36 protein-coding genes, 1 pseudogene and 1 riboswitch are annotated in these 48,080 nt (G+C 44.5%); of the genes and pseudogenes, 20 read left to right on the forward strand and 17 right to left on the reverse strand.

Going from position 1 to position 48,080, the window contains the following annotated elements:
* Positions 1-163 precede the first annotated feature (163 nt).
* On the reverse strand, positions 164-1,636 hold the full coding sequence (locus AB4209_RS16230; RefSeq protein ID WP_017066275.1) for a carboxypeptidase M32: 1,473 nt from the start codon (positions 1,634-1,636) through the stop codon (positions 164-166).
* 296 nt (positions 1,637-1,932) lie between these two features.
* On the opposite strand from AB4209_RS16230, the gene AB4209_RS16235 reads away from it, so the two are divergent.
* A complete protein-coding gene (locus tag AB4209_RS16235) occupies positions 1,933-2,568 on the forward strand; it encodes a LysE family translocator (protein WP_017058961.1) in 636 nt (211 codons plus the stop codon).
* A gap of 107 nt (positions 2,569-2,675) precedes the next feature.
* Here the strand turns inward: AB4209_RS16235 and AB4209_RS16240 are convergent, their stop codons facing one another.
* The 4 genes from AB4209_RS16240 to AB4209_RS16255 form a co-directional block, all read right to left on the reverse strand.
* On the reverse strand, positions 2,676-4,151 hold the full coding sequence (locus tag AB4209_RS16240; RefSeq protein WP_372056477.1) for an aerolysin family beta-barrel pore-forming toxin: 1,476 nt from the start codon (positions 4,149-4,151) through the stop codon (positions 2,676-2,678).
* Between the two features lie 560 nt (positions 4,152-4,711).
* Entirely contained in the window at positions 4,712-5,173 is a 462-nt protein-coding gene (locus AB4209_RS16245) for a hypothetical protein (protein WP_048616408.1), read from the reverse strand.
* The gene (locus tag AB4209_RS16250) at positions 5,170-5,982 is read right to left on the reverse strand and encodes a transcriptional regulator (protein ID WP_372056479.1); all 813 of its coding nucleotides are present in this window, start codon (positions 5,980-5,982) and stop codon (positions 5,170-5,172) included. The genes AB4209_RS16245 and AB4209_RS16250 overlap by 4 nt, the downstream gene beginning before the upstream one ends.
* Positions 5,983-6,366: 384 nt before the next feature.
* On the reverse strand, positions 6,367-7,737 hold the full coding sequence (locus tag AB4209_RS16255; protein WP_048606947.1) for a sodium:alanine symporter family protein: 1,371 nt from the start codon (positions 7,735-7,737) through the stop codon (positions 6,367-6,369).
* Between the two features lie 128 nt (positions 7,738-7,865).
* Positions 7,866-7,986, reverse strand: a riboswitch (glycine riboswitch).
* Positions 7,987-8,595: 609 nt separating this feature from the next.
* Between AB4209_RS16255 and AB4209_RS16260 the strand changes: the two genes are divergently transcribed.
* Together AB4209_RS16260 and AB4209_RS16265 are read left to right on the forward strand one after the other, a co-directional pair.
* A complete protein-coding gene (locus AB4209_RS16260; protein WP_017059725.1) occupies positions 8,596-9,330 on the forward strand; it encodes a chromosome segregation ATPase in 735 nt (244 codons plus the stop codon).
* Between the two features lie 322 nt (positions 9,331-9,652).
* A complete protein-coding gene (locus AB4209_RS16265; RefSeq protein WP_065584878.1) occupies positions 9,653-9,880 on the forward strand; it encodes a hypothetical protein in 228 nt (75 codons plus the stop codon).
* Between the two features lie 143 nt (positions 9,881-10,023).
* Here AB4209_RS16265 and AB4209_RS16270 read toward each other — a convergent pair whose 3' ends face one another.
* The 6 genes from AB4209_RS16270 to AB4209_RS16295 all read right to left on the reverse strand — a co-directional run bounded on the left by AB4209_RS16270 (position 10,024) and on the right by AB4209_RS16295 (position 17,479).
* Positions 10,024-11,565, reverse strand: a complete 1,542-nt coding sequence (locus AB4209_RS16270) for a sodium:alanine symporter family protein (RefSeq protein WP_017059723.1) — start codon at positions 11,563-11,565, stop codon at positions 10,024-10,026.
* A gap of 560 nt (positions 11,566-12,125) precedes the next feature.
* Positions 12,126-13,298 carry an ABC transporter permease gene (locus AB4209_RS16275; protein ID WP_136982890.1) on the reverse strand — a complete coding sequence of 391 codons (1,173 nt, stop codon included), beginning with the start codon at positions 13,296-13,298 and terminating at the stop codon, positions 12,126-12,128.
* Positions 13,295-14,614, reverse strand: coding sequence for an ABC transporter permease (locus AB4209_RS16280; RefSeq protein ID WP_372056482.1), 1,320 nt, complete (start codon positions 14,612-14,614; stop codon positions 13,295-13,297). The genes AB4209_RS16275 and AB4209_RS16280 overlap by 4 nt, the downstream gene beginning before the upstream one ends.
* A gap of 7 nt (positions 14,615-14,621) precedes the next feature.
* Positions 14,622-15,596 (reverse strand): HlyD family secretion protein, encoded by a 975-nt coding sequence (locus AB4209_RS16285; RefSeq protein ID WP_372056484.1) that lies wholly within the window; start codon positions 15,594-15,596, stop codon positions 14,622-14,624.
* A gap of 3 nt (positions 15,597-15,599) precedes the next feature.
* On the reverse strand, positions 15,600-17,036 hold the full coding sequence (locus tag AB4209_RS16290; protein WP_372056486.1) for a TolC family protein: 1,437 nt from the start codon (positions 17,034-17,036) through the stop codon (positions 15,600-15,602).
* Between the two features lie 215 nt (positions 17,037-17,251).
* Positions 17,252-17,479 carry a hypothetical protein gene (locus AB4209_RS16295; protein ID WP_009846577.1) on the reverse strand — a complete coding sequence of 76 codons (228 nt, stop codon included), beginning with the start codon at positions 17,477-17,479 and terminating at the stop codon, positions 17,252-17,254.
* Positions 17,480-18,096: 617 nt separating this feature from the next.
* On the opposite strand from AB4209_RS16295, the gene AB4209_RS16300 reads away from it, so the two are divergent.
* The 5 genes from AB4209_RS16300 (at position 18,097) to gnd (ending at position 24,636) form a co-directional block, all read left to right on the forward strand.
* Positions 18,097-19,749, forward strand: a complete 1,653-nt coding sequence (locus AB4209_RS16300; RefSeq protein ID WP_032545674.1) for a sensor histidine kinase — start codon at positions 18,097-18,099, stop codon at positions 19,747-19,749.
* A gap of 69 nt (positions 19,750-19,818) precedes the next feature.
* Entirely contained in the window at positions 19,819-20,514 is a 696-nt protein-coding gene (locus AB4209_RS16305; protein WP_372056488.1) for a response regulator, read from the forward strand.
* Positions 20,515-20,924: 410 nt separating this feature from the next.
* On the forward strand, positions 20,925-22,427 hold the full coding sequence (gene zwf, locus AB4209_RS16310) for a glucose-6-phosphate dehydrogenase (protein ID WP_170963357.1): 1,503 nt from the start codon (positions 20,925-20,927) through the stop codon (positions 22,425-22,427).
* Positions 22,424-23,158 (forward strand): 6-phosphogluconolactonase, encoded by a 735-nt coding sequence (pgl, locus tag AB4209_RS16315; protein WP_372056503.1) that lies wholly within the window; start codon positions 22,424-22,426, stop codon positions 23,156-23,158. The genes zwf and pgl overlap by 4 nt, the downstream gene beginning before the upstream one ends.
* Positions 23,159-23,187: 29 nt before the next feature.
* Positions 23,188-24,636 carry a decarboxylating NADP(+)-dependent phosphogluconate dehydrogenase gene (gene gnd, locus AB4209_RS16320; RefSeq protein ID WP_017059712.1) on the forward strand — a complete coding sequence of 483 codons (1,449 nt, stop codon included), beginning with the start codon at positions 23,188-23,190 and terminating at the stop codon, positions 24,634-24,636.
* Between the two features lie 132 nt (positions 24,637-24,768).
* On the opposite strand, the pseudogene AB4209_RS16325 reads toward gnd, so the two are convergent.
* Positions 24,769-25,929 (reverse strand): annotated as a pseudogene (locus tag AB4209_RS16325) (HD-GYP domain-containing protein).
* A gap of 428 nt (positions 25,930-26,357) precedes the next feature.
* On the opposite strand from AB4209_RS16325, the gene AB4209_RS16330 reads away from it, so the two are divergent.
* The gene (locus tag AB4209_RS16330) at positions 26,358-26,771 is read left to right on the forward strand and encodes a VF530 family DNA-binding protein (protein WP_010438513.1); all 414 of its coding nucleotides are present in this window, start codon (positions 26,358-26,360) and stop codon (positions 26,769-26,771) included.
* Between the two features lie 133 nt (positions 26,772-26,904).
* Here AB4209_RS16330 and AB4209_RS16335 read toward each other — a convergent pair whose 3' ends face one another.
* The 5 genes from AB4209_RS16335 to AB4209_RS16355 form a co-directional block, all read right to left on the reverse strand.
* Positions 26,905-27,096, reverse strand: a complete 192-nt coding sequence (locus AB4209_RS16335) for a hypothetical protein (RefSeq protein WP_017066914.1) — start codon at positions 27,094-27,096, stop codon at positions 26,905-26,907.
* A gap of 255 nt (positions 27,097-27,351) precedes the next feature.
* Positions 27,352-28,110: a sulfite exporter TauE/SafE family protein gene (locus AB4209_RS16340; RefSeq protein ID WP_017062287.1), complete on the reverse strand. Its 759-nt coding sequence runs from the start codon at positions 28,108-28,110 to the stop codon at positions 27,352-27,354.
* Positions 28,111-28,302: 192 nt separating this feature from the next.
* Entirely contained in the window at positions 28,303-29,823 is a 1,521-nt protein-coding gene (locus AB4209_RS16345; RefSeq protein ID WP_012603793.1) for a tripartite tricarboxylate transporter permease, read from the reverse strand.
* A gap of 10 nt (positions 29,824-29,833) precedes the next feature.
* Positions 29,834-30,334: a tripartite tricarboxylate transporter TctB family protein gene (locus AB4209_RS16350; protein ID WP_372056490.1), complete on the reverse strand. Its 501-nt coding sequence runs from the start codon at positions 30,332-30,334 to the stop codon at positions 29,834-29,836.
* Between the two features lie 244 nt (positions 30,335-30,578).
* Positions 30,579-31,550, reverse strand: coding sequence for a tripartite tricarboxylate transporter substrate binding protein (locus tag AB4209_RS16355; RefSeq protein WP_004733595.1), 972 nt, complete (start codon positions 31,548-31,550; stop codon positions 30,579-30,581).
* Positions 31,551-31,999: 449 nt separating this feature from the next.
* Between AB4209_RS16355 and AB4209_RS16360 the strand changes: the two genes are divergently transcribed.
* The 11 genes from AB4209_RS16360 (at position 32,000) to AB4209_RS16410 (ending at position 48,010) form a co-directional block, all read left to right on the forward strand.
* Positions 32,000-35,173, forward strand: a complete 3,174-nt coding sequence (locus AB4209_RS16360; RefSeq protein ID WP_372056492.1) for an HD domain-containing phosphohydrolase — start codon at positions 32,000-32,002, stop codon at positions 35,171-35,173.
* 390 nt (positions 35,174-35,563) lie between these two features.
* The gene (locus AB4209_RS16365) at positions 35,564-36,283 is read left to right on the forward strand and encodes a GntR family transcriptional regulator (protein ID WP_017071741.1); all 720 of its coding nucleotides are present in this window, start codon (positions 35,564-35,566) and stop codon (positions 36,281-36,283) included.
* 100 nt (positions 36,284-36,383) lie between these two features.
* Complete coding sequence (gene prpB / locus AB4209_RS16370) at positions 36,384-37,280, forward strand: methylisocitrate lyase (protein WP_065682186.1); 897 nt, start codon at positions 36,384-36,386, stop codon at positions 37,278-37,280.
* A 146-nt stretch (positions 37,281-37,426) separates the two neighbouring features.
* Positions 37,427-38,641, forward strand: a complete 1,215-nt coding sequence (gene prpC / locus AB4209_RS16375) for a 2-methylcitrate synthase (RefSeq protein ID WP_372056494.1) — start codon at positions 37,427-37,429, stop codon at positions 38,639-38,641.
* Positions 38,642-38,742: 101 nt separating this feature from the next.
* The gene (acnD, locus tag AB4209_RS16380; RefSeq protein ID WP_372056496.1) at positions 38,743-41,379 is read left to right on the forward strand and encodes a Fe/S-dependent 2-methylisocitrate dehydratase AcnD; all 2,637 of its coding nucleotides are present in this window, start codon (positions 38,743-38,745) and stop codon (positions 41,377-41,379) included.
* Between the two features lie 9 nt (positions 41,380-41,388).
* Positions 41,389-42,561 (forward strand): 2-methylaconitate cis-trans isomerase PrpF, encoded by a 1,173-nt coding sequence (prpF, locus tag AB4209_RS16385; RefSeq protein WP_372056498.1) that lies wholly within the window; start codon positions 41,389-41,391, stop codon positions 42,559-42,561.
* 118 nt (positions 42,562-42,679) lie between these two features.
* Positions 42,680-44,584, forward strand: a complete 1,905-nt coding sequence (locus AB4209_RS16390) for a propionyl-CoA synthetase (RefSeq protein ID WP_372056500.1) — start codon at positions 42,680-42,682, stop codon at positions 44,582-44,584.
* Positions 44,585-44,731: 147 nt separating this feature from the next.
* Complete coding sequence (locus AB4209_RS16395; RefSeq protein ID WP_050648228.1) at positions 44,732-45,178, forward strand: hypothetical protein; 447 nt, start codon at positions 44,732-44,734, stop codon at positions 45,176-45,178.
* A gap of 236 nt (positions 45,179-45,414) precedes the next feature.
* On the forward strand, positions 45,415-45,816 hold the full coding sequence (locus AB4209_RS16400; RefSeq protein WP_017062298.1) for a glycine zipper domain-containing protein: 402 nt from the start codon (positions 45,415-45,417) through the stop codon (positions 45,814-45,816).
* Positions 45,817-46,031: 215 nt separating this feature from the next.
* Positions 46,032-46,511: a GNAT family N-acetyltransferase gene (locus AB4209_RS16405; protein WP_017062299.1), complete on the forward strand. Its 480-nt coding sequence runs from the start codon at positions 46,032-46,034 to the stop codon at positions 46,509-46,511.
* Positions 46,512-46,597: 86 nt separating this feature from the next.
* The gene (locus tag AB4209_RS16410) at positions 46,598-48,010 is read left to right on the forward strand and encodes an NUDIX domain-containing protein (RefSeq protein ID WP_102393499.1); all 1,413 of its coding nucleotides are present in this window, start codon (positions 46,598-46,600) and stop codon (positions 48,008-48,010) included.
* Positions 48,011-48,080 lie beyond the last annotated feature (70 nt).

Genomic DNA, 48,080 nt, shown 5'->3' on the forward strand with positions numbered 1-48,080 from the left:
CAAGTGTCGTCTACCCGACCTTTTCTAGTTAGAACCAAAGCTACCCTTCAGCCATAATTGTGACTTTTGACTTACAATACTTGTACTATGCTTTTTTCAGCTTGGTTCTACTTACACAGCAAGCTCTGCAAGTAGAAACCTTCAATGTAGTTGGGCGTTTTATCTACAGATAACGACTTCTCAAATGGTCTTTGAAGTATTGCGCATTCAAGGTTTCGCCCGTTGCACCTTTCACCAAGTCATCAGTGGTCAGCAGGCTGCCTTTGCTCCAAATGTTTGATTCTAACCAAGTGAAGATAGGGGATAGGTCACCGCTTTCAATCACAGAGTTTATATCTACCGTTTTCTTCATTGAAGCCATGAACTGCGCCGCGTACATCGCACCTAATGTGTACGATGGGAAGTAACCAAATGCGCCGTCTGTCCAGTGGATGTCTTGCATACAACCGTTAGTGAAATTGCCTTGAGTGCTTAAGCCAAGGTATGACTGCATCTTGGTATTCCATAACTCTGGAACGTCGGTGTGTTTGATCTTGCCGTTGATCAAGTCACGTTCAATTTCGTAACGTAAGATAACGTGCGCAGGGTAGGTCAGTTCATCGGCATCAACACGGATGAAGTCTTTCTTCACGCGCGTGTAGATCTTCTGGAAGTTCTCTTTCTCAAATTCTGAGCCTGAGAATTGCTGACCAGCCAAGTTCGCTAAGTGTCCAATGAACGGGTCGCTGCGGCCGACTTGCATCTCGAAGAATAAAGATTGAGATTCATGAATGCCCATAGAACGAGCTTCCCCCGCTGGTTGTCCTGCTAGGTGTTTTGGTAAGCCTTGTTCGTAACGTGCGTGGCCTGTTTCATGCACAATACCCATTAAGCTTTGAACGAATTCCGCTTCGTCATAGCGTGTTGTGATACGCACGTCTGAAGGGACGCCGCCACAGAATGGGTGAACACTTTCATCCAATCGGCCGTGTTCAAAATCGAACTGAAGCAGCTTCATGACTTCTAAACCCAGTGCTTTCTGTTTCTCGGTCGAATAGATACCTGATGGTGCGTTAAATTGCTCGCTCGATTGTTTTTCGATCACTTCATCAATTAAACCTGGAAGCCAAGTTTTAACGTCTGCAAATAGGGTATCAAGTGAAGTAGAGCTGGTGCCCGGTTCATAAATATCCAGCATCGCATCATAAGGCGTTAGATTGGCTGCGTCTGCGCGAATCTGCGCTTCTTCACGAGAAAGCTCAACCACTTCACGCCAGTTCTTTTCGAATCCAACCCAGTCGTTGTTACCGCGTTGGCTACGCCACGCATGTTCACATTTTGAACCCGATAGAGATTTCGCTTCAACCAGTTTTTCTGGAAGTAGGTTTGCTTGTTGCCACTGGCGTTTTATTTCACGAAGTGACGATTGTTGCTCAGTGTTCAGCGCTTCATTTTCAGCGTCTGCAATCCAATCGCCAAGCTGTGGTTGAGTCATTAAGCCGTGAATATGAACAGAAAGCTCGGCCATCGCTTCACTACGAGCTTGGTTACCACCTGCTGGCATCATTGAAGCTTGGTCCCAACCACAAATAGAAGCTAGGTGTTGAAAGCGTGAACATTTTTGAGAGTGTTCGACTAGTTTTTTGAATGCGCTCATTTGACTACTCTTAATTTGGTTTCTTTAAATGATCCTTAGGGCTGCGTCAGCGTTAAGGTTCATCTCGTGTACTTTGATTATGGCTTTGCTTTTTAATGACGCCGACCTTCGCAGTCGAAGATATAGCGAGAAAAGCATGAGGCGATACGATGCCTTGAATTTACTATTTCTTAACAAATTAAACTGTTCTATTGTGCACAAAATCAGTGAGTTGTATAGCTGGTGGTAATTGTTGCTTGCGAATTGTTCAGATACACGGTATTGATGATAGATTGCTGAACAAGAATGACAATGATATGGATATTTTGAACTTTGAGGCATTTCTAATTGCCATCACTATTTTAACGCTAACGCCGGGCTTAGATACGGCTTTGGTGATTCGCAACACCAGCCGCTCTGGCTTAGCTGACGGTTGTATGACGAGCTTTGGTATTTGTAGCGGCTTGTATGTACACGCGTTTTTCTCTGCTGTGGGTATATCTGCAATCCTCGCCCAGTCCGCTGAACTCTTTCAAGCCGTTAAGATGGTGGGTGCGGTTTACCTCATCTGGCTTGGCTTAAGCAGTTTGCGAGCTTTGATGAAAAACGGTGGCGGTTTGAAGGTAGGTGAACAAGCTCAGCAGGCTTACAGTGCAAAGCGTTCTTTGCGTGAAGGCTTTCTGTCTAACGTTCTTAACCCAAAAACAGCAGTTTTCTATCTGGCCTTTTTACCTCAATTTGTAAACCCTGAAGGTTCGCCTTTATTGCAATCTATGTTGATGGCTTCGGTACACTTTATGATTGCGATGGTGTGGCAGTGTGGTTTGGCTGGTGCACTTAATTCCGCTAAAAACTTGCTCAAGAACGCGAGTTTTATGAAGTGGATGGAAGGCGTGACGGGCATGGTGCTGGTTGGGCTGGGTGTTAAGCTTCTGATGGAAGAGCCTGTGTAGTTCACCGTTTTCCAGTTGAACATGAATATATGAAAGCCCACGATGTGTCGTGGGCTTTGTGCTTTAATACTGGTAGATCTTTGTACCGATCTTATTCAACAGCGCAGTTATTCAACGACGCTAATGTTCATCTCAGCACCTTCGAAACCTAAGTCACTCAACTCATCGGCATTAAAGTTGGTGGTAACTTCGATGTCGCCAATGCGCTCAGTAGATTCGTTGACGGAATCAGTACTTCTTTTGCTGCGTAGATTGTTAGTGATTGGTGTTGCTTGTCCAATTTCGATAGTACCTGCAAATTGAGATTCAGCGTAGAAATCACCAGACACGTAAGAGTGGAATGGGCGCAAGCTTCCGCCAGTCGCGTATTGCATGCTTGATAAACCAGCTTCTTTAATCGCCCAGCCCCAATCCCACCATTTTGTTTCACCTGGGATGTAACGGTGATCCCATTGGTAGCGAATGTCGGCAGATTCACTGCTGCCACGACCCATGGTGAAGGTATGAGCCTTGTATGGGCGGTTATCTGGATGGGAGTGCCACGCGTTGCCACCCCAACGAAGGAAGCCGTTGAATTCAACATCGTAGCTAATATCGGCGTTGAATCGGTACGGGTAAGAAATGCTTGAACGATACAGCTCAACTCGAATCGGTAGCTCTGAGTTTGCTGGAACCATAGGACGCGCTTGAAGTGTTACTTGCTCGCTAGTGGAGTTGCCATTTGTTTCCGCGAAGCTTTGGTTAGCCTCGAACTTAACGGTGAGCTTAGTTTCGCCAACCAAAGGCCACTTGAAGGTGTTCTCTGTTTGAACGCTCTGTGAGAACCCATAACTGTTCGTTTTCGACCAGTTTGTTGATTCGTCTACTTTTAGGTCGACCACCACTTGTTGCGCGATATTGCTGTTGTTTCTTGCCGTCGCGTAAACCGTCTTCACTAGTTCACGGTCCGACTCGACAACATCACCATGCCAAAAGTTGTCATCGTTAACGGTGTAGGCAAAATTGTCGACGGTGATTTTGGTTTTTTCATCACAGCGATACCCACTACAAGAGCCATTGTTATTTCCCTGTATCACCCAGCTGTTGCCAGAGCGCTTTATCGTCATGTCTTCGCCAACGTACTGACTGTTATTACCGCCAACCCATGCGTAACCTAGGTTGTGGGCTAAATAGCTTAATGGGCGAACAAAGTCGTTACGGTTGTTCACTAATTCATACTGAACATCGATTTCGCTGCCTTCCTGAACCGATTTGGCGGAATAGTTAGGGATTTCAGATTGGTCGTTGTTTGGGTAACAGAACGTTGACCCACTGCTTGATTGCTTAATTTCGCCATGATAACCCGGCCCCATGATTACCCAGTTTCCTTTTAACCCGGTGATCTGCCAAGTGCCCATACGAGCGACCAAAGCACTCTTCTGCTCTTCGGCTTCATAACGGTCTATAGGACGATAACCAGAGCGACATACATCTTCACCAAGTTGGTCAAACACTATTTGGTCTGGGTAAATCTTCGCATTTACACCGGTTGATAGAACAGACAACACTGCGGTTGCTAAGAGACTTCTGTTTACTGTGATCATTAACAATTCCCTCATTTGTAATTTTTCTATTTTGATAATGTTTTGTGTGCCGTGCAGTTAACAAGACAAGTTCACTTTTTCATGTTGATAAATAGATAGATACTGAAAAGGGTTGAATTAAATTGCCAAATTAATTCAATGACTTGTATTGTCATTAGTGTTTTTACGGTGAAAGAGTATGCAACTGAACGTAAATTGTTTGATGGGGCTCAAACCGTTTTTAGAAAAATGAAGGCCCATTATTCGGGCTTAGACGTCAAAATTATTTGACGTTATTTTTGGCGCTTGTATGAATGGTTAATTAGAAGAACAGATATAACCATTCACAATGCTCGTAGTTTTAAGGTGGGCAAGTAGTGAGTGATAAGGAGTAAAAATCTAACTTGAATATTTTGATTTGCTATCGGTTTTAAAATGCAAACCCTTAATGTAAGGAAGACGATAATAATTGTATTACTGATAAAATAATGAAAATAACCATCCGGTTTTTATGTGTAATATCGGAAAATCTTGCTACTTGATAATAGGGCACTTGTTGCTAGTGGTTAAATTATCTCTAATTATCGTTTGGCCAGAAGTTGCGTTCGGCCTGTATTACACGTTTTAATGATGGCAAATAAATCATTCGAACTTAAGATATCAATCTTTACCGTTAATGGGTCATTGTTGATTAACAGGTAAGGCGACAATCGGCTGTCATTCATTGTTTTATTTATTTTTTGCACAGAGACTAAGTCGATGGTGCCAGAAATAGAAAAGAAAAGTGATTGAGAAGGGCGGGCTGTTCCCCTGAATCGCAGAACAAGTGGGTCGGGCATGTTGTCATCTTGAACGGACATCAGGTGCAGCACCTTGTTGTTACTTATTTTCGTTAACCCGTCGGTACGTAATACATTGTCATTCACTATTAGGTCCACCACGCTATGTTGGTAGCGATGCTCTTCTTTTGGTTGGGGCGAAGGGATACTCCATATGCCAACCAATAGAACGAATGCAGAAATGAGCGCAACGATTGGCATCATAATTGACCTCTTTCTAGGAATAACGCCAGTTCGGTACTGGCTTGATCTAGTTGGGTTGGCGTGTAAAAGATGTTGACGGACTGGCGTGTGGCTTTGTTGAGAATAGAGAGCTCTGAATATTTCGCTTCCTCGCTAATGTACGCCACACAATCACATTGATACTGATAGAGAATGCTTTCTAGCTCTGGCGTCATCGCCATTTCAGGGGCTTGGAAAACTTGTATTTGACCTATCCATCGCTCACTGAGCCGGTTAACGGGGTTGATATCGCTGAGGTTTCTCTCACTAACCTTAGCAAAAGCCAATAACGCTGATGCCAACAGTAAGCAGCCAGTGGTGAAGTAGCACAACTTGTTTCGGTTTTCAGCAGTGGGAAAGTAAGCCGACGAACTTTGTTTAGGGTTAGGCTGAGGTTCGACCGCAACGGCTGCACCGATAGCAATACCGTTATTGCCGACGGGTATTAGGTTGCTCGCATCAGTAAGGGGAGTTGTGGCTGCATTATTGATGGGGGAGTCGATTACCACGCACTCATCGATAAGGCGATAGCCCACCTTAGGAACGGTGACGATTGGGGTTTCTTTGATGCCTAATCTAACGAACCCTTGGCGCAGTAAACTTATACTTTTCGCTAGTGACGTATCCCCTATGAACTCGTTTCCCCAAGCGAAGCTAATAATATCTTGTTTGTTAACAATATCGGGTGAGTTTTTATGTAATAACTCCAGAACTCGAGTTTCACGGTATCCTACTTTAATAGAACGTTCATCGTTATAAATACGGTTTTTAATCGGGTCGAATCTGATCATATAGCCAACGTTTTATTTTTATTATAATTCTATCTACAATGTAGATGACTATAAACTGACTAATATATGAATTAAAGTCACATGTTTTATTCTTCTGGTTTTTTGTGTTGTTGAAACAAAAAGAAATTTAATATGTTTGTGACAAAATGCCTTACACCAACGCACAATCTGTTAAATATAAGTAATATCTAATTAAGTGTTGGTTTTATTAGTGTCCTTTTTATTAGTCTTCTATTGGCTTTATTAAATCGCATAGTAGTCGATTTAATATTCTTGTTATTTATAAGGGCATATGTGCTGCATAATAATTTAAGACGTTTCGCTATGTGATGAAAATAAAAAAGCCCGCAGTTGAGTGCGGGCTTGGTATTCAATCAATTCAGGTTACGCTTTAACTGCTTCACAATCTTTTGAAGAAGTTAACGGTTTGAAGAATAGCTTGGTTTCTTCGATAACAACGTGGCGCAGCAAGATAAGCCCGATTAGGTTCGGAATTGCCATTAGGCCGTTCACGATATCAGCTATTATCCAGATCATGTCGAGCTTCAAGAATGCACCAGAAGCCACCAAGGCGATGAAGATAATCTTGTAAGGCAAGACTGCTTTGGTGCCTAGCAAGAACACAACACAGCGCTCACCGTAGTAGTTCCAACCTAAAATTGTTGTAAACGCAAAGAAGATTAAGCCAACAGAAACCAACATAGGGCCAAGGGTATCTGCATTCAGACCAACAGCGAATGCGTGAGTGGTCATCGCAGCGCCTGAAAGGTCCGTCTGCCAAGCACCCGTTAAGATAAGCGCCAAGCCTGTCATCGTACAGATGATGATGGTGTCGAAGAAGGTACCTGTCATGGAGACAAGTCCTTGTTTCACACATGAGTCTGTTTTAGCCGCTGCTGCAGCCATTGGTGCGCTACCTAGGCCAGATTCGTTCGAGAACACACCCCGAGCGATACCTGATTGGATAGCAAGCATGATGCTCGCGCCAAAGAAACCACCGGTTGCTGCTGTGTTGGTAAACGCAGAAGTAACAACAAGGGTAATAGCATTCAGTAGTTGGTCTGCATTTGAAATTAGAACGCTTAAACACGCGACGACGTACATAACCGCCATAGTAGGAACAACTTTCCCTGCCACTTTAGCGATAGATTGGATACCACCAAGGGTTACAACCGCCACCAATATCGTAAGAACGACAGCAGACATCTCACGAGAAGCGCCAAATGAGATTTGAGTTGCGTCTAAGATAGCGTTGACTTGTGGGAAGGTACCGATACCGAAGCAAGCAACACCGAGCGCGAAGACAGCGAACATTACCGCCAAGATTCGTGAGCCGACACCGTATTGCAGGTAGTACATTGGGCCGCCAACCATTTCGCCATTGCTATCGGTTCTGCGGTATTTAACGGCAAGTAGACATTCTGCGTATTTGGTCGCCATACCAAATACAGCGGCAAGCCACATCCAGAAAAGGGCGCCAGGGCCACCAATCTTGATTGCGGTCGCTACACCCACGATGTTACCTGTACCAATGGTCGCTGAAAGTGCAGTACACAAAGCCGCGAAACTCGATACGTCACCCGTACCGGATTTGTCCTTGCTGAACACCATTTTCAGTGCGGTTGGGAGGTGTCTAAACTGGAGTAAGCCTAAGCGAAAAGTAAAGTAGATACCTGTACCCACTAGCAGAATAAGTAGTGGTGGTCCCCAAACGAATTGGTTGATGGTTTGCAGTGTAGCTTGTAGGTGGTTCATAGATTCCCCTTAATAAATTAAAAATTTAAGGAGAAGAGGGAAGGCAGTGCAGATCACAGGGATCGGGAGCACTACTTAATACATACGGATTTCTAGATAGAATTCTTTTGTTAATTAAGGCTGTTGCTTTCCACTCCTCTGTCCTTTTGCCTGAGAGTTTCACTTAGCGAATCACTTATAGAATAAGTAACGGGCACTAAGCTTGCTCCTTCGGCGACCGATCTAACGGTTCTCTCCAGAGGTTCCTCCAACGACAGTCCTCACTTTTCTGGATTTCTCCAGCATAAAGTACCTGAAAGATTTACTTCTTCGGTGGGTCAATCTAACTAAATGTTAATATTTAGTTAAAAACCACTCTCCTGCAGTCTTCATCGGAACAATTACCTAAATAATTAGGTAATCTGTAGGCGTATCCTAGATCATATAAAATGTGATGTCAGCTACAAAATATCTGTTTGCACAAATGTTGTTCAACTAAATGATCAAACAACGAGTCTCTGACGTAACTTGCTTATTTAAATGGTATAAAATAGAGAAACAAGGAGGAGTTATGACTCGACTAATAGCGATTGTTTTTTTATTGGCTTTGGCATTTGTACTATTTCGTTACCGGACAAACGAAAAACTGCAAAAATGGGTAGTGATAGTTATCGTTAGCAGCTTCCTTTTGTATACTGCCAGCTTGATGATTTCGGAGTTAACTCGTTAAGCGTGCCTGTAAACAGGTGGGATGAATGTGTTAGCAGAGCTTAAGTGCTTCTGGCTTGAGCGATAGGTTTAACTGAGCCTACACTATCAGTATTGGCATTCGTGCCAGTGACCGCGTAACGTTAAACAAATTTTTGGGAGTACCCGCTAGTGAACCAGCAATCTGGACAAAGCGAACAAGATGAAGTGGTTGTTATTGAAGAACGCGATAAGCGCAGTCAGCTCTATATCGGCATTGCTGCGGTTATAGGTTTAGCACTGGGTGGCTTAATTGGTTCTACAGTTACGGCTTCTAAGTGGGAGTCCACTTACCAGGTACTCGAAACTCGTTATCAAGAACTGCATGACAGCAGAGCACAGTTGATGACATCCGTTGAAACTAAAGTGGCAAAAGTTGATACCGAAATCGATGCGAAAGTAGAAGCCGCTCTAGTGAAACAAACGGAAGAGCATCAAAAAGAGCTCCAGGAATTAGCGAAGCAGTCTTCGGTTTTAGAGAAGGCGAACTACTCGTTAGAGCAACAGCTAAATGAACAGAAGCAAACGTTAGAGCAAACTCAGCAAGACAACCAGAAACTTAATCGTCAGGCTGACATGCAATCGACTTTGTTTGAGCGTGCGCGTGAAGTTTTCCGAAAAGAATTACAGATTTCTCAAGAACTTGAAAAACTTGAGAAAGAAAGAGATCAACTCGAGCAGAATCTTGGTTCTCTTAAGAAAGCGTGTGATGTTTACTTAGATGGCACATCATGGGATGCGAAATCTGACGCGTGTGAGAAGCAAGATAACGCTAACTCTCGACTGAGTGATATAAGACAAATGATTGAAGTCCACACCATGGACCTCAAACAGATCAAAACTCTCACTGAAGAGATGGGTCTATAAGCCGAAGGCTTTACCAACCTAACGTTAGTTTTGCACTAAATATTGAAACGCCCACATCACACACGTGATGTGGGCGTTTTGCGTTTGTCGAGAGCATAGATCCGGTGCTTTCTCATTATTGATTATTTGCGTGTTTTCATTGTTTGCTTAGATATTTGTGAATAGTTACGTATATCCACAATGATATGTTACTTGTTGTCTATTAAATGACTTTGCATACATATTTTCAGCTCAGAGTCGCTGCATAATAGTGTTGTTCAGGATGAACACGCAGTCGATTGCTAGCTCGCATTTGGCTGCTTTGACGACAAGGGATGGAGTGATGCCAGAGTATCTTTGTGAGAACTGCACCATAGCTTATTGTTTCGATGATTGTCGCTCGCCATTAGCGCAAAAAGAGATGATCAAAGTAGAAGAGTTGGTTCGTCGTGTCGATGTTGAACACGATGATGAACAGAGTGAAAAGGGTGAAAAGAGTGAGCAGGGCATTGAAGGTAGTTATTCGCCTAATCGTTCAGACATAAAAAATCCCCACAAGCCAAGCTGGTAGGGATTTTGGATAAGTTGCAGTCCTGTTCTCGCTTTCTCAAGCAAAGGGTCTTACAAAAATTTTTAGAACAGTTTCGTTTTTAGAGCTGTGTCGTTTCTTAGAATGCAGTTAGCTACTAGAGCAAAACCTCATTCCACTAAACGTTATTTCTCATACGTTTTGATTTCGCCTGATTTCACACGAGCAACAAACGATTGCAGTTCTTTCTTCACAACTGGCATCAAGAAGTACAGACCAAGAATGTTGAAGATAGACATCGCAAAGATAGCCGCATCAGAGAAGTCGATTACCGCACCAAATTGAATCGTGGCACCAATAACAACAAACACACAGAACATCACTTTGAAAATCAGCTCTGTTGTTTTGCCTTCACCAAATAGGTAAGTCCAAGCTTTAAGACCGTAGTACGACCAAGAGATCATGGTAGAAAACGCAAACATAATTACCGCGAGAGCGAGTGTGTATTTGAATACTTCTGCCGTTTCAGTAAACGATGCAGCAGTCAGCGTTACGCCCGTTAAACCAGAACCATCGAATGGACCTACGTTTAAGCCAGCAATAGTGATAACCAATGCGGTCATTGTACAAATGATTACCGTATCAACGAACGGTTCTAATAGTGATACTAGACCTTCGGTGATTGGTTCTTTTGTTTTAACCGCTGAGTGAGCGATAGCTGCTGAACCTACACCTGCTTCGTTCGAGAACGTTGCACGTTTCAAGCCTTGAATTAACGCACCAATAAATCCACCAACAACACCTTCACCAGTAAATGCACCTGTAAAGATTGCGCTGAACGCAGGGCCAACTTGATCAAGGTTAGAACCGATAACAATCAGAGCCATACCGATATACAGAGCAGCCATCCAAGGAACAACTTTTTCTGTTACCGATGCGATAGAAGGCATACCACCAACAATCACAGAGAAAACTAAAGAGGCAAGTACAAGGCCAGTGATCACACCGTATTCACTTGGTACATCAAATGCGTAAGTTAACATGGCGTGTGCTTGGTTAGCTTGGAACATGTTACCGCCGCCCAATGCGCCTAAAATACACATTAATGCGAAACCAATAGCGAGCACTTTACCTAGTCCACCTAAACCTCTTTCACCCAGGCCTTGGCTTAGGTAGTACATTGGACCGCCCGAAACAACACCTGAAGGTAGGATAGTTCGGTATTTCACACCTAAAGTACACTCACAAAACTTAGAAGCCATACCCAGAAGGCCACACAAGATCATCCAGAATGTCGCGCCAGGACCACCAATCGCAAGTGCAGCACCTACACCGGCAATGTTACCAAGCCCGACAGTACCAGAAAGCGCCGTTGTTAACGCTTGAAAGTGAGAAACCTCGCCGTCCTCTTTAGAGTTAGGATCGGTATACTTACCTTTGATAATGTCTATCGCCATGCCGACACGTTTAAATTGAACAAAGCCAAAATAAACAGTGAAGATGATCGCAGCGAGCAACAGCCAGCCAACAATCACTGGAAAGTTAGCTTCACCAATCGGTACACTTTTAAATATCAGCCCAACGAACCAACCTGTGTATTCGTTGAAAAACCCATCAACACTTTGACTTAAGTTGCTGATAGCTTGGTTAAATGATCCTTCTTCTGCAAATGCACTGGAACTAAACAATAATATAAACCCAAAAAATAATTCACGTATGTTTTTCATGGTTTTCCCTGTCTTTTTAATAAATTATGTTTGTTGCTGTTGTGTTTGTTTTCTATTTGATTTGTATATCTCAGCGGTATATCTACTTCATTCGACTGCAACATAAACGGCTGTAGCTAGGTCGAAAAACGAAATAAATATAAGTACTGATCTTGCTTTGTATGGATATCCTTTTGGTATGTGCACCAATAAGACTATGGTATTCGGGATATCAAGCCCTACTGATAATCCTATACATAAAAATAATACCAACAAAGAGATTTTTACAATGAATTTACAATTGTTCGGGTTTTGTCATCATTTGGGAATAAGTCGATGCTTTTTATGCTGAGAAAAGCATATGCAGTAGCTGCTATAGAGTCGGGTGAAGGAGAATTCAGAGTGATGGGCTGGAGGGACATAGAGGGCGCGTAGGGGATTTCGAGTATTCGATATGTTTTCGAGGTGTATAAACATTCTAAGGCTGAAAGTGTATTCGGATCTTAGGATATTAAAAAAGCCCTTTATAAGAGCTTTTTTGATGAGCGGAAAGCATGACTACTTTCCGATAGCACATAAAACTAAACGGCTCGATCACTATTGCTATTGCCAACCGTGCTTTTGCTGGATTTGTGGTAGAGCTTAAGTGCCAATAACGAACCCCACAACAAAACTTGTCCCCAGAGTAATGTCCATTGAGACGCCACCGCTTGCCAAGATGCACCCATCTGATTAAGTGCTAAGAAACCTTGGATAGCCGGTGTGCTTGGGAATAGCTGTGATAACAGAACTAACCATTCAGGCATCATTTCAACTGGCCAGATAAAACCTGAAGAGAAGATCAGTGGCATTGAACTGATTAACACTACTACCGTGACGAGTTCTCTTCGTGGCACTAACTCACCAATAAAAATCCCGATCAAACAACTGGCCAGTAAGAAGGGCAGAAGTAAGGTTAAGATCTGTGTTGTTGAGGCGAGCTGGTTTATCCCATACATCGAAAAGCTAGCGCCGAAATAGTACATCGACAACAGGTAATAAATGCCGACTAAGGTACAACAGCGGGCAAGCATCAATTTCGCTGGAGAGGTCTTACTCCAGTAGCCAAATGTCGATTGAGCATTTTGGGTTGCACCCACTAAACCAGAAGCCATGGCTAAGGTTTGTTGCAGGATCAACACAAAGACGGCTGGAACTACGTAATCGATGTATCCCATGCGACTATTAAACGTTGGTTTCAGGTTCAAGCTGAATGCACTGTAGCCTTTGGCTGCCGATTCTAAAGGCACACCTTCGACTAACAAATGGCTGACCTTAACTTGCGCAGCTAACGTACCACCGGCCTTGGCAAGCCCTTCAACAATGGTTCCGTAGACCAAAAAGTAAGAAGCATCACCAGCGTAAGAAAGTGTCGGGCTCTTACCGAGCAACAAGTCTTTATAGAAATCTTCTGGAATGACAAGGAATCCGCCAATCTCTTGGTTAAGCACGGCTTGTTTCGCATCGGCGATGGTGGAGTCTCGACGGACCAATTCGATCTGAGAGGTGGCATCCACCATACGCTCTAATTGATAGCTGCTTTGACTCTTATCCAAGTTCACAACCGAAGCTTTCAGTTGTTGAGGAACTTGGTTCGCGTAAGGCAATGGATACAAGAAGGAATAGAAGACCACACCACCAAATACCGTAAGAAGCACGACAGGGTTGCGCAATACCGCTAAGAGTTCTTGCTTGAGCAGTTGAGTAAAGCTCATCGTTTTACTCCTTGTTGTGCTGATGCTTCTGGCTGTGTTGACGGCGTTGTTTTTGCAGATAAAACTGCTTTTGCTGATAGACCTGCTTTTGTAGATGGATCTGCTTGTGCAGTTAGAGTTGATTGCGCCAAGTGTTTCTTAATTAGCAACATTACCACGAAAGCAGGAACTGCGTACCACAACATAGAAGAGAGGCTGATCAAAGACTGTGCTGCGCTCACACCATAACTAGACTGCGCCGTTTGTACTTCGATGTAATGACTCACGGGCAATAAGCTTCTCCAAATTTGAGCAGCCGTGTTCATGTCTGTCACTGGAAAGGTAATGCCCATGAACGCGAAACTCGGTGCAGTAAAGGCACCTGCGAAACTCATCGCCCTTGCTGGATCAAGTGTTAAGAAGAAAAACAAACAACCCATGATGATACAACTGATCACTGTCAGTATTTGGGCAATGGTCAATGCTACAAAGCTGCCATTAAATGGCCAGTCTAAGAGAGCATAGAACCAAAAGCTAAACGCGATACCAAACATTAAAAATAAGACAGCATAAGGTATTAATGTTGAGGTTAGCGACTTCATAGGTGCGTTGGATAACCAAGCTTGAAGACCACGTGCTCTAACGTTCGCCGTTAAAACTAATATCGTGCCGACCACAACCATGATCTGCCACAGTGCAGGAATAACTGCAGACACCAAGAACTGAGCATAACTGCTGTTCTTGTTAAACAGTGGCGTGATCTGGCTTTGCACTGTTACTGCTTGGCCTAATGCTGATTGGACTGTGGTATCACCGAGTGACAGTTGTTTAACCACTTCAAGTTGAGCGTTAAACGTACCTTGAGCTTGTAGCAGAGCCGAGTTCACTAATTTGCCGATCAAGATAAATTGGCTGTTGTAGAACACGGATACCTGCGGGTTTAAACCTAGGTAAATATCTCGGTCAAAGTGTTTAGGTATTACAACATAGCCGTAGATATCACGTTCGATCATCGCTTTTGCCGCTTCACTCGCTGAGCTGTATTTCTGAGTGACTTGCAGTGTTGGTGAAGCATCAACAAGGCGTGTGAACTGTTGCGAGATTTGACTGTGCTCAAGGTCGACAACTGCGACCGGTAAGTCACGAGCGATCCCTTGTGAAAAAATCAGCCAGATACTGGCAGCAAGCAGCAAAGGAATCCAAGTTAGGCAAGACAACAACCATTTGTCTTTGCGGACAATCGCCCACTGCCTAAGCAAGGTATTCTTCGCTCTATGATGCTCAGTTGGTTGCGAGCCTCTAGATTGCGATCCAGTATATTGAGAGTTAGCAGACATAAGTCACCTAAAGCTCAACCACTAGGCTCATGCCCATACGCAGTGTTTCGCTCGTATCGACAGGGTGCGCTTCTACTTCAAAAGTACGTAAATCGAAGCCTTGAGCTGCGTCTGTTGAGCGCCAAGTTGCGAAATCACCCATTACGGCAATGTGAGTTACTTGGAAAGTTAATGATTTATCCAGAGCCGGTAGGTACGCCTCAAACTGGCTGCCTTTCTCGAAATGCTTAAGCATGTCTTCACGGACATTGAGCACAGCCCAAGCATCCTTGGTGTCGATAATAGTCACAACAGGGAAGCCTTGTGGTGCAAGCTCTCCACTGCTCAATAGAACCTGAGAGACTTCGCCATTAAACCAGCTGTGGATCTGTGTGTCTTTTGCGTAAGCTTCAACTTCCGCTACCGCACCCGCTGCCATTAACGCTTTTTGAGCGGCGGCCACTTTGGTTTCGTCACGAGCACCTTCTTGCGCTAATTGATACATTTGGAACGCAGCGCTTTCGGTGTACTTCGCCGCTTGCCACTGTGTTTTGGCTTCATCGCGTTTTTGCTCGGCAACCACACCATCGTTGTAAAGGTTGTTTACACGTTGGTAGGTTTTGTCCATCAGATCGGCAGCTGCTTTGGCTTTCAACCATTGGTCTTTAGCCGCTTGGATCTGTTGAGTACGCGCGCCATTCTCTGCTTCTTGTGCTAATGCACCAGCGGCTTTCTGACCAGCTTTTGCTTGCTCTAGCTTCGCATCAATCTCAGGGCTTAGTAGAGAGAAGATCAATTCGCCTTTTTCAACTGAATCACCTTTACGCACGAATATTTCATCAATTCTGCCAGGTACTTTCGATGAAATGCTGTATTGCTGCGCATCGATTTGACCCTGAAGCTTAACAGGCTGTGGTTGATAAGCTTGGTAGAAACTGTATCCGACCCAGCCAATAACGCCGATACCAACTAAAGATAGAAGAAGGGGCTTAATAGGTTTCATGAATTATCCTTTTGACTGGCTATCGGTGTCTGTTTTTGAGTCGAAATCAGACGGAACAGAAGAGGTTAAGTAACTTGAGTAAGCATTCATCTCGCTAGTTAGCGCTAACAGCTTGTTGAGAGAGATTAGGTATTTGAAGCGAGCAGCAGATTGCTGGGTTTTAATACTCGCAAGATAGAGTTCTGCATCAACCACTTCTAATGAGTTAGAGAGACCTTGTGTGAAGGCTTTTTTACGAAGCAATAGATTTTCCTGAGCCAAAGACAAGCTAGAGTTTAGGCCTTGAACCTCTTCAATCGCTTGGTTTGCTTCAAGGTAAGTCTTTTGTACCAACACGGTTAAGTCTTGCTTAGCTTGTGATTTAAGGAATTGAACCTGTGATACGGCACTGTGAGCGGCGGCGACTTTGTCGGAACGGCCTGAAGTGTCAAGCAGTGGCACATTCACACCGATGCCAACCAGCCAATCGGGTTTCATTTCACTGGCTAGAGAGTCATCTTCATACAGGCTGTAATCACCATAAAGATAAACTTCTGGGTAGTATTTACCTTTCTCGGCTTTAATTAAGCTGCTTGCTTGTTTCTCTTTTGCATCAAGAATCTTAAGGCCGGGATAGGTCATGAGTGTCTGGTCAATGAACACGTCCATATGAGGCAGGTTCTTATTGATAAACAGTTGTTCAGAGGGTTCTACACTTTCACTCTGACCAAGGATCTGAGTCAACGCCAATTGAGCAATTTTAAGATCGTTCTGAGCTTTCGTACGCTCTACAATCGCTTTATCTAAAGAAGCATCGGCTTGTAGGCGTTCTACTCGGGCGATTTGACCTTGCTGTTCAAGCTTGATGGCGAAATCTCGATGTTGAGTTAAGCCTGCTTCAACGGCTTGACGCGTTCTCACGACGTCTTCCGCTAAGATCACCGAGAAGTAATACTTACTTAAGTCTTCGTAGCGAGCTTGTTTCTCCATTAAGAGTTGGCTTTGCGCTTCTTCACTTTTACCTTCAGCTGCTGTTTGTGCTGCGGTAATTCGACCACCTGTAAAAATGGGCCACACTGCGCGAATAGAAGAGCTGAAGATATCTTGCTCGGTAATCGTTGAGGTAACACCACCTAACTGAGCTAAGAAGGGAGCAAGTGCTGGATCTACGCCGCTTAAGCTGTCGGCAAACTGTTCACCATTGATAGTTACGTCACTATCAAGGTGCGTGTAGTTAGCCCCTAAGGTAATAGAAGGTAGATTAAGGCTACTTGTTGAGTTCTGAAGGTGTTGATAACGTTCAACGTTGGCTTGTTGAGCTGCAAGTGAGTTGTTGTTTTCTTGCAATATTTGCCACGCTTCAGAAAAAGTGAGCGGAGCTGCGTAGCCTGGCGAAGCGATAGTGCCGAGAAGCATACTGGCGATCGCAAGGTATCGGAATTTTGGTTTGGTCATCTGCATTAAATACCAATTAGAGTATTAACTCTAATGTTAACAGGGCGATAGTCATTTGTCTTGGATAGATTGTCTCATATGAATAGAAACTCTCATAACTCGTTAATCAAGTGTAAATAAGATTGAGTGACGTGAATATCAAAGATAAATGAAACTTAAAAAGCACGCAGAAGCGTGCTCTTTAAGTTCAGTATAGAAGTGTTTTTACAAAATGAAGTGGCTTATTTAAAGCTAGGACAATGGTGATCGGCGCGCCATACCAATTGTCTTGAACCTTGCATTGTTTGTAATAAATCTCTACCTGACATTTGCGGGAATGCTAACAATACCTTGAGATCGAGTGGGGAGGTACCATCTTTCTCATAGGCTCTTACGTGAGTAAAAGTCGATTGTAAGTGTTTGAACAGCATAGTCTTAGTAAGACAAATTCCAAAGTTATCGCGTTTCATTGCCTTGTTTCCTTTTCAACAATGTTTATACGTTATGTTTGTTATCCTGTTTCTATTGGACGTTGCCACTGATCGATACTTCCTGCTCATCAATGCTTTATTATTGGGTGCTGCTTTTATCAGTCACCTCTTCGTTGTCTGGCTAGCCGAGTTTGAAATAGCGATAGATGAATATGGGAGAATACTTAATCCGTTTGTCCATCATTCGTAACGGCGAACGAGTAACTTTTACTTATCGATACGTCCAGCGAGTGAAGAGTTGTTGCCTTTCTGTTAACCAAAAATCCGGTTTAAAGCGCAGTCTTAAAATTGCAACGTATAGCTTGGCAACAATAAACTCCTTCATATGCAACCATTATAATTGTATTTATTTTAAACAACCTAAAAAACACCTAAAAGCCTAGTGATCTAGCTCAATATTTATTCGTTTATTTTGGTTTTTAAGCTAATCCGTTCTAAAAGTGAACGATTAATCGAGATGAACAACGTAAAGGATTATCAATTAACAATCTGCTCAATTATTTAGTTGAGTAGCAGTCACAAATTCACGTCCCTAGAAAGGTCATGCGATTAACTTGGTGTTAACATTGATCGTCTAACACTAGGGACGGTGGAATATGAAATGGAGCAGTATCAGTTTCCGTAAAAGGTTACTGATTATCATGACGGTCACTGGCCTCGTTGAACTTTTGATTCTTGCAGCGGCTGGTTTTTACTACATCAAACAATCTCAAGAACAAGAGATGGGTTTGAAAGCGTTAGGTGTTGCTGAATTTCTATCTGAATCGCCACTTGTCACCAGCATTATTCAAGAAAATGGAACGTTGGACCCTAATGGCGTTCCCTACGTTTTGTCTGAAGAAACCCAAGTTAAATTTCGTAACCTTACTCAGCTCATTGGCGCGGCGTTTATCGTTGTTGGAGATGATAAAGGTATCCGCCTGATTCACCCTTACGATGACAGGCTCGGTAAACCCATGCGTGGTGGCGATAACCAAAAAGCATTGGTATTGGGCGAGTCTTATGTGTCGACCGCCAAGGGATCGCTGGGTTTCTCAGTTCGTGGTAAATCCGCGGTAAAAGACACTCAAGGTACCGTTATTGGGGTGGTGTCAGTTGGTTACTTACTGGATTCTTTACAAGATCGAATCGAACCTTATTTAGCCTTTTTGATTGTGATGGCGTTGCTGGTGGTTGCGGTCAACGCTTTGATTTCGAGTTATGTATCTCGCCGTTTTCAACGCGCTATTTTAGGCTTTGAACCTGAAGAGATAGGCCGACTGTATGTTGAGCTAGATGTAACCATGAGTACCGTGAAAGAGGGCATTCTGAGCATCGATAAGCACGGCATTTTACGTTCTATTAATAAAAGTGCCTGCGATATTTTATCGATAGACAGGGATAAAGCACTCAACCAACAGCGCCTTTCTGATGTATTGCCAGGCAGTGATTTAGAACAACTGCTATCAACGGGCGACACTGACCACGATGTTGAATTGTATTTGAACAATAAGCGAATTATTGCCAACCGCAGCCCGATTATAGTGGCTGGTGAGGTGGTCGGGGCGGTATCGAGTTTCCGATTACGCGATGAAATCAACGATTTAACAGACCAGCTCTCACAAACCAAAGAATATGCAGATCTACTGCGTTCACAAACCCATGAGCATCAAAACAAGCTCAACACCATTAGCGGCTTGATCCAGATGGGCGAGTTGGATTCAGTACAGCAACTGATTGGCCAAGAAACCGCGCACTATCAAAGCTTGATCGAGTTCTTGCGTGAAACCGTTAAAGACCCGCTCATTGCAGGTATGCTCCTTGGGAAGACGGAGCGCGCGCGAGAAATTGGTTTAGAGCTTAAAGTTGAAGAAGGCTCAAGGCTTGAAGCTCTGCCTAGCTGGTTAAACGCGGATGACGTTGTCACAATTCTTGGCAACCTGATTGATAACGCCTTTGACGCCACCATGACGGCGATTAAGCAAGAGGGTCAAATTGCGCCAGCGCGTCGGGTTATTGAAGTTTCAATCAGTGATTTTGGTAATGAAATTATCGTAGAAGTAGAAGACAAAGGGTGTGGTTTGCCGAAAGAGTTGGCAACCAAAGCACTTACCGAAAAAGGCGTATCGAGCAAAGCGAAGCAAAATCGTGGTGTGGGTTTGTATCTGATAAAGCAGTTGGCAGACCGATATCAAGGGCAGCTTGAAATGGTCGACAACCACGATTTTGGCACGCGAATGACGGTTTATCTGCCAAAAGAAGAACAATAATAATTAAGCACGAAGCGATCTTATGAAGATCATCGTGACGGAAAAAGCATGGTTAAAGGAAGAACATAAATGAACGCAATCACGAGAGTCATGGTCATTGAGGATGATATTGCGATTGCAGAGCTACACCATCGTTATTTAGAACAGATGGGTGGCTTTGACGTGCTCGGCATTGCCACCACACAGTCTGAAGCGCTGATGCAACTGGACATCTTAAAACCGGATTTGGTGTTATTGGATGTGTATCTGCCGGACGGTTGTGGGCTCGATATTCTTAATCACGTAAGAGGGAGCAATCAAGGCTGCGATGTTATCTTGATTACTGCTGCTCGAGATGTGGATACGCTGCAGCAAGCAATGCGTGGTGGAGTGGTCGATTATCTATTGAAACCAGTGATGTTCCCTCGCTTGGAAGCGGCACTGAAAAAGTATCAATCTCAACAGCAAGAGTTTGAAAGTGTGTCGGATTTGAATCAAGGTTTGGTTGATAAGATGCTGCAAGCCAATGCCAAAGCGGACTCTGGAAAAGTATCCACCTTACCCAAAGGCATTGATGGCGTAACGTTGGATAAGATCAGAGCCATTTTTCAGCAAGCTGATGCCGTGAATATTACCGCCGATGAAGCCGGAGAACGAATTGGTGCTAGCCGAACCACCGCCAGACGCTATTTAGAATTTTTGATTACCACTGGTGAGTTAGTCGCGGACTTAAATTACGGTACCGTAGGTCGCCCGGAGCGCTGCTACAACAAAGCGCAAAGATAAACACGACACCATCAAGATAAATATAAAGCCAGTTGAATAAGCTGGTTTTACCTTTCTCTCCCTTTCTCATTGCTCACTCCACCGACCAGATACCGTTCTTTCTTGACTACACTGTTTGAGAATGCCGATTTGCATCTCCCTCGGATCAAATGAATGGAACTATCGATTAGAATTTGTTCGAAATGAGTCAATATTTAATCGATTGCTTTCACAGTGGTTGATGTAAATCAAATAGTCATAGACAATACTGTCCCGAATAGAGGTGATAGCTTTCACCCTCGTTTACCAAACGCATTCTCAAATTTAATAGGTGCTTACTATTGATGTAATAGTTAAGACCTATTATCTATTTTCGTATGTCGCTGATACCTTTGGCGAATACTAAAAACCTTGTTTTTATAGGAAAGATGATGGTAATACCTGAAAACAGCAGCATCGTTATTTTTGGTGCGTCGGGAGATCTAACTTACCGCAAGTTAATTCCTGCTCTATACCACCTGTATGCTAGCAATCAACTACCAGAATCCTTTGCGATTCTTGGAGTGAGCCGTACTGAGTACAGCGATGAGTCTTACCGTGAGAAGCTGAAGAAGTCTCTTCAGGAAATGGAAAAAACTGAACCTGAGACGCTGAATGCATTTATTGAACATCTGCATTACCAAGCGATCAACACTTCAGATGTAGACGACTATGCTCGTTTAGCACAACGTCTAGACAAGCTTGAGCAAGACTACCAATTCGAAAACCATAACACTCTGTTCTACTTGGCAACGCCGCCAAGCCTATACGGTGTTATCCCAGCAAACCTTGCTGCGCATGGCCTTAACGATGAATCGAACGGCTGGCGTCGTCTGATCATCGAAAAACCATTTGGTTACGACTTAGCATCAGCTCAAGCGTTGGATGAAGAGATCCATCATCACTTCCAAGAACACCAGATCTACCGTATCGACCATTACCTTGGTAAAGAGACGGTTCAAAACCTTCTAGTGCTTCGTTTCTCAAACGCGATGTTTGAACCACTGTGGAACCGTAACTTCATTGAATACGTTGAAATCACAGGTGCTGAGTTCCTTGGCGTTGAAGAGCGTGGCGGATACTACGACGGTTCTGGTGCAGTTCGTGACATGTTCCAAAACCACCTGCTACAAGTGTTAGCGATGGTTGGTATGGAGCCACCTGCTCAAATCAATGCTGATTCTATTCGTGACGAAGTGGTTAAAGTACTTCAGTGTCTGAAACCTCTTGAGGAAGATGACCTACGTAAAGATCTCGTTCTTGGTCAGTACACAGCTTCAGACGTTCGCGGCCAGCACTTGCTTGGTTATCGTGAAGAGCCGGGTGTAGCAGACGATTCTCGTACTGAAACGTACATTGGTCTTAAAGCGCACATCAATAACTGGCGCTGGAATGGTGTTCCTTTCTACGTTCGTACAGGTAAACGCTTACCAACGCGAGTAACGGAAATCGTGATTCACTTTAAGAACACGCCACACCCAGTATTTGGTCAAGATGCACCAGAGAACAAACTGATTATCCGTATCCAACCGGACGAAGGTATTCAGATGAGCTTTGGCTTGAAAGAGCCGGGCGCAGGCTTCAAAGCAAAAGAAGTGAAAATGAACTTCTCTTACTCTGACTTGCCTGAAACTCAAATGCTAACGGCTTATGAGCGTCTTCTTCTTGATGCACTAAACGGTGATGCAACTCTGTTTGCACGTACCGATGCAGTAGAAGCGTGTTGGAAGTACGTTCAACCAATCTTAGACTTCAAGCAAGATCCTCAAGCACTGTTTGGCTATGCTTGTGGTACTTGGGGCCCACAGGAAGCGGATGAACTTCTGCAACGTGATGGCCGCGCATGGCGTTTCCCATGCAAAAACTTAACAGACACGGATTACTGCGAACTATGATCAATCACAAGATCTTTGCAACGCCAGAATTGGTTGTTGAAACTCTAGCAAACGAAATGAAAGCGTACAGCGAGAAGGGTAAACCTGTTCACATTTCATTGTCTGGTGGCAGCACGCCAAAAATGCTTTTCAAGCTTCTAGCTCAAGCACCATACGCAGAAGGTATTCAATGGAATAACCTTCACTTCTGGTGGGGCGACGAACGTTGCGTGGCACCAGACGACGCTGAAAGCAACTTCGGTGAAGCAAACGCGCTCTTATTTTCAAAACTAAAAGAGTTTACTCAAGTGAACCTTCCTGCTGAAAACATCCACCGCATCCGTGGTGAAGATGAACCTAAAGCAGAAGCAGAGCGTTTCGCAAAAGAGATGGCAGACGTAATCCCAACAGAAAACGGCACGCCAGTTTTCGATTGGATTCTGCTAGGTGTTGGCGCTGATGGCCACACAGCTTCACTATTCCCGGGTGCAACCAACTACCAAGATGAGAACCTGTCTGTACTGGCTTCTCACCCTGAGTCTGGTCAAATCCGTGTTTCTAAAACCGCAAAAGTTTTAGAAGCAGCAAAACGAATCAGCTACCTAGTACTGGGTGCAGGTAAAGTTGAGATTGTTAAAGAAATTCATACTACTCCTGCTTCAGAACTGCCTTACCCGGCAGCGAAAATCCAGTCTAAAACTGGCGAGACAGAGTGGTTCCTAGATTCAAATGCAGCAAGTGCTATCGCATAAGTGCGAATAGCCGCAAGGAGATATAAATAATGAAAGGTGATATCGGTGTAATTGGCCTAGCAGTAATGGGTCAGAACCTTATCCTAAACATGAACGACCACGGCTTCAAAGTTGTGGCTCACAACCGTACTGCTGCGAAAGTAGACGAGTTCCTAGAAGGCCCAGCTAAAGGTACTAACATTGTTGGTGCTTACTCTCTAGAAGAGCTAGTTGAAAAGCTAGAAGCGCCACGTAAAGTGATGCTTATGGTTCGTGCTGGTGACGTTGTAGACACGTTCATCGAAAACCTAATCCCACTTCTAGACGAAGGCGACATCATCATTGATGGTGGTAACACTAACTACCCTGACACTAACCGTCGTGTAGCGCATTGTCGTGAGAAAGGCATCCACTTCATCGGTACTGGTGTATCTGGTGGTGAAGAAGGTGCTCGTTTCGGTCCTTCAATCATGCCAGGTGGCGCGGCTGAAGCTTGGGAAGCGGTTAAGCCAATCTTCCAAGGTATCTCTGCAAAAACTGACGCTGGCGAGCCTTGTTGTGACTGGGTTGGTAACGACGGTGCTGGTCACTTCGTTAAGATGGTACACAACGGCATCGAATACGGTGACATGCAGCTTATCACTGAAGCATACCAGTTCATGAAAGATGGCCTAGGTATGTCTGCTGACGAGATGCAAGCAGTATTTGCTGACTGGAACAAGACTGAGCTAGACAGCTACCTAGTTGAAATCACTGCTGACATCCTTGGCTACAAAGATGAAGACGGTGAAGCGCTAGTTGAGAAGATCCTAGACACTGCAGGCCAAAAAGGTACTGGTAAGTGGACTGGTATCAACGCACTAGACCTAGGTATCCCACTAACTCTAATCTCTGAGTCTGTATTCTCTCGTTGCCTGTCTGCTCTTAAAGACCAACGTGTTGAAGCTGAAGCTTTGTTTGAGAAGACAATCACTCCAGTTGAAGGCGACAAGCAAGAGTGGGTTGATGCACTACGTCAAGCTCTACTGGCTTCTAAGATCATCTCTTACGCTCAAGGTTTCATGCTAATGCGTGAAGCATCAAACGAAAACGGTTGGGACCTAAACTACGGTAACGTAGCACTAATGTGGCGTGGTGGTTGTATCATCCGTTCTGCATTCCTAGGCAACATCCGTGATGCGTACGAAGCAAACCCAGACATCGCGTTCCTAGGTTCTGACGAGTACTTCAAAAACATCCTACAAGGCAGCTTAGTAGCATGGCGTAAAGTAGCAGCGAAATCTCTAGAGTCTGGTATCCCAATGCCATGTACGATTTCTGCGCTATCTTTCCTAGACGGTTACACAACTGCACGTCTACCAGCGAACCTGCTTCAAGCTCAACGTGACTACTTCGGTGCTCACACTTACGAGCGTACTGACCGTCCACGTGGTGAATTCTTCCACACAAACTGGACTGGTACAGGCGGCGATACTGCTTCTACAACTTACGACGTATAATCGTTAGTTAGAATCAGTTAAGAACCTTGTTGTTCTTATTAGCTGTAAACTAGAAAACAAAAGGATGCCAACTGGCATCCTTTTTTGTTGGTTCTGCAAGAGAGTCACAGACAGCAAATTTAATACAACCCGTTAAGCGAGTGCAGCTTGTGGACTTTGCATATCACTGTATTGCTCTCGTATCGACATGAAGTAATCAAGGTTTTGCTTCAGCGCAGAGACGCACTCTGGATCAAACATCAACCCTGTATGCGCTTCAATGTAGTCCATTACCTTAGATGCTGACCATGCGTGTTTATAAGCTCGTTTACTCAGTAAAGCATCGAACACATCCGCTAGCGTTACAATTCTTGCCTCCAGTGGAATCGCTTCTCCAACGAGCGCATCTGGCAACCCTGAGCCATCAAACCGTTCATGATGGTGACGTACAATATTCTTGATGAACTGAACTTCTTCGCTACACATTGAGCTGTGGTGGGAAAGGGCAACCACGTCATCAATCATCTCTTCGCCATATATCGTGTGATTGTTCATGATGTTTCTTTCTTCTTCCGAAAAACGCTCAGTACTGAAGAGCACTTTGTCTGGGATTCGGTACTTCCCTATGTCGTGAAACGGGGCATACAAGCGAATGCGGTGAACGAATTGGTGGGTAATCTCATTGTTACTGTGCGAAAGCGTACGTGCGAGCTGTTCGCTGTATTTTCCCATGCGAATCAGATGCTCTTTGGTTTCAGGATCGCGTGCGTGCCCCATGTTTAGGGCGATGGCTAATGAGGACTGAAAATGTCTCTGGCGTTCGAAGAGTTGCACAAACAGGTTCGAAATCGCTTGGGTGAGGTAGGCGATGTCGCTTTGTATTGTCTGCTTAGCAAAAAAGTCAGTGCATGAGGCGTTGATGAAAACGAACCCAAGGTTACTCTCTTGGTAGTGGATTGGAGTGGTATAGCTACTTTGGTGACCAAGCTCGAGTAGATGAGAGATTTGTTTAGTCGGATTCATCAAAGAGAGGTCATCAACAATTCTTGTTTCCAATGATTCAGCCAGACGACTCAACGCAGAGTTGGGTTTGATCTCCTGTTCGATGTAATGATGCTTGGCGTTTTGGCACAGTGAATCCGATACAAAATAATTCGATGCTTTATTTTCACTGCACAGCACCACGGATAGCCGAGATAATATGGGGTAGTGTTCACGAGCTAGCTAGAAGAGATCATCGACTATGGCGACGATGTCTTTGTCTTGGGCCGCTGCTCTACTGAAATGGGAGTAGTCAAACATGTGGCAAGCCAACCTTTAATTATAATTATGCTACTGTTTAATCGGGTTTTTTACCGTTTCGATATTCAATAAAACCATAGCACTGTGTTATTAAAATGTAATACTGCGTACTGAAAAACTTTAATGTCATCACTAAATATATGGCTTTTGCATACGGTTACCGTAGGTTTTGTTAAGTTAAACCAGTCTCATAATCTTTAAGGGGAAATTTTGTTCACAGAATGTCTTAGTCTGTATAGCGAGCTAAGGTAGGGTATTAAGTGACCAATTCGAAATTAATTTCAAAGATAAATAGGATAACGAGTATGCTTTATGCCATCATAAAGGCATAAATAAGGGCAATGGATGTAATGCCCAAGTGATTGAGCTAGAAATGGTCAGTGATGACGGTGTTCTAGAGTAAATTCAAGGCCTTTAGTTGCCTTGAAAAAGGTAATGTTATGACTGAAGAAGAAAGAATCGAACTGCAACAAAATAACCCGCTACACGGCTTAAAGCTTGAAACCATGATCACTGAATTAGTGGATCATTATGGTTGGGAAATTTTAGATGCGGCAATGCGTATGAACTGCTTTAACACTAAGCCTACAGTGGCAAGCGCAGTTAAATACCTGAAGAAAACCGAATGGGCTCGTGAGAAGGTTGAAAACTTCTACCTTTACCGTTTCAAGCGCATGCCTAAAGCATCGGACATCGAATACCAGATGCCTCCGCGTTCACGTACATTCCGCCATGGGCTAGAGCCTCGTGAGCCGATGGAACTAACGGTTGAGTCTATCCATGCCTCTCAAGCTAAAGCTGCGTCTGCATTTAAAGAGCGCCGTGGCGGTAACGGTCGTAATTTCCGTCGTTAACAAGAAGACGTCGCTAGAAAGAACCGTCGCTAAATAAGGCGTCGGCGATTAGCACGGCTAATTAGATAAGCGAAAAACACAAAAGGAGCCTATGAGCTCCTTTTTTAATTCGTTCGATTTAAACCGTAAATGGCTAAGCTTCGCGGTTCTTTCTTTGATTCTTCCAAAGATCGGTGACATAAACGATTGCACTGATAAGTAAGAATAGCGCTGACACAGAAAACAGAGCGGGCATTTTTAGGATCCACGCGAATGTGGCAGCAAGAAAAGCGACAAAGCAAATGAGTCGACTTGATGACATGACATGACCGAGTTTAATGTTCATAACGCCTCCTAATGAAGTCTCACTTTCGACAGGAGAAGTATCCCACCCTTGGAAAAATAAAGGCTAAAAAACAGTCTAAATTGTTATCAAATTTACTAATTAAAGGACTCGTCTCACACATATCGACACGGTTATTTTATAAGTAATAAAATAGCGAGATAGGTAATGCGAGAGTCAGCTTTCCCGCTGTGTTTTCCAGTTAGAATTAGATTCAGTTTCGGGTTTAATTAGTGTCAAACCGACTTAGCATAAAACCTAGTTATTATAGAAAAAGTAAGCGGTGATTAAGAAACTCGCGATGATCACTGTATTACGAACATATTGTTGTGGGATGCGGCGAGAGACTTTTGCTGAATAATAACCACCAACCAATGTACCCAATAATACAGCCATGCCAGACGGCCAATTAATCGAACCATTTACGATAAAAAACACGATCGCTGCGAGGGAAGCACACGCGGACACGAGCAGTTTGATGCCATTCATCACGTTGATGTTGGTGTAACCAGCCAGCGCCAAATAGCTCAATGTCACAATGCCCAAACCTGCATTAAAATACCCACCGTAGATACAGACAATCAAAAGTAATAAAGCGGAAAAGAATGCGCCTGCGCTAGTGGCGTGCTTATGTTTTGCTGTAGCTTGTTTAAGCCATTTATTGAGCGTGCCGCCAAACGTGAAAAGCAGAGCAGCATACAGCAACAGCCAAGGGACAGATTGAGTGAACAGAGCTTCTGGTGTGTGCAGCAGTAAAAATGCCCCGATACCACCGCCAATCACACATAAAGCTATAGTCAGTTTTAGCTGCTTAGTACCAGATTGAATTTCGTGGCGCAGAGCGTAGGCTCCGCTAATGTATCCAGCACACGAAGCAAAGGTATTGGTCGCGTTGGCTGCTATTGGTGGAACGCCAGCAAATAACAAAGCAGGGAAAGTGATGAAGCTGCCGCCACCCGCAATGGAGTTAAGCACACCGCCAACCACCCCTGATAAGAATAGAATCAACCAATCCATAGTTTTAGAATCCAATACGTTAACTAACTGGTTACCTTACTTGAATTTGTTATGAATATCAGCGCCATGTGTGTTGTAAAGATAGGTTTGTGAGTTTGCTACCATCTTTAACCGCTGGTTTTAATTGAGGCTTTAAATGAAAAAAGGAGCCAATGGCTCCTTTCGTTGAGGTTTAGTTGATTCGATAAAGCTTTACACTTCTACTGGCTTCGCTCTAAAACTCTTAAATAGTTTCACTAGAATCGGGCTAGACAGCACCAATACCGCCAGAATAGTGAAGGTCATCGTAATAGGGCGTTCCCATAAGAAGTTCAACTCACCATCGCTGATCATCAATGCTCGTCTTAAGTTCTCTTCCATCAAGCCGCCCAATATGAAGCCTAACAGTAATGGTGCCAATGGGAAGTTGGCTAGCCTTAATGCTATCGCAGCCATCGCTACCAGTAGCATCACAAATACGTCCATCGTGTTGAATGACACCAAGTACACGCCAGTGATTGAGAAGAAGATAATCATTGGCAGTAGAACCGTTCTAGGTACCGCTAGCAGTTTAGAAATATAAGGGATTAAAGGCAGGTTTAAGATAACCAGTACGATGTTGCCAAAGTACATAGAAATGATCACTGACCAAAATACATCTGGGTGTTCAACGAACAAGCGAGGACCAGGCTGAATACCGTAGGCAATCAATGCACCAAGCATAATCGCAGTTGTACCAGAGCCCGGAATACCCAGCGTTAGTAGCGGAACGAATGAACCACTTGAAGCGGCGTTGTTTGCTGATTCAGGAGCAACAAGACCACGGATACTGCCTTTACCGAACTCTTTCTGCTTGTCTTTTGGCGCGAGGCTACGCTCCATACCGTAGCTTAGGAATGCCGCAATAGTGGCACCTGCGCCCGGTAGAACACCGGTAAAGAAACCGAGAATAGAAGATCGAATTGAAACTGGTGCCACTTCTTTGAACTCTTCTTTGGTGACCTTCATGCTACCAATATCCGACATCTTTTGGCTTTCTTCCGCGCTGGTGTCTTGCTCTGGTTTTAGAATACCCATCAAGGTTTCACCCAGTGCGAATGTTGCCATCGCTAATAATAGGAAGCTAAAGCCATCCATCAGATCCGTAAGGCCAAAAGTGAACCGTTCAACGCCAACACCTTTGTCGATACCTACAGTTGATAGCATCAAACCAAGAATAGTCATCATCCATGCCTTGATTACCTGACCTGGGCCCGCAAACGCCGCTACTGCCGATAAACCTAATAGCATCAACGCAAAGTAGTCTGAAGACTGGAAGCTCAGTGACACGCTTGCTAGAGCCGGTGCGGCAATCAAAAGCATGATTGCTGACAGCGTACCGCCAGTGAAAGAAGAGTAAGCCGCGAGAGCAAGTGCTTTACCTGCTTGGCCTTTTTGAGCCATCGGGTAGCCGTCAAACGCGGTTACTACCGTTGAAGAACAACCCGGAGCATTGATTAAGATGGATGACGTGGAGCCACCAAATACAGCGCCGTAATACACACCAGCCATCAAGATTAGGCCAGAAGAAGGGTCTAGGCCGTATGTAATAGGGATCATCAACGCGATTGCTGAAATTGGACCTAACCCCGGTAGCATACCGATGAAGGTACCCACGAAACAGCCCACAATTACCATCATGATGTTCATTGGCATCACAGCGGTAGAAAGTCCTTGTAAAATTCCGTCTAACATAATGTTATCCCTACCAAAGAGTGAAGATTAAACCAGGCTCTAGGTAGATATCTAAGCCTTGAGTTAATAAAAGAAAGAACGCGATAACGAAAGGAAACGACGCGCCAAATAAGACAGCTTTGCGGCGCTCACCCAGTAGGTAAAAGCCTGCAAGTAAGAAGAAGCTGGTTGCTAAAACAAAGCCAAGATAAGTCAGTCCAACACCGTACAGAGCCATTAACACCAAGAAGCCAATAAGCAGTTTCCAGTTCAGCGGCTTAGTGTCGCATGTAACTTTTTTATCCGGCTGTCCGGTTATAAGCAGGATCAACGAAAGGCCAATGCCGATAAACGTTAGCAGGATAGGTAAGGTTCTTGCTGTGAAGGGTTCGTACTCGTCACCGGGGAACAGAGGAATCAGCGTGGTTTGGTAGCCATAGCATAAACATGCAAGCATAAAGAGCATGGCTCCGATGCGATCCTTCGAAAGCAAAGATTCCTTACTCAGAAATTTGGTTGGTAAGTCCGACATATCCAACTCCATTTGGGGTGGTATAAAAAGTAAAAAAGCCGTACATGAGCGAGTCAATGAATGTCTGGGATCACTAACCAAAGGTAAGCGAATTACGGTACTGGTTTATCAGCCACTTGCGTTTACAACGAATCGGCAAGCGTTAGTAATACGTCTACGAATAAACAAAGGAGTTTGAAGTTAACTCATGCACGGCGAAACAAGGAAAGAGTAAGAGGGCACATAAGCCCTCTATGGTTGTTGGTTATTTCAAGAAACCAAGCTCACGCATTAGGTCGCCCATCTGTTTTTCTTGATCTTCTAGGAAGGCGTAAAAATCTTTGTCAGCTTTGTAGTTGTCGATCCAACCGTTACGGTCACGAACCACTTGCCACTCATCGGTTTTGTACATTTTGCCAAGCGCTACATTCCACTCGTCGATCTTCGCTTGGCTTGTGCCAGGTGCTGCAAAGAAACCACGCCAGTTAGCGAATACGGTTTCGTTGCCGTACTCAGTCAGTGTTGGGATATTAGGTGCCGCATCAAGACGTTTTGGTGCCGTTACTGCCAATACTTTTACTTGGCCTGATTTAGACATCTCTAGCACTTCACCAAGGCCTGTCGAAAGCAGTTGTGTTTCGCCAGATAATAGAGCCGCCATTGCTTTACCGCCAGCATCGTAGGCAATGTAACGTACTTTTTTAGCATCAAAACCTTCGCCTTTGAACGCTGCCGCAACCACAAGGTGGTCCATGCTGCCACGAGCTGAACCACCAGCAATTTTCACTTTACGTGGGTTGGTTTCGAATTCTTTAACGACGTCTTCCCAAGTGTTGTACTTAGAATCCGCAGACGCGACGATTGCACCGTAATCGGCAATGGTTGCTGCTACAGGAGTTAGGTCGCGGAATGATTGTGGGAAGATCCCCGTTAGTGAACGAACAACGATAGGCGTTGAGTTCACCATTAGCGTGTCTTCTTGGCGTTGAGCCGTCTCGATTAGGTGAGCAATCGCTTTACCGCCGCCACCACCAGAAAGGTTTTGGAAAGAGACATTTTCTACGATGTCTGATTTCACCAATACATCACCCGTACCACGAGCTGTCATATCCCAACCGCCACCAGCGCCGCCAGGGATTAGGAAGTGGATTTTTTCTACGTCAGCAGCAAAAGTGTTGAAAGAAAAGGTTGCTGCGATAATAGAAGCCGCAAGAGTAGGTTTCAGTGCCTTGAACATGGTTCACGTTCCTTATGTAGGGGATCTCTTCAATGGAGAGAAACTTATGTTTTATATCCAGCTACTAAATACACGAATAGGGTATTGCTTAGTAGATGACGTTAAAGTTAACGGTGTGTTAACGAAATGTCTGTAATGCGGCGATATTGAGAATAAAGAACATTGGATTAATATTGTTCATAAAGTTCACGGGGACGTGGCTGTAGGATTCTTCTAGCAATAATAACTAGGTTTTTCTTGAGTTTATGTGAACATTTTTTTGATTGTTGGTCGCTTTATACTGCTGTGTATCATTAAAGAGGGTACTTATTGCGACACAAAGAGTGATATGGAGAGGCGCTCTTTAATATATAGAATAATATGTTGCTAGGTGTGCAGTGCTACTGTAATAATATGATTATAGCTGGCACGTTACATTTCTGAGCTAGTGGTTATTCAAGGATCGAATAATGACAGACAAAAAAATTTCGTTACGATTTACTGTTGGAGGAATGTTTTTACTCGCGACATTTCTTACCGCTGTTGTTGCGGTTTCACTGCAATATTACTTCAGTAAAAAAATGGCGACTGAGAATACCCTATCAAAGTTGACGATGGTGTCCCAAGAGCTGAGTAACTATATCGGCGCGGTTGATTCTGACGCAGCCAATACCGCGCGTTTACTTTCTTCAGTGAAACGTTCTATAAGTAACAAAATATCGAAAGAAGAGTCGCGTACTATTCTTTCAGAAGCAATTAAAGATAACCCTCTCTTTTATAGTATTTACATTGGCTCGTCTAATGAAAACTTCTTCCAAATTATTAATCTAGAATCTGCCCCTGTCGTTAGAGAAAAAATCGGTGCACAACAAAAGGACCGTTGGGTTGTGGTTGAGATTCATAATATAGGGGAGGAGCGCGTCCGTACGACGAAATATTTTGACCAAGAGTTTACGCTAAGAAACTCAACTACGGAGCAGAGCAACTACCTTCCAACAACCAGGCCTTGGTATGTTTCTGCCAATGTTCAGTCGGTCGAAAAAACTCAGCCATATCTTTTCCAGCATTTACAAATTACCGGGCAAACTTATTCTTTAGCGTTTGATTCGAAAATCGAATCTGAAGTTCAACATGTGATTGGTATTGATATTGTGTTGTCTTCTTTAGCTAGCAAACTATCAGGTACGGCGCTTGGCTTAGCAGAAGACAGTAAGGTTGAGTCTTTCTTATATTCGAAATCGGGTAATATTATTGCGTCTAACCTCAAGGTTAACAATCAGGAATCGGAGTTTGATGTATCAACATTGATGCTATCGTCTGAGCAGCAAGCCTTGATTAACGATACCCCTCCGCTGTTAGTGTCTAATCAAAATGATTGGGGGCCGATGGACTTTTCAGTGGCGGGAAAACCAAACGGCTATGCGATAGACCTTCTTAAAATGATTGGTGAGATGACAGGGATCAGGTTTGAATTTGTTAATGGTTTCTCTTGGGGCGAGCTTGTCAGTAAGTTTCAAGAAGGAAGTATTGATGGCCTGCAATCGGTTCAACATTATAAAAATAATGGCATAGATGGCCTATACACGACTCCAATTTATGAATTGCCATTTTCTATCGTGACAAGGGTCGGCGCGAAGGTTGTCACTAATTATGCCGAGCTTGAGGGTAAAAAAGTTGCCATTTTATCTGGGTGGTCAATTATTCCTAAGTTGAGAGAGGATTTTCCGAACATTGATTTAGTTGAATTTGAAAACCTAGAGTCTGCATTTAATTCAATTGAAAGCGAAGAGAACTTTGCTTTCTTAGAAGCAGAACCCGTACTCTCGTTTGCATTAGATAGGTTTTTCCAGCCAGGCCTTGTTGTCAATGGGACTCTAGAAGATCTAAAACAGAACTACTCAAACCAATTCCATTTGGTGCTGCAGAGCAAGCATAAACAATTGCTCCCAATCATTGATCAAGCTATCAGTAAGTTAAGTGGTGAACAACTTGATGCCTTAGCGAAAAAGTGGCTGCATGATACCGGCTTTAATACGAATACGACGGTTCCTTATACTGAACTTTATGATTTGACTAAGGAAGCAACGGTTGAAGGCAGTATGGTAAGGGTAGAGTTGAATGGCGAGATCAAGCATCTCTATTTAAAGAAAATAGACACGGGCGAACACTACTCTGAGTATTTTGCGGTATTGATTCCCGAATCTGAAGTCTTCAGTACAGTCAATAAACGTCTAGCAACCTCTGTTGGTGTAACGGTGTTACTGATGAGTTTGACGTTGCCTATTGCTTGGGTTTTTGGTGCGCCGATAGTGCATCCAATTCGCCAATTAGAGGAAGAGACTCATAAGGTTAAGCTGCGTGATTATGACAACGTGACAATTCTTGATACTCGAATCAAAGAAGTGTGGGAATTATCTGTTGCTGTAAAAGATATGGCTATGGAGATTAAACGACATGAACAGATGCAAGAGGCGTTTGTTGAGTCGTTTATCAAGCTCATCGCTCAAGCGATCGATGATAAGTCCGCTTATACGGCAGGGCATTGTAATCGTGTACCAGAACTCGGCTTGATGCTGGCTGACGCGGCGGAACAATCGCAGTCTGAGCACTTCAAAGACTTTGAGTTTAAAAATGATGACGAACGCCGTGAGTTTAGAATTGCGGCTTGGCTTCATGATTGTGGCAAGATCACGACACCGGAACACATCGTCGATAAAGGTACGAAGTTAGAAGCGAACTACAACCGAATCCACGAGGTGAGAACTCGATTTGAAGTACTTTGGCGTGATGCGGAAATCACCGCTTTGAGAAAACAACTTGATGGTACGCTATCAACGCAACTGATAGCCGATGAACTTACGGCAACGAAGCAGCAGCTACAAGATGACTTTGCCTTTATCGCTACGTCGAACGTTGGTGGTGAGTTCATGAGTGATGACAAAGTCACTCGTATTCGCTCGATAGCTGAGACGACCTGGACGCGTCACTTTGATGATCAACTTGGTCTATCACCGATAGAGGCAATGAATCGAGAGCCGAGTTCAAGTTTACCAGCCACAGAACCACTTTTGAGTGATAAGCCAGAGCACATAGTGAAAAGAGATAGGCCGTTAGAATTTGACCCGAAACATCAAATTAAAATGGATGTGCCTGAGCACTTATACAACCTAGGCGAAGTCTACAATCTGAGTATTGCACGCGGTACATTGACTGCTGAAGATAGATTTAAGATAAACGAGCACATGCTTGGCACGATTAAGATGCTTGAGAACCTGCCATTCCCGAAAGAGCTAAGTCGTGTTCCTCGCTACGCTTCAACTCACCATGAAACACTTAAAGGTACAGGGTATCCAAGGAAGCTGACTGGTGATGACCTCTCAATCCCAGAACGTATTCTGGTGATCTCTGATATTTTTGAGGCATTAACCGCTGCAGATAGGCCTTATAAGAAGGCTAAGCCAATCAGTGTTGCTGTCGACATCATGTATAAAATGGCATTGGACGAGCATCTCGATATCGAACTGTTTAGATTGTTCTTAACCAGCGGCACTCACCTGCGTTATGCAGAAGAGTATCTGAAGCCGGAACAAATTGATTTCGTTGATATCAGCAAATACCTAGATGTTACTCGTCAGATTGCTTGAGTAAAGGTGGCTTGTTAGAACGGGGTCTATGAATGAAAGGCGCACATGAGTGCGCCTTTTTTATATCTGTTTATCGGTGAACAGGTAGATCGACACAAAGTGCTCTGCGTTTGTCAAGTCTGTCTATAAGTTGTCGACACATTGGTTTCGAGTGATTTTAGGGTAGGGAAGGGTTTAGCGGCTCTTTCTTTGCTTAAATCGATAAATAACAAGTGGTTGAATTGTTTTTAGTGTCCTTTTAAGTAAGTTTTTATCGCCTATAGAAAGTACTACCTTAGTCTAAATTGTCGACAATTTGCTTGATTGTCGACAATTTAATCGTGTATTTTATGTTCATGTTATGAAATTGTTGACAGTTAGGGTCGGCAATCAGAAGTGAGCAGCGTGAATATGAATACTGCGATAAAAGATCTCACCTTAAGTGCAAACACGAAAACACGTGTGAGCGACAAAGAAAACACCAAGTCGGAAAATCTGACTGAGTACCTCGTTGAGGCGATTGTTAACGGTGAATTAGCACCGGGCAGTAAGATCTCGGAGCCTGAACTGGCTAAACGCTTCGAGGTAAGTCGAGGTCCATTACGTGAAGCGATAATGCGTGTGGAAGGACTTGGCCTGATAGAACGTATTCCACATGTTGGTGCGCGAGTTATTACTTTTTCTGCAGACAAACTGCTAGAGCTTTACGCGGTGCGAGAGGCATTGGAAGGCATGGCGGCTCGCTTAGCAGCGCGACATATTACACAAGAAGAGCTTATCGGGCTTGAAGGATTATTGTCGACACACTCAAAGCACATCGATGAAGTCGAAGGTTCTTCTTACTTTCATCAACATGGGGATTTTGATTTCCATTACCGCATTATCAAAGCGAGTCGTAACAGCAAACTCATTTCGCTGCTGTGTGATGAGCTTTATCACCTATTACGCATGTATCGCTATCAATCGCCTAGGGCTCAGTCTCGACCAAAAGAGGCGCTCGATGAACACAAATACATCCTACAAGCGATTCGTAATCGTGATGAAGAGCTAGCAGAAATGCTAATGCGACGACACATCTCGGGTAGTCGATTGCTTATAGAACAACAAATTCAATCCAAAGATCTTGATTAAGCGACCATTGGAACCTGTCAGCAGATCAGTGCTGGCGATAATCAAAAGCCGTAAGTCTTAAAGATTAGCTAGAAATAAACAATTAACAGGGAGCGTCATTATGAAGTTATCAGCAGGAGCTAAGTTCCGACAAGCTGTGCAAGACAACGAGCCATTGCAGATCGTCGGTACGGTGAATCCGTATTGCGCGATGATGGCAAAGAACTTAGGGCATCAGGCGATCTATTTGTCGGGTGGAGGTATCGCCAATGCGTCTTATGGTTTGCCTGATTTAGGTATTACGACATTGAACGATGTGTTGGTGGATGTTGAACGTATTACCAACGCGTGTGATCTGCCATTGCTGGTGGATATCGATACGGGATTTGGTGGCGCATTCAATATTGCACGTACCATTCGTGCTATGGAGAAGGCAGGCGCAGCAGCAATCCATATGGAAGACCAAGTGGCCCAGAAACGCTGTGGTCATCGACCAAATAAAGCGATTGTAAGTCAGCAAGAGATGGTCGATAGAGTCAAAGCGGCAACCGATGCTAGAACCGATGACAGCTTTGTGATTATGGCGCGTACGGATGCATTGGCGGTTGAAGGCATTGATAGCGCAATTGAGCGAGCGATAGCTTGTGTTGAAGCGGGCGCAGACATGATCTTCCCTGAGGCGATGAATCAACTCGACCAATACGTGAAGTTCTCGGCAGCTTTGAAATCAGCAACGGGTAAGCATGTGCCTATTCTCGCGAACATAACTGAATTCGGGCAAACGCCACTTTACAACTGTAATGAGTTAGCGCAATCGAGTGTCGACATGGTGCTTTACCCATTGAGTGCGTTCCGTGCGATGAATAAAGCGGCTGAGAATGTTTACAAGCACTTGTTAGTTGAAGGCAATCAGGAAGCTCTGTTGGATTCAATGCAAACCCGTAAAGAGCTTTACGAACACCTTAATTACCACGACTACGAGAACAAGCTTGATCAGTTGTTTTCAAGTGAAGGGTAAACCAGTTTCAATTAATCAAAAATCAACTTAATCCAATAACGTGAAATGGTTAGTCGCCATATCCAGTACCGATGATAAAGATCATCGGACACATAAACAGGCAGCACCAAAGAGTGCAGGCGGCTAACACAGAAAAGGAGTTCACCATGTCTGTATCTTTGAGTGATAAAGCAGCTGTCGAAAAGGCTTCAACAGAAAACCAACAACAAAGCGAAAAACCCGAAATCAAACCAGCTAGCGCACCTGCAATCGGTGGTGCTGGTCTACGTGGCCAAAGTGCGGGAACCACCGCGCTATGTACCGTAGGCCAGTCAGGAACGGGTTTAACTTATCGTGGTTACGATATTACCGACCTTGCTAATCATGCTCAGTTCGAAGAAGTGGCGCATCTGCTACTAAGGGGTCACTTACCCACTGAAAAAGAGCTCGATGATTATAAAATATTGTTGGTTGGTCTGCGCGGCTTGCCTCAACCTTTGAAAGCAGCACTAGAGCTTATCCCAGCAGACGCTCATCCAATGGATGTGATGAGAACGGGTTGTTCAATGTTAGGTAATCTAGAGCAAGAGTCTGACTTCTCCGAGCAACTGCCTGCGACTGAACGAATGCTCGCGCTTTTCCCTGCGATTATTTGTTATTGGTACCGCTTTAGCCATGATGGCGTGCGCATTGACACTGAAGATCAAAGCGAAGCATGTCTGGGTGGTTACTTCTTGAAGATGCTAACGGACAAAGCACCGAGTGAACTGCATAAGAAGGTAATGCACTGTTCGCTAATGCTTTACGCAGAGCATGAGTTTAACGCATCTACTTTTGCTGCCCGTGTCTGTGCATCAACACTGTCAGATATTCATTCGTGCGTTACAGCAGCAATTGGCACACTAAGAGGTCCTTTACATGGCGGTGCGAATGAAGCGGCAATGGAAATGATCCAAGATTGGAAATCCGCTGATGAAGCAGAAACTAACATCATGCAGATGCTTGCTAACAAAGACAAAATCATGGGCTTCGGTCATGCTATTTATCGTGAGAGCGATCCACGAAACGCTCTAATCAAGCGTTGGTCAAAAGAGTTAGCTCAAGAGGTGGGTGATGAACAGCTTTATGCCGTGTCTGAGCGTGTTGAAGCGGTTATGAAGCGAGAGAAAGGGTTGTTCTGTAATGCTGACTTCTTCCATGCATCGGCTTACCACTTCATGGACATCCCAACCAAATTGTTTACTCCTATCTTCGTGATGAGCCGCCTTACTGGTTGGACGGCACACGTATTCGAGCAAAGAGAAAACAATCGCATCATTCGTCCAAGTGCAGACTACACCGGGCCAGAGCATCAAGACTGGCTACCAATCCATTTACGTTAGTCCTCTATATCGAGCCGACTTATATCTCGAGGTGACTTTTCTCTTCATGTGATAAGGCCTCGAGAACCAACGAATAGAATTTAACAGATAATGGTGGATGTATGTCTGATGTAAAACTTGAAAGAAACCAAGAGCTTGATGAAAACAAGTATCGAAAGGTTTTACCGGGAACGGGTTTAGAATATTTCGACGCTTGCGAAGCGGTAGAAGCAATATCCCCGGGCGCTTATAAAACCTTGCCTTATACGTCGCGAGTGTTGGCAGAGCAATTAGTAAGACGCTGTGATCCTGAAACCCTTGAAGACAGCTTAAAACAGATCATTGAACGCAAGAGCAACTTAGATTTTCCTTGGTATCCTGCGCGAGTGGTGTGTCATGACATTCTAGGTCAGACCGCTTTAGTTGATTTAGCTGGCTTACGCGATGCAATTGCCGACCAAGGCGGAGACCCTGCCAAGGTGAACCCAGTGGTCGAAACTCAACTGATTGTTGATCACTCTTTGGCAGTGGAACATGCCGGGTTTGATAACGAAGCATTTGATAAAAACCGCGCGATTGAAGAGCGCAGAAACGAAGACCGTTTTCACTTTATCGAATGGTGTAAAACCGCGTTTAAAAACGTGAGTGTGATTCCTGCGGGTAATGGAATTATGCACCAGATTAACTTGGAGAAAATGTCTCCAGTGATTCAATCTAAAGAAGGAATCGCGTTTCCTGATACCTGTGTCGGCACCGACAGTCATACTCCTCATGTTGACGCTCTGGGTGTTATTGCAATAGGTGTAGGTGGTTTGGAAGCTGAGACTGTGATGCTCGGTCGCCCGTCAATGATGCGTTTGCCTGATATTGTGGGCGTTAAACTGACTGGTCAACGACAAGAAGGGATAACCGCAACGGATATTGTGCTCGCAATAACGGAGTTCCTTCGCAATGAGAGAGTGGTTTCAAGCTATTTGGAATTCTTCGGTGAAGGCGCGCGTGCACTGACCATTGGTGACCGTGCGACTATATCTAACATGACGCCAGAATACGGCGCGACAGCAGGTATGTTCTATATCGATGAACAGACCATACAATACCTAAAGCTGACAGGACGCGAGCCTGAACAGGTTGAGTTAGTTGAGCTATACGCTAAGCAAACTGGCTTATGGGCCGATGATTTAGATTCCGCTCAATACGAACGTGTGCTTGAGTTTGATTTGTCTAAAGTTGAGCGCAACCTTGCAGGGCCATCCAATCCACATCGTCGTTTACCAACCAGTGAACTTGCCAAACAAGGCATCAGCCAAGCTTCTTGGAAAGAGCAACACGCTGAACAATATTCTGATGAACAAATGCCAGATGGTGCCGTGATCATTGCGGCGATTACTTCTTGTACCAATACCAGTAATCCAAGAAACGTGGTCGCCGCGGCATTGGTGGCTAAGAAAGCCAATCAACTTGGATTAGTTCGTAAGCCGTGGGTAAAAACGTCATTCGCGCCGGGCTCTAAAGTTGCCAAGCTCTATCTTGAGTCGGCAGGTTTGCTACCTGAGCTGGAAAAGCTAGGCTTCGGTATCGTCGGCTATGCGTGTACTACCTGTAATGGTATGAGCGGAGCCCTAGATCCTGCTATCCAACAAGAGATCATCGACCGCGACCTGTACTCTACCGCTGTGTTATCGGGGAATCGAAACTTTGATGGTCGAATCCATCCTTATGCCAAACAAGCGTTTTTAGCCTCACCGCCATTGGTGGTTGCTTACGCGTTGGCTGGCACGATTCGCTTTGATATCGAGAAAGACAGCTTAGGCACCGACAACAATGGTAAGCCAATCTACTTAAGTGATTTATGGCCGAGTGATGCCGAGATCGATGCCGTTGTCGGTGAGCACGTTAAGCCTCAGCAATTCCAACAAATCTACGTGAAAATGTTCCAGCCAGACGAGGAACAGGTGACGACTGAACCGCTTTATGACTGGCGACCTCAAAGTACCTATATTCGCAGACCACCTTATTGGGAGGGGGCTTTGGCGGGAGAACGAAGCCTATCTGGTATGAGACCTTTAGCGATTCTGGGTGACAACATCACCACAGATCACTTATCCCCTTCAAATGCGATTCTCGCTTCGAGCGCTGCGGGGGAATACCTCACCAAAATGGAAGTGCCGGAAGAGGACTTTAACTCTTACGCGACCCATCGAGGCGATCACTTAACCGCGCAACGAGCAACATTCGCCAACCCTAAGCTGTTTAACGAAATGGTGAAGGACGTTGGAGAAGTCGTGCAAGGTTCATTGGCAAGAGTTGAACCCGAGGGGCAAGTTACGCGAATGTGGGAAGCGATAGAAACCTACATGAACCGTAAACAGCCTTTGATTGTCGTGGCGGGTGCCGATTATGGACAAGGTTCATCACGTGACTGGGCAGCCAAAGGTGTGCGTCTAGCGGGTGTTGAAGTGATTGTTGCCGAAGGCTTTGAACGAATTCACAGAACCAACTTGGTTGGCATGGGTGTTCTGCCTCTTCAATTCAAAGCGGGAACGAATCGCGACACCTTAGAATTGGACGGTACCGAGCTTTACGACGTTTATGGTGACATTCAAGCAGGTTCTGATTTGGCTCTAGTCATCACTCGTAAAAACGGTGAAAAGCTTGATGTTCCTGTGACCTGCCGACTAGACACGGCAGACGAAGTGAATGTGTACAGCGCTGGTGGCGTATTGCAACGTTTCGCCAAAGACTTTCTTGCAAATTAGGAGCTAGTTATGAACATCAAACAGATAAAAGTACCTGCTACCTATATGCGGGGCGGAACAAGCAAAGGTGTCTTTTTCAACTTAAGTGACTTACCTGAAGCTGCGCAAGTTGCCGGAGAAGCTCGAGACGCATTACTTCTGCGCGTGATTGGTAGTCCAGATCCTTATGGCAAACAAACCGACGGCATGGGCGGTGCAACATCCAGTACCAGTAAAACCGTTATTGTTTCGAAAAGCAGTAAAGCCGATCACGATGTTGATTACTTATTCGGCCAAGTAGCAATTGACAAGCCGTTTGTCGATTGGAGCGGTAACTGCGGCAATCTGTCTGCTGCCGTAGGTCCATTTGCTATTCATAGTGGCCTAGTCGACTCGAATCGTATTCCAGAAAACGGTGTGGTCGAGGTGCGAGTATGGCAAGTGAACATAGAGAAAACCATTATTGTTCATGTACCTATCGCTGGTCGCGAAGTTCAAGAGTTAGGTGATTTTGAACTCGACGGTGTGACTTTCCCCGCCGCTGAGATCCAAGTTGATTTTCTAGACCCCGCCGATGCGAGTGGCTCTATGTTCCCAACAGGGAATGTTGTCGATTTTTTAGATGTTCCCGATCTGGGTTGCATCAAAGCGACATACATTAATGCTGGGATACCCACCATTTTTGTTGATGCTGAATCGGTTGGTTACCAAGGCACTGAACTTCAATCAGATATCAATAGTGATACCAAAGCCTTGGCTCTGTTTGAATCCATACGAGCACATGGTGCAGTAGCAATGGGTCTTATTGATTCTTTAGAACAAGCTGAATCACGTCAACATACACCTAAAGTCGCGTTTGTTGCTAAGCCTCAAGCGTACCAAGCTTCCAGTGGTAAATCGGTTGCTGTCGAAGATACTGACCTTCTGGTGCGTGCTTTGTCTATGGGGCAACTGCACCATGCCATGATGGGTACGGCTGCGGTTGCTATTGCTTCAGCGGCAAGTGTTCCTGGCACCTTAGTGAACTTGGCAGCCGGTGAGGGAAGTCGTGATTTCGTGACCTTTGGACACCCGTCAGGAACCTTAAAGGTAGGTGCGAAAGCGCTGCAGGCCGAAAGTGGGTGGAAAATAGAGAGGGCGATTATGAGTCGTAGTGCCCGAGTGATCATGGAAGGTGCCATTCGTGTGCCTTTTCCCAAGTAAAGCGATTGTCGTGAACGGTTAAATGTTCACGAATACAACGCTGAGAAAAGAGTGCACCCAAGTGAAACTGTTAAAAGCTAGTCGCTTGGACTAATGGATAAATCATGGAGGAGGCACTATGTCTGCTACGAATCGAATGACTAGAAAAACAGATTACATCACCGAGTATCAATGGGCGAGGGAAGACCCAAATTCGTTTTGGGAAACACAATCACAAGCGATAGATTGGTTTGAACCACCAAAAACGATATTACAAACTGACGATAACGGTATTGAACGTTGGTTTCCTGATGGGGTGATGAACACTTGCTGGCTCGCGTTGGATTATCATTGTGAAAATGGGCGAGGTGACAATACCGCACTGATTTACGACTCTCCAGTTACAGGAACTCAATCCTCGTACACTTACAATCAATTGCGTAACCAAGTGGCTAAAGTCGCAGGTATGTTAGCCACGCAAGGCGTTACCAAAGGCGATCGTGTGGTGATCTACATGCCAATGATTCCTGAAGCGGCAATGGCAATGCTGGCTTGTGCTCGACTAGGCGCGGTGCATTCGGTGGTGTTTGGTGGGTTTGCTCCTCATGAGCTTGCCGTTCGTATCGAAGATGCTGAACCGAAGGTCTTGATTACTGCATCCTGTGGTGTCGAGATAAATAAAGTCCTGCCATATAAGCCGATGGTCGACAGAGCGATCATGGACAGTCGTTGGAAGCCTGAGAAAGTGGTGGTATTCCAAAGAGAGCAGTCTCTAGCCGAATTGAACAATGAACGCGATGTACTTTGGCAACAAGCGGTTAGCGATGCATTGCCTCATGTGTGTGTGCCTGTTCTAGCAACGGACCCACTATATATATTGTATACATCAGGGACGACGGGTAAGCCAAAAGGCGTGGTTCGTGACAATGGTGGTCACGCGGTCGCAATGAAATACTCGATGAGCACTATTTACGATATGTCGCAAGATGGTGTGTTTTGGGCGGCTTCTGATGTCGGCTGGGTAGTGGGGCATTCCTACATTGTGTATGCGCCATTGATTCATGGCTGTACGACCATTTTGTTTGAAGGCAAGCCAGTACGAACGCCAGATCCCGGCGCATTCTGGCGTGTGTGTGAAGAGTACAACGTCGATGTGTTATTTTCCGCTCCAACGGCATTTAGAGCAATCAAGAAAGAAGATCCTGAAGGCGAGTTGCTCACCAAGTATGACTTATCATCGCTCAAGTCGATTTTCATGGCTGGTGAGCGCTTAGACCCGCCAACATTGGATTGGGTTGAGTCTCATACTAATAAGCCGGTTATCGATCATTGGTGGCAAACCGAAACGGGTTGGGCTATTTCTGCCAATCCAACAGGGCTTGAATCTTTGCCTGTAAAAGCGGGTTCGTCAACCAAGCCAGTACCCGGTTACCAAGTGGAGATCCTCAATGAGTTGGGTGAAATCGCACAAACGAATCAACAAGGGTTTGTGGCACTTAAACGACCATTGCCGCCTGGTTGCTTACCCACGGTATGGCGCAATCATGATCGGTTTGAATCGGGCTATTTGAGCCAATTCCCAGGCTATTATGTTTCTGGGGACGGTGGCTATCTCGATGAAGATGGGTATCTATTTATCATGGGCCGTATCGACGATGTGATAAACGTAGCGGGACACCGTCTGTCGACGGGAGAAATGGAAGAGATTGTGGGTGGTCACCCAGCCATTGCAGAATGTGCGGTAGTCGGGATTCATGATGACTTAAAAGGGCAGCTACCTCTTGGTTTAGTTGTGCTGAAAGATGGCGTAAAAGTCGATGGTATTGAGTTACAAGCGGAGTTGGTTGGCAAGGTTCGCAATGAGATTGGCGCGGTCGCCTGTTTTAAGCAAGCCTTGGTTGTTGAGAGATTACCTAAGACGCGCTCAGGTAAGATCTTACGTAGAACGATCCGGCAGATCGCAGAAGGTGAACAATATGTGGTGCCTTCAACTATTGACGACCCTACCAGCTTAACTGAAATTGCTGAAAAGCTCGGCAAATAGACGTCGCAGTTTAGGTAATCTCACCTTCGGCTTGTTGATTTATACATAATCCGGCGTGATGGTTTACCTAAACTCTACTTTATTCATCCGCTTATCCATTGCGTTTACTATGACCTTATTATGAATCCCACATATTGAGGTCTTTTTATGCGAGCTTACTTTTTGTTGATTGCTTTATTGGTCAGTGGTGCTGCTAGTGCCAGTATTTCAAAGGATGAAGCGAGTAGAGCGTTGTTAGAACCTTTGAGTCATCCCAAGGTATTTAAATGTGTATCAAAGACTGGCGTCGATCTCTATCAAGCGGTTTTTGATATTGGTGTGGGATATGAAGCCGACCCTATTAACTCGAAGATGATCGTTAATTCAAGGAAAGGCCGCTACGAATATCAAATCTTAGGCGCAGTAAGGTCTGAAAGAGCTGGTGAAATTGTCGTGTTAACTCGCCATGTGGGAGACGGTGTTAAAGTTGCGGCTATGATTGATGACGAAAATGGCAAGATACTGGGGATCGGCGATAAAAATCATTATCGAGATTGTGGTGTTAGGCCACCACCTAGCGTAGCAAACATGCAAAACTTTTGGTCTAAAGGCTAAGAGATATGTGAAAGGCAAGAATTATAGAGAAAGCGCGATTGAGGCGACCTTATTGGTCGCCTTTTTTGTTGGTGAGGATAAAGCGAGCTCAAAGCTATATATCATTAATCAGTTATGCGATGGCTGAATAATACATAGCTGAACATGATGTATCGTCTAAACGTGGCTTTATTTATCTCATTAACGGCTCTGCTTAAGATGGTTCTACTCAAAACGAAGAACTAAGCGAGACTCCTATGAAATTCACTAAACCTTTTCTTTTAGCGACACTGATTGTGACTCTTTCTGGTTGCGCATCACCAGCAATGGATAACGAAAATGAGAATGCCGCACGTAATCGTGGTGCGGTAGGTGGTGCTTTATTAGGAGCAACAGCCGGCGCTCTAACTGGAGATGCGAGTTTAGCCGTTAAGGGCGCTGCATTAGGTGGTGTGACCGGTGGTGTTGCGGGTTCAATGAAAGATACGGACGATGCAAGAAACGCACAACGAACCCAAGTTACTGCTGATGGTCTAGCGCAAGACAATCGCACTGATGCAGAAAAGCGAGTTGCGGAAGTAGAGGCGGAAATTAAGCTTATTGAACTGGAACAACAGCTTGCTGATCTCAAAGAAGAGAAAGAAGATAACGGTGCATAAAGCTGAAGCTACAGCAAAAGCCACAGCAAAAACCATAGCTTCGATATTCGTTTAATTCAAAATCATTCAAACAGAATGGCCACGTAATGTGGCCGTTTTTGTATCTAAAATACACACTTCAAACAATGAATTAATTCAATAACTTGTATAGATACTCACGGCAAGTAAACTAGACTCAGTTTAGATATTAATTTGGTTTGAGAAGCGCAATAGTCATGAATGTCACCTTAAGGGCCGCAAAGCACGCGGATTTGGAACAACTTAACGAGTTAATGTTCGATCTCCACCATTATCACCACCTTGCTAGCCCAGAGCACTTTAAAACGGCAGAAGAGATTGAGCAGGAAAAAAGCATTGCACGATACTTGGATGACCCTGAATGTTTGGTTTATGTGGCATTAAAAGGTGAGCTCATTGTTGGCTTTATCTCTGGGCATTTTTGTGAGCTTATCTCAACGGTCAGCAAACCAGTGCCGATGGGAAGTGTCGATGAACTGTTTGTCTTGCCTGATTATCGAAAAGAATCGATTGCTGAAAAGTTGTTTAACAAAGTTGAAAGTACTTTTGATGATTATGGGGTTGAACAAGTCTTTGTAGAAGTTTGGGACTTTAACTCGCCTGCCAAGGACTTCTATCAAAAAATGGGGTTCACACCTCACATTCAATGGATGAGGAAGGCTTTGCACAAAACGTAGACAGCGATTTTGTGTGGCTTTGATTACAATAGTTCAACTGCAACAGCAGTCTTCAATATTCTTCTATTATTTTTTAGGTAAACTCGTTGGTTATTCGATATTTATTAGTTTTCATACTGTCTCTTTTGAGTACTACTTCCGCTTGGGCAAACGACACTTTGCCCGATCATATCGCGGGCGCCTTGTGTGTAGTACGTGCTGATAACCAAATCGTGTTGGTTGATGAGTTGATCACCGGTCAATTGTCTCTACCGGGAGGCACTGTTGTTTCAGGTGAGCCGCCAGCCGTCGCGGCGCAACGTGAAACGTGGGAAGAGGCTGGTTTGTCGGTAACGGTCGGTGATGTGCTAGGTTATACCGACAGTGCCGTCGTGTTTGATTGTATTTCTGACTCTGAAGTGATCAGTTACAAGGCTCGAAATGAGTTAGGTGGCTTTGAGCTGCCGATTTGGTTTGCTCCTCATTATGGCGTGGAAGTCAGCCGAGCGATGTTACTTCCTCCTACTGAATTGCAAGATCACCAATACCGCTACCCAGAACAGTGGTCTGAGATTAACGAGCTGTTTTTATCTGCGACAGATCAACCGGTGACGTATGTGACTGAGCTGGTGGGCGCGGCACCCAAAGTCCATCAAGTTGAATTAAATTGGATTGTGTCACTTCAAAACACGTTCGATAAGATGCCAAGCGTATTTGCGAATACTGTGCTTTTGACTGACTTGTTGGCCAAGCCATGGGTCTTCATTGTGCTATTGCCGTTAATTGCTTGGTACTTTGGCCGTAACTTCGCGTTGAAGTTTGGCTTCACTTTGATCTCGGTGACACTACTTACTTTAATCGCGCACCAAGGTTTTGGTTTTCCACGTCCACACGCTTACATGCCAACATTGAAACTGGTGATGAGCAGTGGGTATAGTTTTCCAAGTCTGTTGGCTGCCTTGTGGGTCAGTTTAACCTTGTTAGTCTTTTGGAAACTAAAGCGCCTCTTGGAGCAAAAATCGATTCTGATAGTGCTCGCTGGCCTGCTGTGGATCATGCTATTTAAGTCTTATTCAGGCAGTGCGTTTTTTAGTGATGTATTAATGGGTGGTGTATTAGGCGCTTTAACGACGTGGCATATCGTGAGATTAGACGCGAAACCGGATGTTGATATTAGCGCCTTATTGAGTTCTAAAGGTGTTTGGTGGGCATTGTGCTTACTGTCGATTGTTCTGACGGTGATATGGCCACTGCCAACATTCTCATTCTGGGTGGCGATTTTGATGACGATTGCATGCCTAGTGACGTTAACAGACTCGAAACCTTTGGTTGGTCAGTTCTCATTCAAGATCGTTCTTGGAGTGATGGCGATGTTGTTAGCGGGAAATCTGCTGATTAGCTGGGCTGGAAGCTTTGTCTCTTTCAGCGGTATTGCTTCATTTATTGTTGAAACGTTACGTTTCCCAATCTTGATTCTGTTTGGTGTGGTGGCATTTCGTCTGCCATGGAAAAGAGAGTAAGCGACTCGACTAACACAAAATCAAAAAGGCTGTGCAGTGCACAGCCTTTGTCATTGTGCGCCGAGCATGG

Origin of the sequence: Vibrio sp. 10N.286.48.C11 (assembly GCF_041469805.1) — a bacterium.
Lineage (GTDB): Bacteria > Pseudomonadota > Gammaproteobacteria > Enterobacterales > Vibrionaceae > Vibrio > Vibrio crassostreae_C.

Excerpts from the sequence above, each read along its gene's own strand:
- AB4209_RS16360 (WP_372056492.1), top strand. The coding sequence starts at position 32,000 with ATGACAGACAAAAAAATTTCGTTACGATTTACTGTTGGAGGAATGTTT.
- zwf (WP_170963357.1), top strand. The coding sequence starts at position 20,925 with ATGGTAATACCTGAAAACAGCAGCATCGTTATTTTTGGTGCGTCGGGA.
- AB4209_RS16265 (WP_065584878.1), top strand. The coding sequence starts at position 9,653 with ATGCCAGAGTATCTTTGTGAGAACTGCACCATAGCTTATTGTTTCGAT.
- AB4209_RS16235 (WP_017058961.1), top strand. The coding sequence starts at position 1,933 with ATGGATATTTTGAACTTTGAGGCATTTCTAATTGCCATCACTATTTTA.
- AB4209_RS16400 (WP_017062298.1), top strand. The coding sequence starts at position 45,415 with ATGAAATTCACTAAACCTTTTCTTTTAGCGACACTGATTGTGACTCTT.
- AB4209_RS16270 (WP_017059723.1), bottom strand. The coding sequence starts at position 11,565 with ATGAAAAACATACGTGAATTATTTTTTGGGTTTATATTATTGTTTAGT.
- AB4209_RS16390 (WP_372056500.1), top strand. The coding sequence starts at position 42,680 with ATGTCTGCTACGAATCGAATGACTAGAAAAACAGATTACATCACCGAG.
- AB4209_RS16255 (WP_048606947.1), bottom strand. The coding sequence starts at position 7,737 with ATGAACCACCTACAAGCTACACTGCAAACCATCAACCAATTCGTTTGG.
- AB4209_RS16365 (WP_017071741.1), top strand. The coding sequence starts at position 35,564 with ATGAATACTGCGATAAAAGATCTCACCTTAAGTGCAAACACGAAAACA.
- AB4209_RS16405 (WP_017062299.1), top strand. The coding sequence starts at position 46,032 with ATGAATGTCACCTTAAGGGCCGCAAAGCACGCGGATTTGGAACAACTT.
- AB4209_RS16305 (WP_372056488.1), top strand. The coding sequence starts at position 19,819 with ATGAACGCAATCACGAGAGTCATGGTCATTGAGGATGATATTGCGATT.
- AB4209_RS16350 (WP_372056490.1), bottom strand. The coding sequence starts at position 30,334 with ATGTCGGACTTACCAACCAAATTTCTGAGTAAGGAATCTTTGCTTTCG.
- AB4209_RS16345 (WP_012603793.1), bottom strand. The coding sequence starts at position 29,823 with ATGTTAGACGGAATTTTACAAGGACTTTCTACCGCTGTGATGCCAATG.
- prpB (WP_065682186.1), top strand. The coding sequence starts at position 36,384 with ATGAAGTTATCAGCAGGAGCTAAGTTCCGACAAGCTGTGCAAGACAAC.
- AB4209_RS16250 (WP_372056479.1), bottom strand. The coding sequence starts at position 5,982 with ATGATCAGATTCGACCCGATTAAAAACCGTATTTATAACGATGAACGT.
- AB4209_RS16245 (WP_048616408.1), bottom strand. The coding sequence starts at position 5,173 with ATGATGCCAATCGTTGCGCTCATTTCTGCATTCGTTCTATTGGTTGGC.
- prpF (WP_372056498.1), top strand. The coding sequence starts at position 41,389 with ATGAACATCAAACAGATAAAAGTACCTGCTACCTATATGCGGGGCGGA.
- AB4209_RS16330 (WP_010438513.1), top strand. The coding sequence starts at position 26,358 with ATGACTGAAGAAGAAAGAATCGAACTGCAACAAAATAACCCGCTACAC.
- AB4209_RS16280 (WP_372056482.1), bottom strand. The coding sequence starts at position 14,614 with ATGTCTGCTAACTCTCAATATACTGGATCGCAATCTAGAGGCTCGCAA.
- AB4209_RS16335 (WP_017066914.1), bottom strand. The coding sequence starts at position 27,096 with ATGAACATTAAACTCGGTCATGTCATGTCATCAAGTCGACTCATTTGC.
- pgl (WP_372056503.1), top strand. The coding sequence starts at position 22,424 with ATGATCAATCACAAGATCTTTGCAACGCCAGAATTGGTTGTTGAAACT.
- AB4209_RS16230 (WP_017066275.1), bottom strand. The coding sequence starts at position 1,636 with ATGAGCGCATTCAAAAAACTAGTCGAACACTCTCAAAAATGTTCACGC.
- AB4209_RS16340 (WP_017062287.1), bottom strand. The coding sequence starts at position 28,110 with ATGGATTGGTTGATTCTATTCTTATCAGGGGTGGTTGGCGGTGTGCTT.
- AB4209_RS16275 (WP_136982890.1), bottom strand. The coding sequence starts at position 13,298 with ATGAGCTTTACTCAACTGCTCAAGCAAGAACTCTTAGCGGTATTGCGC.
- AB4209_RS16290 (WP_372056486.1), bottom strand. The coding sequence starts at position 17,036 with ATGCAGATGACCAAACCAAAATTCCGATACCTTGCGATCGCCAGTATG.
- AB4209_RS16240 (WP_372056477.1), bottom strand. The coding sequence starts at position 4,151 with ATGATCACAGTAAACAGAAGTCTCTTAGCAACCGCAGTGTTGTCTGTT.
- gnd (WP_017059712.1), top strand. The coding sequence starts at position 23,188 with ATGAAAGGTGATATCGGTGTAATTGGCCTAGCAGTAATGGGTCAGAAC.
- AB4209_RS16355 (WP_004733595.1), bottom strand. The coding sequence starts at position 31,550 with ATGTTCAAGGCACTGAAACCTACTCTTGCGGCTTCTATTATCGCAGCA.
- AB4209_RS16300 (WP_032545674.1), top strand. The coding sequence starts at position 18,097 with ATGAAATGGAGCAGTATCAGTTTCCGTAAAAGGTTACTGATTATCATG.
- AB4209_RS16395 (WP_050648228.1), top strand. The coding sequence starts at position 44,732 with ATGCGAGCTTACTTTTTGTTGATTGCTTTATTGGTCAGTGGTGCTGCT.
- AB4209_RS16285 (WP_372056484.1), bottom strand. The coding sequence starts at position 15,596 with ATGAAACCTATTAAGCCCCTTCTTCTATCTTTAGTTGGTATCGGCGTT.
- acnD (WP_372056496.1), top strand. The coding sequence starts at position 38,743 with ATGTCTGATGTAAAACTTGAAAGAAACCAAGAGCTTGATGAAAACAAG.
- prpC (WP_372056494.1), top strand. The coding sequence starts at position 37,427 with ATGTCTGTATCTTTGAGTGATAAAGCAGCTGTCGAAAAGGCTTCAACA.
- AB4209_RS16295 (WP_009846577.1), bottom strand. The coding sequence starts at position 17,479 with ATGAAACGCGATAACTTTGGAATTTGTCTTACTAAGACTATGCTGTTC.